The sequence below is a fragment of the Actinomycetota bacterium genome (assembly GCA_041658565.1).
Classification (GTDB): domain Bacteria; phylum Actinomycetota; class AC-67; order AC-67; family AC-67; genus JBAZZY01.
This window is the reverse complement of record JBAZZY010000024.1, coordinates 1-42001: the sequence shown is the minus strand read 5'-3', so window position 1 is coordinate 42001 and position 42001 is coordinate 1. Positions and strand designations below refer to the sequence as shown.

47 protein-coding genes are annotated in these 42001 nt (G+C 66.6%); 27 read left to right on the top strand and 20 right to left on the bottom strand.

The features are described 5' to 3' along the window. From WDA27_11420 to WDA27_11410, 3 genes are all read left to right on the top strand, one after another. On the top strand, window positions 1–950 hold a 950-nt coding region (locus WDA27_11420; GenBank protein ID MFA5891539.1), incomplete at its 5' end, for an FAD-binding protein. Window positions 951–987: 37 nt separating this feature from the next. Then, on the top strand, window positions 988–1911 hold the full coding sequence (locus tag WDA27_11415; protein MFA5891538.1) for an SDR family oxidoreductase: 924 nt from the start codon (window positions 988–990) through the stop codon (window positions 1909–1911). A 10-nt stretch (window positions 1912–1921) separates the two neighbouring features. Next, the gene (locus WDA27_11410) at window positions 1922–2890 is read left to right on the top strand and encodes a TIGR03560 family F420-dependent LLM class oxidoreductase (GenBank protein ID MFA5891537.1); all 969 of its coding nucleotides are present in this window, start codon (window positions 1922–1924) and stop codon (window positions 2888–2890) included. A gap of 1 nt (window position 2891) precedes the next feature. On the opposite strand, the gene WDA27_11405 is transcribed toward WDA27_11410, so the two are convergent. Beyond that, the gene (locus WDA27_11405; GenBank protein ID MFA5891536.1) at window positions 2892–3599 is read right to left on the bottom strand and encodes a G1 family glutamic endopeptidase; all 708 of its coding nucleotides are present in this window, start codon (window positions 3597–3599) and stop codon (window positions 2892–2894) included. A gap of 137 nt (window positions 3600–3736) precedes the next feature. On the opposite strand from WDA27_11405, the gene WDA27_11400 reads away from it, so the two are divergent. The 4 genes from WDA27_11400 to WDA27_11385 all read left to right on the top strand — a co-directional run bounded on the left by WDA27_11400 (window position 3737) and on the right by WDA27_11385 (window position 7969). Continuing rightward, complete coding sequence (locus WDA27_11400) at window positions 3737–4741, top strand: TIGR03617 family F420-dependent LLM class oxidoreductase (GenBank protein ID MFA5891535.1); 1005 nt, start codon at window positions 3737–3739, stop codon at window positions 4739–4741. A 33-nt stretch (window positions 4742–4774) separates the two neighbouring features. Then, the gene (locus WDA27_11395) at window positions 4775–5335 is read left to right on the top strand and encodes a DUF5319 family protein (protein ID MFA5891534.1); all 561 of its coding nucleotides are present in this window, start codon (window positions 4775–4777) and stop codon (window positions 5333–5335) included. A 140-nt stretch (window positions 5336–5475) separates the two neighbouring features. Then, entirely contained in the window at window positions 5476–7164 is a 1689-nt protein-coding gene (locus tag WDA27_11390) for a CocE/NonD family hydrolase (GenBank protein ID MFA5891533.1), read from the top strand. An 85-nt stretch (window positions 7165–7249) separates the two neighbouring features. Continuing rightward, a complete protein-coding gene (locus WDA27_11385) occupies window positions 7250–7969 on the top strand; it encodes a PIG-L deacetylase family protein (GenBank protein ID MFA5891532.1) in 720 nt (239 codons plus the stop codon). A gap of 64 nt (window positions 7970–8033) precedes the next feature. Here the strand turns inward: WDA27_11385 and WDA27_11380 are convergent, their stop codons facing one another. The 6 genes from WDA27_11380 to dacB form a co-directional block, all read right to left on the bottom strand. Next, entirely contained in the window at window positions 8034–8231 is a 198-nt protein-coding gene (locus WDA27_11380) for a cold shock domain-containing protein (protein MFA5891531.1), read from the bottom strand. Window positions 8232–8417: 186 nt separating this feature from the next. Further along, window positions 8418–8681, bottom strand: coding sequence for a hypothetical protein (locus WDA27_11375; GenBank protein ID MFA5891530.1), 264 nt, complete (start codon window positions 8679–8681; stop codon window positions 8418–8420). A 34-nt stretch (window positions 8682–8715) separates the two neighbouring features. After that, the gene (locus WDA27_11370; protein MFA5891529.1) at window positions 8716–9498 is read right to left on the bottom strand and encodes an alpha/beta fold hydrolase; all 783 of its coding nucleotides are present in this window, start codon (window positions 9496–9498) and stop codon (window positions 8716–8718) included. A 55-nt stretch (window positions 9499–9553) separates the two neighbouring features. Continuing rightward, the gene (locus WDA27_11365) at window positions 9554–10546 is read right to left on the bottom strand and encodes a DUF429 domain-containing protein (GenBank protein MFA5891528.1); all 993 of its coding nucleotides are present in this window, start codon (window positions 10544–10546) and stop codon (window positions 9554–9556) included. Between the two features lie 2 nt (window positions 10547–10548). After that, a complete protein-coding gene (locus tag WDA27_11360) occupies window positions 10549–11358 on the bottom strand; it encodes a class I SAM-dependent methyltransferase (protein MFA5891527.1) in 810 nt (269 codons plus the stop codon). A 12-nt stretch (window positions 11359–11370) separates the two neighbouring features. Then, window positions 11371–12702 carry a D-alanyl-D-alanine carboxypeptidase/D-alanyl-D-alanine-endopeptidase gene (dacB, locus tag WDA27_11355; protein ID MFA5891526.1) on the bottom strand — a complete coding sequence of 444 codons (1332 nt, stop codon included), beginning with the start codon at window positions 12700–12702 and terminating at the stop codon, window positions 11371–11373. 94 nt (window positions 12703–12796) lie between these two features. On the opposite strand from dacB, the gene WDA27_11350 reads away from it, so the two are divergent. Together WDA27_11350 and WDA27_11345 are read left to right on the top strand one after the other, a co-directional pair. Further along, window positions 12797–14467: a thiamine pyrophosphate-binding protein gene (locus tag WDA27_11350; GenBank protein ID MFA5891525.1), complete on the top strand. Its 1671-nt coding sequence runs from the start codon at window positions 12797–12799 to the stop codon at window positions 14465–14467. Next, window positions 14467–14952 carry a PaaI family thioesterase gene (locus WDA27_11345; protein ID MFA5891524.1) on the top strand — a complete coding sequence of 162 codons (486 nt, stop codon included), beginning with the start codon at window positions 14467–14469 and terminating at the stop codon, window positions 14950–14952. The genes WDA27_11350 and WDA27_11345 overlap by 1 nt, the downstream gene beginning before the upstream one ends. 18 nt (window positions 14953–14970) lie before the next feature. Here the strand turns inward: WDA27_11345 and WDA27_11340 are convergent, their stop codons facing one another. Both WDA27_11340 and WDA27_11335 read right to left on the bottom strand, forming a co-directional pair. Then, window positions 14971–15777, bottom strand: a complete 807-nt coding sequence (locus WDA27_11340; protein MFA5891523.1) for a molybdopterin-binding protein — start codon at window positions 15775–15777, stop codon at window positions 14971–14973. Then, window positions 15774–16553, bottom strand: coding sequence for a hypothetical protein (locus tag WDA27_11335; protein MFA5891522.1), 780 nt, complete (start codon window positions 16551–16553; stop codon window positions 15774–15776). Before WDA27_11335 ends, WDA27_11340 begins: the two co-directional genes overlap by 4 nt. A 90-nt stretch (window positions 16554–16643) precedes the next feature. Between WDA27_11335 and WDA27_11330 the strand changes: the two genes are divergently transcribed. Continuing rightward, window positions 16644–17588, top strand: coding sequence for a hypothetical protein (locus WDA27_11330; GenBank protein ID MFA5891521.1), 945 nt, complete (start codon window positions 16644–16646; stop codon window positions 17586–17588). 290 nt (window positions 17589–17878) lie between these two features. Here the strand turns inward: WDA27_11330 and WDA27_11325 are convergent, their stop codons facing one another. Both WDA27_11325 and WDA27_11320 read right to left on the bottom strand, forming a co-directional pair. Beyond that, window positions 17879–19567 (bottom strand): sensor domain-containing diguanylate cyclase, encoded by a 1689-nt coding sequence (locus WDA27_11325; protein MFA5891520.1) that lies wholly within the window; start codon window positions 19565–19567, stop codon window positions 17879–17881. A gap of 1 nt (window position 19568) precedes the next feature. Beyond that, window positions 19569–20201, bottom strand: coding sequence for a hypothetical protein (locus tag WDA27_11320; GenBank protein ID MFA5891519.1), 633 nt, complete (start codon window positions 20199–20201; stop codon window positions 19569–19571). Between the two features lie 138 nt (window positions 20202–20339). Between WDA27_11320 and WDA27_11315 the strand changes: the two genes are divergently transcribed. The 7 genes from WDA27_11315 to WDA27_11285 all read left to right on the top strand — a co-directional run bounded on the left by WDA27_11315 (window position 20340) and on the right by WDA27_11285 (window position 24462). Continuing rightward, a complete protein-coding gene (locus WDA27_11315) occupies window positions 20340–20786 on the top strand; it encodes a proteasome activator (GenBank protein ID MFA5891518.1) in 447 nt (148 codons plus the stop codon). 135 nt (window positions 20787–20921) lie between these two features. Next, window positions 20922–21611, top strand: a complete 690-nt coding sequence (locus WDA27_11310) for a CAP domain-containing protein (protein MFA5891517.1) — start codon at window positions 20922–20924, stop codon at window positions 21609–21611. A 67-nt stretch (window positions 21612–21678) separates the two neighbouring features. Next, on the top strand, window positions 21679–21999 hold the full coding sequence (locus tag WDA27_11305) for an RHS repeat domain-containing protein (GenBank protein ID MFA5891516.1): 321 nt from the start codon (window positions 21679–21681) through the stop codon (window positions 21997–21999). Between the two features lie 255 nt (window positions 22000–22254). Beyond that, a complete protein-coding gene (locus WDA27_11300; GenBank protein ID MFA5891515.1) occupies window positions 22255–22470 on the top strand; it encodes a hypothetical protein in 216 nt (71 codons plus the stop codon). A 160-nt stretch (window positions 22471–22630) separates the two neighbouring features. Then, a complete protein-coding gene (locus WDA27_11295) occupies window positions 22631–23413 on the top strand; it encodes a hypothetical protein (protein ID MFA5891514.1) in 783 nt (260 codons plus the stop codon). A 267-nt stretch (window positions 23414–23680) separates the two neighbouring features. Further along, a complete protein-coding gene (locus tag WDA27_11290) occupies window positions 23681–24109 on the top strand; it encodes a hypothetical protein (GenBank protein ID MFA5891513.1) in 429 nt (142 codons plus the stop codon). Further along, complete coding sequence (locus WDA27_11285) at window positions 24106–24462, top strand: DUF5615 family PIN-like protein (GenBank protein MFA5891512.1); 357 nt, start codon at window positions 24106–24108, stop codon at window positions 24460–24462. Before WDA27_11290 ends, WDA27_11285 begins: the two co-directional genes overlap by 4 nt. A gap of 384 nt (window positions 24463–24846) precedes the next feature. On the opposite strand, the gene WDA27_11280 is transcribed toward WDA27_11285, so the two are convergent. After that, the gene (locus tag WDA27_11280; protein MFA5891511.1) at window positions 24847–25113 is read right to left on the bottom strand and encodes a hypothetical protein; all 267 of its coding nucleotides are present in this window, start codon (window positions 25111–25113) and stop codon (window positions 24847–24849) included. Window positions 25114–25335: 222 nt separating this feature from the next. On the opposite strand from WDA27_11280, the gene WDA27_11275 reads away from it, so the two are divergent. Next, the gene (locus tag WDA27_11275) at window positions 25336–26103 is read left to right on the top strand and encodes an enoyl-CoA hydratase-related protein (protein MFA5891510.1); all 768 of its coding nucleotides are present in this window, start codon (window positions 25336–25338) and stop codon (window positions 26101–26103) included. A gap of 33 nt (window positions 26104–26136) precedes the next feature. On the opposite strand, the gene WDA27_11270 is transcribed toward WDA27_11275, so the two are convergent. Then, window positions 26137–27243 carry a hypothetical protein gene (locus tag WDA27_11270; GenBank protein MFA5891509.1) on the bottom strand — a complete coding sequence of 369 codons (1107 nt, stop codon included), beginning with the start codon at window positions 27241–27243 and terminating at the stop codon, window positions 26137–26139. 117 nt (window positions 27244–27360) lie between these two features. Here WDA27_11270 and sppA point away from each other — a divergent pair, with 117 nt between their 5' ends. The 5 genes from sppA to WDA27_11245 all read left to right on the top strand — a co-directional run bounded on the left by sppA (window position 27361) and on the right by WDA27_11245 (window position 30823). Then, window positions 27361–28374 (top strand): signal peptide peptidase SppA, encoded by a 1014-nt coding sequence (gene sppA / locus WDA27_11265; protein MFA5891508.1) that lies wholly within the window; start codon window positions 27361–27363, stop codon window positions 28372–28374. Continuing rightward, the gene (locus WDA27_11260; GenBank protein ID MFA5891507.1) at window positions 28371–28865 is read left to right on the top strand and encodes a hypothetical protein; all 495 of its coding nucleotides are present in this window, start codon (window positions 28371–28373) and stop codon (window positions 28863–28865) included. Before sppA ends, WDA27_11260 begins: the two co-directional genes overlap by 4 nt. A gap of 101 nt (window positions 28866–28966) precedes the next feature. Beyond that, complete coding sequence (locus tag WDA27_11255) at window positions 28967–29089, top strand: hypothetical protein (protein MFA5891506.1); 123 nt, start codon at window positions 28967–28969, stop codon at window positions 29087–29089. Between the two features lie 130 nt (window positions 29090–29219). After that, the gene (locus WDA27_11250; GenBank protein ID MFA5891505.1) at window positions 29220–29507 is read left to right on the top strand and encodes a WhiB family transcriptional regulator; all 288 of its coding nucleotides are present in this window, start codon (window positions 29220–29222) and stop codon (window positions 29505–29507) included. A gap of 77 nt (window positions 29508–29584) precedes the next feature. Continuing rightward, the gene (locus WDA27_11245) at window positions 29585–30823 is read left to right on the top strand and encodes an MFS transporter (protein ID MFA5891504.1); all 1239 of its coding nucleotides are present in this window, start codon (window positions 29585–29587) and stop codon (window positions 30821–30823) included. 64 nt (window positions 30824–30887) lie between these two features. Here WDA27_11245 and WDA27_11240 read toward each other — a convergent pair whose 3' ends face one another. The 3 genes from WDA27_11240 to WDA27_11230 form a co-directional block, all read right to left on the bottom strand. Next, the gene (locus tag WDA27_11240; protein ID MFA5891503.1) at window positions 30888–32525 is read right to left on the bottom strand and encodes a SpoIID/LytB domain-containing protein; all 1638 of its coding nucleotides are present in this window, start codon (window positions 32523–32525) and stop codon (window positions 30888–30890) included. A gap of 24 nt (window positions 32526–32549) precedes the next feature. Beyond that, window positions 32550–32801 (bottom strand): hypothetical protein, encoded by a 252-nt coding sequence (locus tag WDA27_11235; protein MFA5891502.1) that lies wholly within the window; start codon window positions 32799–32801, stop codon window positions 32550–32552. A gap of 93 nt (window positions 32802–32894) precedes the next feature. Then, window positions 32895–33200, bottom strand: coding sequence for a hypothetical protein (locus WDA27_11230; GenBank protein ID MFA5891501.1), 306 nt, complete (start codon window positions 33198–33200; stop codon window positions 32895–32897). A gap of 36 nt (window positions 33201–33236) precedes the next feature. On the opposite strand from WDA27_11230, the gene WDA27_11225 reads away from it, so the two are divergent. Continuing rightward, window positions 33237–34049, top strand: coding sequence for a molybdopterin-binding protein (locus WDA27_11225; protein ID MFA5891500.1), 813 nt, complete (start codon window positions 33237–33239; stop codon window positions 34047–34049). A gap of 7 nt (window positions 34050–34056) precedes the next feature. Here the strand turns inward: WDA27_11225 and WDA27_11220 are convergent, their stop codons facing one another. Next, window positions 34057–34692 carry a M15 family metallopeptidase gene (locus WDA27_11220; GenBank protein MFA5891499.1) on the bottom strand — a complete coding sequence of 212 codons (636 nt, stop codon included), beginning with the start codon at window positions 34690–34692 and terminating at the stop codon, window positions 34057–34059. A gap of 152 nt (window positions 34693–34844) precedes the next feature. Here WDA27_11220 and WDA27_11215 point away from each other — a divergent pair, with 152 nt between their 5' ends. After that, window positions 34845–35612 carry an SDR family NAD(P)-dependent oxidoreductase gene (locus tag WDA27_11215; protein ID MFA5891498.1) on the top strand — a complete coding sequence of 256 codons (768 nt, stop codon included), beginning with the start codon at window positions 34845–34847 and terminating at the stop codon, window positions 35610–35612. 32 nt (window positions 35613–35644) lie between these two features. Here WDA27_11215 and WDA27_11210 read toward each other — a convergent pair whose 3' ends face one another. Beyond that, window positions 35645–38440 carry a glycoside hydrolase family 38 C-terminal domain-containing protein gene (locus WDA27_11210; GenBank protein MFA5891497.1) on the bottom strand — a complete coding sequence of 932 codons (2796 nt, stop codon included), beginning with the start codon at window positions 38438–38440 and terminating at the stop codon, window positions 35645–35647. Between the two features lies 1 nt (window position 38441). Here WDA27_11210 and WDA27_11205 point away from each other — a divergent pair, with 1 nt between their 5' ends. Further along, window positions 38442–39896, top strand: a complete 1455-nt coding sequence (locus WDA27_11205; GenBank protein ID MFA5891496.1) for an alkaline phosphatase family protein — start codon at window positions 38442–38444, stop codon at window positions 39894–39896. A gap of 57 nt (window positions 39897–39953) precedes the next feature. On the opposite strand, the gene WDA27_11200 is transcribed toward WDA27_11205, so the two are convergent. Beyond that, window positions 39954–40289: a hypothetical protein gene (locus WDA27_11200; protein ID MFA5891495.1), complete on the bottom strand. Its 336-nt coding sequence runs from the start codon at window positions 40287–40289 to the stop codon at window positions 39954–39956. A 108-nt stretch (window positions 40290–40397) separates the two neighbouring features. Here WDA27_11200 and WDA27_11195 point away from each other — a divergent pair, with 108 nt between their 5' ends. Continuing rightward, window positions 40398–41186, top strand: coding sequence for an enoyl-CoA hydratase-related protein (locus tag WDA27_11195; protein MFA5891494.1), 789 nt, complete (start codon window positions 40398–40400; stop codon window positions 41184–41186). A 3-nt stretch (window positions 41187–41189) separates the two neighbouring features. Here WDA27_11195 and WDA27_11190 read toward each other — a convergent pair whose 3' ends face one another. Continuing rightward, a complete protein-coding gene (locus tag WDA27_11190; GenBank protein ID MFA5891493.1) occupies window positions 41190–41645 on the bottom strand; it encodes a PaaI family thioesterase in 456 nt (151 codons plus the stop codon). Window positions 41646–42001 lie beyond the last annotated feature (356 nt).

The window sequence follows — 42001 nt, the reverse complement described above, 5'->3', positions numbered from 1 at the left end:
TCGTCGGTGACCGGTGCGTGGGCGTGCAGACACCTGAGGCTGCGTTCTTGGGCCGCGTCACGCTGATGGCCACCGGTGGAGCCGGCGCGCTGTGGGGGAGCACGACCAACGCCCCGGGCGCCACGGGCGACGGAATCGCCCTGGCTCTGGAGGCGGGCGCTCAGGTAGCCGACCTCGAGTTCATGCAGTTTCATCCGACTGTGCTCACCGACGGCCGTCCGCAAAGCGTGCTGTTGACCGAGGCTCTGCGCGGCGCCGGCGCGCGCCTGATCAATGAGCGCGGCGAGCGCTTCGTCGAGGAGTTGGGGCCGCGCCACGTCGTAGCCAAGGCGATCTTGGGGCAAGGGGCGGTATTCCTGGACTGTCGAGACATCCCGGGGCTGGAAGAACGGTTCCCGACCGTCATTGAAGGCGCGCGCGGACGCGGGCTGGATCCGGTCACCGAGATTCTGCCGGTGTCGCCGGCGGCGCATTACTTCGTCGGCGGAGTCGCGGCCGACGCGTACGGCCGAACGAGTATGCCGGGACTGGCGGCCGCGGGGGAGTGCGCCTCGACTGGGATGCACGGCGCCAACCGGATGGCCGGCAATTCGTTGCTGGAGGCGGTCGTCGTCGGCCGTCGAGTCGGCGCGGTGATCATGGATGAGCCGGTTCCCGAGCACGGCGCGCGCGTTTCCTTTGCCGCGGTCGAGGACATCGACCCGCGGATTCCCGCAATCATGTGGGCGGGAGCGGGGCCGATTCGCGACGAGGACGGATTGCGCGCGGCCGGACAGGCGCTGTCCACGCTGCCGCAGTCACCGCATCGTTCGCTGTGCCTGGCAGTTGTTCGCGCGGCGCGCGCGCGCGCCGAATCCCGCGGCGTGCACATTCGTTCGGACTACCCCGAGCCCGAGCCCGCTTTTGCCGTGCGCTCATTCGACCGGGCGCCACGGGCGGTGGCAGACTAGGCCGCCAACCGAACACCACAAACGGAAGGACGGGTTCATGGGTCTTCTCGACGGGAAGGTAGCCATCGTTACGGGCGCCGGTCGCGGCATCGGTCGCGGTGAGGCGCTATTGCTGGCGAAGCAGGGAGCAAAGGTCATCGTCAACGATCTGGGCGGCGAGTGGGACGGGTCCGGCGCCGACCAGCGTCCGGCGCAGCAAGTGGTCGACGAGATCATCGCGGCCGGCGGCACCGCGGCGGCGAACTACGACGACGTCGCGGACTGGGCCGGTTCCAAGAACATGATCGATCAGGCGATCGAGACCTTCGGGTCGCTGGACATCTTGGTCAACAACGCCGGAATCCTGCGCGACAAGATGATCTTCAACATGGACGAGTCCGACTGGGACGCCGTCATGCGGGTGCACCTCAAGGGCCACTTCGCGCCCACGCGTCACGCGTGCGTCTACTGGCGCGCGAAGTCCAAGGAAGCCGGCGGCGCGCCTGCGAACGGCCGCATTATCTGCACCTCGTCGACCAGCGGCGTGCTCGGCAACATCGGCCAGTCCAACTACGGTGCCGCCAAGGCGGGTCTCGCGTCCTTCGCGCAGATCGTTTCCATGGAGATGGGCCGCTACGGCGTCACCGCCAACGCGATCGCTCCGGCCGCGCGCACCCGCATGACCGAGCGCACCTTCGGCGACATCAAGTCCGAGGGCCCCTTTGACGAGTGGGATCCCGAGAACGTCGCCCCGCTGGTCACCTACCTCGCGACCGACGAATCCGCCGAGATCACCGGCCAGTGCTTCTACGTCTACGGCGGCACGGTGCAGTTGTTCGAAGGCTGGACCTTCGACAACATCATCAAGAAGGATTCGCGTTGGACGGTCGAAGAACTCGTGGGCCAGGTGCCCGGGTTGTTCGCCGACCGCTCCAAGAAGTACGCGCCGCCGTCGTCGAGCCTGCAAGAGTCGCTGAGCTGATCACGCCGCGATGACCGGTCTTCATTTCGGCGCACTTGTCCCCCAGGGATGGAAGGGCGAGTTTGACGGATTGACCGGTCCGCAGGCGTACCGGACGATGTGCCGGGTCGCGCAGGACTACGAGCGACTCGGCTACGACTCGATCTGGCTTTACGATCATTTCCACTCCGTCCCGCCGCCCGCGCGTCCCACGCCGGTGTTTGAGTGTTGGACCGGGATGATGGCCCTGGCCGAGCGGACCACGACGGTTCGCATCGGTCAGATGGTCACCTGCACGCCGTATCGAAACGCGGCGCACCTGGCCAAGATCTCGGCATGCGTGGACGTCGCGAGCGGCGGGCGGTTGGAGATGGGTGTTGGCGCCGGCTGGTATCACCAGGAGTTCGCCGCCTATGGCTACGAGTTCCCCTCCGCCGGCGCGCGCATCGGGTACCTGGCCGACACGGTCGAGATTCTCAAGCGCATGTGGCGGGACGAAGCCGCCACCTACGCCGGGCGCTACGCAAGCGTGACCGAGGCGTACTGCGACCCGAAACCGGTGCAGACCCCGCGTCCGCCGCTTTGGATCGGAGGCGGCGGCGAGCGTAAGACATTGCGTGTTGTCGCTGAGCACGCCGACTACGCAAACCTTATGGGCCCCGTCGAGATGTTCGCGCGCAAGCGTGACGTATTGCGCACGCATTGCGAGGCCGTCGGGCGCGATCCGGCCGAGATCGGACTCACCCTGCACCTGGACTGCCTCGTCGCGCGCGACGAGGCGGGTCTGCGAGCAATCCTCGACGCCAATCCCAGCTTGTGGGGACAAGCGGAGGACAAGCGCATTGAGGCCAACCTCATCGGTACCGTGTCGCAAGTCATCGACAAGATCGGCCGCTACAGGGCCGAGGGCGCGATGGGCTTCATCGTGTGGTTCCCCGATTCCCCGGACGGCGGCTCGGCTGAACTCTTCGCGAGCGAAGTCATCCCCGCGCTTCGCTGACCTACGGGTGCTGCCAGGTCACCGAGAAGTCCGTCGCACCGGTCAGTGACGACGGTTGAGCCTTGATCGTCCCCTCGTCGTCGACCATGGCGATCTGCTCCGGGGAGAAGTTGCCGATCGGAATTCCGTTGGCCGTGCTCGAGACGAACGACACCGTGCCGAAGTCGGCCAGCGGGAGTACGCCGTGCGCGCCCGAAGGAGCTTCCGCGATGACCTCCGCGGAAATCCTCTGGGCCCGTCGCATCTTCTTGGTTGTGGTGAACGATGCTCCGGTGGTGGTGTTTCGCAGGGAGAGAATGAACGTCCCGCGGTTGCTCGCTTCGACCGATGCTTCGACGACGTCACCGGGGGAGACCGACATCGTCAGCGTTACCGGGAACTTCGGGTACATCTCGTACCAGGCGTAGTACGCAGGAGTGCCGCGCTTGCAGTCGGCTGCGGTTCCGATCTGCTCGACGGTGCTGCTTCCGTCGCCGTCGATGCCGACCCAGAAACCGGCGTACGAAGTTTCAAGCGCTGCGCACGTGACGGCCGGCTGTGTCCACGCAGCCGCTACCGACGCGAACTGCCCGCCGGTGGCGGAGTAACCCGACCAGTTGAGGCTGGCTCCGTGACGCACGTGCACGACCGGCGCCGCACCAAACGAACCTCCGGGAAAAGCGATGACCGCGAAGACTCCGGCCACGACAAGCGTTCGAAATGCTTTCATCGCGTTCCTCCAACGTCGTCTCGACGGTAAGTCGGGAGAGGTCCATCGTCCATGGCCCGCCGGGCCCATGTCGCTGGTGCGGCGCGCCGAGGTGTTCGCGCTATGCTCGGCCCGATCTCGGACCGAAAGGACAATCCATGACTCCCATCGGTATCGCCATTGGAGGTCCGCTGGACGCTCTGGGCGATTTGGCACGGCGTTGCGAAGACGCGGGGTACGACAGTTTGTGGGTTCCCGAGACGTCACGCACCGGGTACGTATCGGCGGCGGTTGTGCTGGCTGCGACACGACGAGTGCGCGTCGGCACCAGCATCACGCTTGCGTTCCCGCGTTCGCCGGTGATCACCGCGATGACCGCCCGTGACCTAGCCGAGTTATCCGGCGGCCGGTTCGTTCTCGGTCTCGGCACGCAAGTGAAGCGAGTCAACGAGCAGCGCTACTCGACGCCTTTCGAGCACCCCGCCCCGAAAATGCGGGAACTGATCGAGGTCTGCCGCGAAGTATGGGACGCATTCGGCGGTGCTCCGATCGATCACCGCGGCCGTTTCTACACCGTGACGATGCCGCCCTTTCCCGGCGCGGGCCCGGTCGGGCGAATCCCCATCTACCTGGCGGCGGTCAACCACGACATGGTCCGTTTGACCGGAGAGCGGGCCGACGGGTTCCTGGGGCATCCTTTCACGAGCCTTCGGTACCTCAACGAGGTCGCGAAGCCGGCCCTCGCCGAAGGCCTGCAGGCGTCGGGTCGCGCGGCGTCCGAAGTTGAGATCGCGCAGTCGGTGATCACCAGCGTCGCCGACACCTACGAGGAAGCCGCCGTCGGCGCGAAGGCGCAGATCGCGTTTTACGGCACCACACGCACCTATCGGGGGGTGTTCGACGTGCATGGCTGGGGCGATGTGGTCGATTCGTTGCGGGCGGCGCACGCGCGCGGTGATTTCCCCGGCATGGTCGCGTGCATCACCGACGAGATGGTTGAGACCTTTGCTGTGGCGGGAACCCCCGACGAGGCGCGCGACAAGCTTCGGCGGTACGAGGGCGCCGTGGACTCGATCATCCTCAACCCGCCGTGGGCCTCGCCGGATCCCGGTCGCACGATGGAAGCGTACGCGCGCCTGCTGGAGACGTTCGCGCGCGCCTGATCGCAAGGCCGTCTCCCTGTTACGATGACGTCGATGGCCGAGATCGATCCCGAAGAGCGCGAATCGGTCCTCGAGGAACTCGAGGATCTTGCTTCTCTGCGCGACATGTTCGACGACCGCGGATACAAGGGCGTCATGATCACGTGCGGGGATTGCGGCGAGGATCACTACTACGCCTGGGACATGCTCAAGGAGTCTCTTGAGTACATGCTGGAGACCGGCGAACCCCGCATGCACGAGCCGGCATTCGAGCCGCATCCGGACGAGTACATCTCGTGGGACTACGGCCGTGGGTACCTTGATGCGGTCGGCGATGTCGAAGTCCGCGAGATGGATCCGCCGGAATCGGCGCAGACTCCGGCGGCCACATGGACCGGAGAGCGGACCCGGTGTGCGTACTGCCGAGGCCGGTTGCCGCATCGCGCGCTCTCGGAGTGGATCTACTGTCCGTTCTGCGGCGCGAGCTTCGCGCCGCTCCGGCTGGCCGAAGCCTTGGCCGCTCGCGGCTGGTCTGAGGACGAGATCGCAACGGTGATGGACGAGTGTGGTTTCGAGCCGCCGCTGGCGCTGGGTGAGGACACTGAAACAGACTGACTTCTCCGGTTATGCCGCATCGTCCGGTGCGTGACGGCCGGTAACGCTTCCGCGTCGAGCAGGAATCCGCGAAGGATGGGCGAATCCCCTGATAGGCCGGGTGTCACCGGTTTCGTTCTGCGCACCTAGGAGAGATGTCGATGCACCGACGCAAGGCATTCCGGATCGCAGGCATGGTCGTGGCGGCCGCGCTCGTTGTCGGCAATCTTGCCGGCGTTGCCGCAGCCGACGTCACGATGACGAACGGGTTCGTCGTGTCCTTCGACAACGTCAAGATCCGCTACACGCTGTTCACGCCTGCGAGTGACGTTCCGGTGCCGGTTGCGTTCTACTCTCACGGCTGGGGCGGATCGCGCGCGACCAGCGCGGACGACGCAACCGTGAAGATGTTCCTGGATCGTGGATACGCGGTTCTGACTTGGGACGCCCGCGGATTCGGGGAGTCCGGCGGCGAGGCGAACGTTGATTCCCAGGAGTTTGAGGTGCGCGACGTGCGCGCGCTCATCGACTTGGTCGCCGGAGTTGAAGGGATTGCGCTGGACGCCGAGGGCGATCCGCGCATGGGCATGTACGGCGGTTCCTACGCCGGCGGAATCCAGCTCGAGACCGCGGCGGCCGATTCGCGGGTGGACGCGATCGCTCCGCAGATCGCTTGGAACGATCTCACCCAGGCGCTCAAGCCAAACGGCGTCATTAAGCTCGGCTGGGACTTGGTCCTGGTTGGAGGCGGCGCGGTGGGTTCGGCCACGGGCGGAATCGCGGGGCAAGAGACGGGCGTGTATGCCGGGCAGCTGTACCAGGTGACGGCGGAGTCGCTTGCGCTCAACGACTGGACGAGCGGAACGTACTCGTGGTTCGACGCGCGCAGTCCGAAGCACTACATCGAAGGTGCGACGCTGGTGGACGGCACGGTTCTTCCCGGGATCAACGTGCCGGCGTTGGTCATCCAGGGAACCAGCGACACGCTGTTTAACTTGAACCAGGGAATTGCCAACTTCCGCACGATTCGTGATCGTGTCGGCGCCGACAAGACCAAGATGATCTGGTATTGCGGCGGACACACTTTGGCGCCGCTGGGTTCGTCGTGCGTGCCGGGGTCGGCCTCGGATCTCATCGCCGGCCGCGTTGCCGACTGGTTCGACCGGTGGGTCAAGGAAGACGAGTCGGTCGACACCGGGCCGGCATTCGAGTACCAACTCCAGGACGGGACGTTCGCCTCCGCGCAGGACCTGCCGTCCGAGGAGGTTGGACGCGTCGAGGCTCAGACCCGCGTCACGCATGCGATTGCTCCGACGAGCGGCCAGGGCACTGCCGGAACCCCCGCCGGCTGCCGTCCGAAGACCGAGAAGGACTCGACGCAGTCCTACGCGCGCGATTGCCCGGCCGTCACTGCGGACTGGCTGCCGATCGGAACGATGACCGGGCCCGAGCCGAAGAAGTGTGGGGATCCTCCGAAACCGCTGTGCCTGCCGACGTTTGAGTACTTGAAGCCCGGAGTGCGCATCGTGGGAGCACCGCGGGTCTCGATTCGGCTGACCGGCACGAGTCCTGAGGCGTATGTGTTCTTCAAGTTGATCGACTACGACACCGTGGCTAAGACCTCGGTCGTGATCGACGACCAGGTCACGGCACTGAAGGCCCTGTGGCTGAATCTCTCGACGCCGCAGATCTTCGATCTTGACTTGGCCGCGGTGTCCTGGGAGGTCAAGGAAGGCCACCAGCAGTTCCTCGAAATCGCGCCGAATTCAAACGATCACGCGGTTTCTCGCGTCCCCGGATCCGTCACCGTCGACGTCGTGGCGAGCATCCCGGGAATCCCCGCCGCCTAGAAGGGGTTGTTCGTAGCGCGTTGCCGCGGCCGAGCCTCAGCTGCGGGCGGACGCTAAACTCCGGCACTCCGAGGAGGGCGTGAGGATGCTGTTCAAAGACGGACTCGAGATCGAGCGGGCGATGGTGGTGTTTGCGCATCCCGACGATGCCGAATGGGGATCTGCGGGAACCTCGGCCGCCTGGGCCGACCAGGGCGTCGAGGTCACCTACGTCCTAGTCACGAACGGCGCCTCGGGATCGAGTGACCCCGACATGACGCGAGAGCGTTTGACGGGGATTCGTATGGCCGAACAGCGCGCGGCGGCCGACATCGTCGGGGCGAAGAGCCTCGTCACTCTGGGTTTCGAGGACGGGTACCTGTATCCGACGCTTGAACTTCGCAAGGCCGTTGCGCGCGAGATTCGACGTTTTCGCCCAGATGTCGTCATCAGTCACGACCCGACGGCTCGCACCGCGATGGGCGCGTACATCAACCACCCCGATCACCTCGCGGTGGGAGAGACCGTCATGCGCTCGATCAACCCGGATGCTTCTTCGGGGCTGATGTTTCCGGAACTGTGGAAGGAAGAGGGCCTCGCGCCGCACCTTCCCAAGGCCTTGTTCCTGGCGAGCTTTGGGGATGGAGAGACCTGGGTAGATATCTCGTCGACGATCGATCGCAAGATCGAGGCACTGCTGTGCCATCAGTCGCAGATGCCCGAGGCGGGGGAGATCGAAACGTGGGTTCGCGAGCGGTTCGCGGCGGCCGGGAAGCGCTTCGGCGTTGACTTCGCCGAGACGTATCGCATGTTCCGCGTCGGCTGAATCACTCAACAAATGCGAGAAGGACCGGTCTCCCGGCCCTTCTCAAGCGTGCGACTCGCTGCGTTCAGACCGCGCGAACGTTCGTCGCTTGCGCGCCCTTCGGTCCCTGGGTGACGTCGAACTCGACCGCCTGGCCTTCGCCCAGCGAGCGGTAGCCGTCGCCCGTGATCCCGGAGTAATGGACGAAGACATCCTCGCCACCCTCTTGGGAAATGAAACCGAAGCCCTTCTCGTCGCTGAACCACTTAACGGTTCCGCGCAAGTGTGTCCCTCCTTCCGTGCCACCCCTCCGACGACGCTGCGTGGTCGGAGGTATCCATCGGGCTGTACGGTGGTTCCGGAAGTAGAACAACTGCCACAGCAGGTTTCATCCAGCAGGAACCGAGCAACCCTCAGTCCGAATGCTATCAGAGGGTTTTCGGTCCACCCGCCCCCCAGAGCGGTTCCGTTATCGCGCCAGCGGTTCGAGTGAGTGCGGAGTCGGCCAGTAACGCAAAAGGGACAGCGTCTCTCTGCGCGACAGCAACCAGCCGCCGCGTTCGAGCCAGAAGCGCCGGCATTCCTTGCAGATGCAGAAGTCGACGGGTCCTTGACCGGTTTCGATGATGCTGGTGAGCACCGTGTCGGTTCCCCGGTGCGTGCACGGCTTGCGCAGTTCTTCCATCCTGTCCCCTTGCTCTTCCCCGTCAATGGGCACGACGACTGCTGCCACCGGAGATATCGACCTTGAGGGGGGGTTACTTGAACTACGTCGCCGACGGCCCCTTTGGACCGGGCAGGCCATACCTATCGAGCCAATCTGCGAGCGCGGCAATTGCGCGAGGGTCTTTGCGCAACTGGTGCGCGCCGCCGGGGATTCTGATGAGTTCCTTTGGAGTCCCGGCACGCTCGAAGAGGCACTCGGCGTGTGCGTAGCCGATGACGTCGTCGGCATCCCCGTGGACGACCAGCAAGCGCTGTGGCGAAAGGGACGCGATGTGACGTTCCGCCGCTTCTTCGGCGAACTCGGCGCCCCAGGTGTCTGCGTCGGCAGGAAACCCGGGATCGCGAACGATGCCGAGGTTTCGGAAATGCTGAAGGAGCCCCGGCCATCCGTCCTGGAGCCCGGTGAATTCGAACGTCGCCGGTGCGGCCAGCGTCGCGACGGCGGAGACGTCGTCGCGACGGGCCGCCGCACAGACCGCCGCCGATCCACCGGCGCTTGATCCGACGATCGCGCGCGGTAGCCCCGCGATCTCTTGTTGCGCTCCAAGCGCGTCGAGGGCCGCTTCGATGTCGCGGCGCCAGCCACGGATCGAGAAGTCGCCCGGCGCCGAGCGACACCCACGGAAGTCGAACCACATCACGGCATGACCGTGCGAGGCCAGGGCGCGCGCCAGGCCGGCGTAACCCTGATCGTCGGGGCTCGACGGTCGGCCGCTGGGAATGCCGTGGCACAGAAGGATTACCCACTTCGGGTTCTCGGGCAGCAGCAACTCGCCCTCGAGGGCAAGTCCGTCCGAGATGATCGGCACCGCGCGCGCGCGCATGCCTCAAGGGTACGTCAGGTATGCGCGCGCGGTGCCGACTCCCGGAGCCCGCGGCTCACGACGGTCCTCGCCAGCGGCATGCGGTGAGATCGACCCGTCCGGCGTTGAACGCAACGCCTTCGGCTCCGAGTCGCTCGACCGCGTCGGTGGGAAACGGCGGCGGGTCGCCGTTGGCGTTGACGACGCGGTGGCAGGGCAGCTCGTAAGGGTGAGCCTTCAGGATCGTGCCCACGGCGCGCGCGCCGGCGGGTTTGCCGGCCCAGCGCGCGATGTCGCCGAACGTCGCGACGCTTCCGGTTGGGATCTGACGGGTGATCGCCACGACGCGATCGGCAAAGGTCGTGGCGCGCGACGGAGTAATCGCGCGCGGCGGAGCCGACGTTTCGATTGCGAGGTAGAGCTGGTCGGCCGATGTCGCCCCCGGACGTGCAAGATCGGTTGCCGACCGCGGAGCGACGATGAGTCCTTCTGCGGCATCGCCGTAGGCGACCCACGTTCCCTGCCCGAAGTGCCACGCTGTCAGCGCGGCACAAGCCGCGTCGAGTGCGTTTTGTCCCGCGTCCCGCGGGAGTCCGTGGACCCGGCTCCGCAGGATTCGCCGGCTCCAGTCAATCTTGGATCCGGCACCTCGGCGCATTCCCGAGACGGACACGTAGGACAGGCGCGGGTAGACCTCGATAGCCGAGCCGGGCGATGCATCTCCGCCTCGAAACAGGGGGAAGCCGATGTCGGCCAGCGCAGCGAAGAGGCGGAACCCCTCGCGCATCCAAGCCGACGCATCCTCCGGCGACGAGGGGGTGAAGTGGACCGAGAATCCGAGGCGTTGCACGTCGTGTTCGGCGACGCGGTGGTCGTTGCCCGGGAGCAAGCCTCGTGCCGGCCCGGACGGGGCGGCGACGGCAAATATCGTTGACGACGGGAGGGCCCGCAGTACGGGCTCGACGGCTGCAAGGTCCCGCGCCTTGGCGACGAGTGCAACCCGTCGTGCATCGTCGATGACGCAGCAGTCGAATCCGTGTGTGGTCGAAACGTCGATGCCGACGAACATGTTCACTCCTTCGACGCCCGGATCGAAAAGACCAGGGGCATCGGCGTCATGCCTTCCGGCGCGCGCCAGAGCCCGTCGTCGTCCTGCGCCAGGAACGGAAGCTGGTGGTAGACCGAGAACGGGAACTCGTGGAGGAACTCGATGCGCAGCCCCGCCGCGATCAGCGCGGAGACCACCTCGCCGATTGGGTGAGTCCACCCGTACGTCGTCTTGCTTGCGAACGCCGCCGAAGGGTCGGCGTAGTCGGGAGTATCGTCGGCAAGGGGTTCGGGCGAGTGGAAGTACGGGTATTTCAGCCGGAACTCACCGACGTCGGGATCGTCTCCGTCGAACACGGATCCAAACGGGTGCAACTCGGCTATGTAGAAGGTGCCGCCGGGCGCGAGGTACCGCGCGACGATTGAGGCCCAGTCGTGGATGTCGGGCAGCCAGTACAGGGCGCCGTAGGAGGTGAAGACGATGTCGAACTCCTCGTCGAGCACCTCGGGCAGAGTGGAGATCTCCGAGCAGATGAACCGAGCGCCGATTCCGGTCTCGGCGGCCAGTTCGCGCGCGCGCGCGACGGCGACCTGGGAGAAGTCGACGCCGGTGACGCGCGCGCCGCGCCGCGCCCACGAGAGGGTGTCCAGACCGAAGTGGCACTGCAGGTGCAACATCCGCCGGCCGGAAACGTCGCCGAGTTCTTCGATCTCCAGCCACTTGAGGGACGACCCACCAGCGCGAAACTCGTCGACCCGGTAGAGAGAGGAGGCCATGTGAACTTCGACCGCCTCGTTCCACCACGCGAGATTGGCTCTGCGAAATCCGTCCATCGCGCGAGGAGTCTAACGGCTTCCCGAGTCGGGGTAGCGCGCGAGCAGCAGCCCGAACAGATCCAGTGGTGCGGTCAATGTGAACGGGTGTGCGGCGTTGTTGAACACCGCGACGTACACGATCGGGATGCCGTCGGAGGCCGTCACCCATCCGGCCATTGCTCGCACACCCTTGACCTGTCCCGTCTTCCCGCGCAGGTTGCCGCCCGTCGGCGCCGCAGTCATCCGTCGCAGAAGCGTTCCGGGTTCTCCCGCCGCAGGGATCGAGGCTCGCAAGGCCGCCCACGCCGCTCCTTTTCCGGTGAGGATGCGGTTCAGCAGGGCGGCAATCGTTCGAGGGGTGGCGCGGTCCAGCAGCGATAGGCCGGAGCCGTCCAGCATGCGAAAGCCGTCGAGCGGGATCTTCTCGGCCGTGAGTGCTTCGCGCACGATTCGCGCGCCGGCGGCCGTGGTGCCGGCTCCACCGAAGGACGCTCCGAGGGACTTCAGCAGCAACTCGGCGTGGTAGTTCACGCTGTAGCGGTTGATGAAGTCCACCATCTGGGCGAGCGGCGGGGAGGTCACGCGCCCGACGGTGACGGCGGCGCGCGGCGCGCGCCCCGCGCGCACCTTCCCGGCCACGGTTACCCCGCGCGCGCCGAGCGCGGTCCGCAGGGCTTGCGCCGCGGCGGTCGTGGGGGAGTCAACGATCGTCTTTCCGCGCAGATCCCCTCTGCCTTCGTTGACGGTCAAGGCGCTGAGCAGTCCGGTGTCCGGTTCGGGTCCGAGGTAGCTGGGCAGCCAGCCCTGTTGTGTTCGAACCGCGTCGAACAACGTGTCGTCGGCGACGAGGTCCCCGCGCACGGCGCGAATGCCGCTCGCCGCGACCCTCGCAGCGAGTTGCTCAATGGTCGGCGATCCCGAGGCGAACGCCGGGCGCTTGATCGTGTCGGTCGGCTTCGGCAGAAAGCGCGCGCGCCGGTATGCCTCGGTCGCGAGCGTCGGATCACCGCCTCCGACCAAGTAAAGATCCGAAACCGCGCTTGCGCGCCCGGTGCGTATCGCCGTCACTCGGGTTTGGAATCGATGTGTCGGCCCGAAGCGCAGCATTGCCGCGGTCGTCGTGGCGAGCTTCATCAGTGAGGCAGGAGTCATGGCGCGCGTGGCGTTCAGGGACAGCAGCGTGACGCCGCCGCGCGCGATCACGATCCCCGGTACCGCGCCGCGCGCTGCAGGCCGGCTGGTGAGCGTGGCTGCCGCCGAATCGGCGTCACGGTGAGGAGTGCGCTCGGGGACCCATGCGCGCGCCGGTAGGACAGGCGCAAGGACGAGCACCGCGGCGAGCGTGACTCGCAGGAACCGCATGCGCCAATGGTACGCGCGCCGGTGTTCTTGACGCTTGGCGCGCGCGCCGCCTAGCCTTCCACGCTGTCACCAGCCTGCGGGAAAGAGGGATGCAATGGCCACCATGACCGGACGTGAGCAGTTCTTTGAGGTCGCGCGCTCGGAGGGGATTCGCCACCTGTTCGCCAACCCCGGCACAACCGAGTTGCCGATCTTCGACGAACTTGCCGGAGATACCGGGATCGAACTGGTTCTTGCCCTGCAGGAAGCGACGGCCGTCGCCGCCGCCGACGGGTTCGCGCAGGCGTCGCGGACGCCGGCGCTGGTCAACCTTCACATCGCGCCCGGTGTGGCCAACGGGCTTGGAAACATCTTCAACGCGTACTGGTCGCGCTCGCCGATCGTGGTCACCGCAGGACAGCAGAACATCAACCAGTTGATCCAGGATCCGATGCTGGCCGCCGACTTGGTTCGGATGGTCGATCAGTTCTGCAAATGGTCCTACGAGGTGCGCCGCCCGGAGGACATCGGGGTCGCGATGCGTCGTGCGTTCAAGATCGCAATGACTCCACCGACGGGGCCGGTGTTCCTTTCGATTCCTTGGAATCACTTGGACGAGAGCGTGGAGACGGTGGTTCCGCCGAGGTCGCGTATCGATCACGGGGCGGCGCCGGGTGTTGAAGTGCTTCGCGAAGCCGCCACTCGATTGCTCGCGGCAGAACAGCCGATCATCATCGCCGGGGACGAGGTCGCCAGAGCGGGCGCTGTTGCCGATCTGGTCGAGTTGGCCGAGGCGGTCGGCGCGCGCGTGGTGGGCGAGATGCTGCACGGCCGGATGGTGTTTCCGATGGATCATCCGCTGTGGAACGGCGGGCTCATGCCGATGAACGCGGCTGTCCGCGCGGCGCTGGAGCGGGGCGACTTGTTGCTGGCGTGCGGTGCGCAGATGTTCCCGGTCTTCTTCTTCAACCCGGTGTCGCCGATTCCCGAGGGAGTCGAGGTTATCCAGATCGACTCGGATCCCTACGAGATCGCCAAGACCTATCCCGTTGCGCTGGGGCTTCGCGGTGACGTCGGGGCGACGATTCGCGGAATCGTGCGCGAGGTTCGTTCGCTGCTCTCCGCGGAGGACACCGCGCGCAGGCAGGCGCGCGCTGCGGGGTATGCGGCCGAACGTCAAGGGGCGCTCGCCGGACTGGATGCCGCCGTCGAGCAGCAGATCACGCAGACTCCATTGCCGACGCTCGGCGCGCTGGCGGCGGTCGTGCGCGGGTTCGACGATAACCGGATGAGCGTCGTGGACGAGAGCGTGAGTGCGACCGCGGCGCTTCGCGGACTACTTCGCCTGCGCGATCCCGACTCGTACTTCTTCTTCCGCGGCGGCGGTTTGGGATGGGGGATTCCCGCTTCCGCCGGCGTTGCCCTTGCGCAGCCGGACCGCAAGGTCGTCGCCGTCGTCGGCGACGGTGCGACCTGCTACGTGCCGCAGGCGCTGTGGACCCTTGCTCACTACGACATCCCCTCGACGGTCGTCGTGCTGAACAACGGTGGGTACTACATCATCAAGGCGCAGATGCAGGGGATGGGAGGCAAATCGGCGGCGGCCGGAGTGTTCCCGGGCACCGAGTTCTCCAAGCCGTCGGTGGACTTCGTCGGTTTGGCGAACGCTTTCGGGGTGCCGGCTGAGCGCGCCGAAAAAGCGGGCGACGTTGAGGCTCTCGTGCGTCGCGGAATCGCCTCGGGCGGTCCGTCCCTGATCGAAGTTCCGGTCTTCGCGGGGTCCTGATGACGCGTGAGGACTTGGGAGTCGAGGGTCCGGTGCTCGATCACCTTACCGATGCGATCCGCAATCAAGAGGTGATCTTTCGCAACACGTTCCCGGGGATGCTCGGAGTCCGGCTGACGGAGGCGAAGCCCGGCTACGCCGCGGGAACGCTGGAGGTCGGACCCTCGGTGCTGCATCCCGGCGGCTACGCGCACGGTGGAGCGCTTGCCGGGTTCGGCGACACGGTTGCGGCGTGGGCGACGTTTCCTGCGCTGAAGGCGAACGAGACCTTCACCACGATCGAGTTCAAGACCAACTTCATTTCCGGGGTCCAGGGGGGCAGTCTGTTCGCGGAAGCGACGTCGATCCACCGGGGCGGCCGCACGATGGTCTTGGACGTGCGAATCGTGACCAACGACCAGGATCGCAGGCTCGTGGCGATCATGGTCGTGACGCAAGCGATCTTGCGGAGCAAGGACCCGGGACGCGAAGTCCCACCTACGTAGACGCAGCGCCCGGTCCGCTCAGGCGCGGATCGCGATCCCGACGGCCGCAAGGCCTGTGCGCAGTTCCGCGAGCGCAACCTCGACGCGCCGGTGTGCCCGTGCGTCGTCGGCTCCCGACGCCGCGAGCGTGACGCGGATTTCGTCGCCGGCTTCGAAACCGCGCGCGCGCGACTTCACGTACACCCGTGGGTGCGCATGTTGCACCGAAGCGAGCAACTCGGCGATGCGCGACTCGTCAAGAAGATCCAACTCCAGTGTGATCTCGGCGAACCCTCCGGGGCCGAGCAGCTCGTCGAGCACCGGAGCGAGTGAATGCTCCCAGATCCAGAACAACTCTGGGGGAACTCCGGGCAACGCGACGATCGTCACCGGACCCGCTTTCACCACGATTCCGGGGGCTGCGCCGACTGCGTTGTCGAGCGCGCGCGCACCTTGGGGGAGCATGGCCATGCGAAGTCGCGCCGGCGTGAGGTGCGCGTCGCCCACGGCTCCCTGTGCCGCAAGCTCGGCGTAGCGCCGCCGCACGATGGCCTCGGCCTCGGAGTGAAGCGCTTGAGGGGCGTCCAGTGCCATCGCAATCGCTTCGCGCGTCCGGTCGTCGTCGGTCGGGCCGAGGCCGCCGTGTGTGACGATCAGCGACGGTGCGCGCGCGATTGCGGCTCTGAGTTCTTGCGCGACTACCGGCGGCTCATCGGGCAGTACGGTCACGCGAACCAATGATGCGCCGCGGGCTGCGATGCGCTTGGCCAGCCAGTGGGAGTTCGATTCCTGCACGATTCCTTGCAGCAGTTCGTTGCCTGCGGCCAGGATCTCGACGGTCTTCATCGTTTCTTTCCTTCCAGGGCCTCAGGGATCGCCACGCGCGCAACGGCACGGCGCACCGCTGCCGGACGTAGCGGACCGCGCTCGGTCAGCACCGCGTCGAACAACTCCAGCGGCGTCAGCTCATACGCGGCCGGCAACTCCGGGCCGAGCGCGCGCGCCGGCAACATCTTCAGTCCGGCCCCGATCGCATAGCAGCCGATTTGCGCATCGCGCGCCGCGAGCGCTACGAGCTTTGTGCCGAGCTTGTTCACGACCCCTTGCTCGGTCACCGAGTCGGACCCGACCAGGGCGACGGTCGCGCGCTCGCAGGCTCGTGCGATCCCTGCGTCGGGAACGACCTCGACGCAGAATCCGGCGCGTTCCAGCCGGCGAGCAAGCGTGCGTCCTTCCCCGCCCGGCAGCGAGGCGGTGCAAAGGACTTTGTCGACGCGATGCCGTGTGCTCTCGAGTGCGGCCACGACCCCCGACGACGACGAGTGCGTCAGCACGACGTTGCCGCGCTTCGCGGCGATCCATCGAACGGCGTCGGCCGCCGCCGCCGCGTCTGCTTCCAGGCGTTCGGCGAACCCAGCGGTATCGGCGCCTTCCAGGGCCTCGGTTAGCAAGCGCCAAAGGGGAGCCATCGTCGGGTGCGCACGCAGCAGCGCGCGCGCCGCGCGCAGCACCTCTCGACGGGACCGCAACTCCGCGACGCCTTGCGCCGCGCGCGCTGCGATTTCGACGGCGCCCGAGCGCTTGTCGGCGGCGGCTCGTCGGATGTGGTCCCACGGATCCATGCGCCCGATTCTCGACGCGCACACCCCACCCTGGCAACCAAGCGGGGGGAGGCGCGCGGGAGCAGTCGCCGATAGCATGCACAAGCACACATGATCGTCGACCCGTTTGACCTCGCTTCCGTGTTCGCGCTCCGCGAACTGTTGGGGAGTCTTGATCCCGACGGCCGGCCGGAGATCCGGATGGTGGGGCCGGTCCCGAAGTGTGAGTCGGTGGCGATCTTGTCGGGGTCGTTCAACCCGCCGACGGCAGCCCACTTGTTGCTCGCGGAGCGCGCGCTGGCGGAAGGCTACGAGTGCGTGGTGTTTGCGGTCGCGATTCGCACGGCCGGAAAGCAACCTCAAGGGCTGACGCTGGAGGATCGACTTCTGGCGCTTCGCGGGATCCCCGGGCCGGCCTTTCGGGCAGGAGCGTTCTCTCACGGGCTCTATGCCGATCAGGCGGAGGCCGCCGCGCGCGCGTTCCCCGGCGCTGAGGTCGCGTTCCTTGTCGGGTCGGACAAGGTGCTGCAAGTTCTGGATCCGAAGTGGTACCCGGATCGCGAGGCGGCGCTAGAGCGCTTGTTCTCTCTGGCGTGCTTCATCGTGGCGCCTCGCGGGGATCAGGGCGAGGGGCTGCGCGCGGCGCTGGAGGCACCCGAGAACCGCGCATGGGCGGATCGCGTCGAAGTGCTCTGCCTGCACCCGGCGGTTGGGGATCTGTCTTCAACGCGCGTGCGCGGTCTTCTGCGGGCCGGCGGCGACCCGGCGGGGTTGGTTCCGTCGGCCGTCGCTCCGTTTCTGGCCGACGTCAAGGCGTTTGCGCCGCCGATGCGCAGCGGTTCCGAGGACGTGGATTTCTACGCGCTGCGAACCAGGCTGATCGATCTACTGTGGGAGTCTCGCGGCACGGGCCCGGTCGGCGTTGATCTTCGCCACCTGATGCGGATTGCGATCTCGCCCGGCGATGCGGGTCGGCGGTTGCGTGGGATCTTGGATCAGGACCCGGCAGAGGCGGTCCGGATGTTGCGCGCGGCCGCCGACGGCGCGGATGTCTGAATCCCTGCAACTTTCACGTTCTTGACACGGCAGCCGCCTCCGTCGTATCCAATAGCGGTTCCTTCCCTCCTTCCCGTCGTTGTCCGGCCGTCGAGCGCGTACGCGCTTCGATCTGGAGGGGGTTGCGGTGGCAGAAACAAGGCGCTCTCGGATGTTCCCGTATCTGGAAGATGCGGCGTGTCACGGGTCCGATCCGGATCAGTTCTATGCGGAATCGGGTGCCGTGATCATGCGAGCGAAGTCCCAGTGCGCCCGGTGCACCATCCAGCGTCAATGCCTCGAGTGGGCAATCAAGCGCGAGGAGTTCGGCGTTTGGGGCGGGATGACCGCGCGCGAGCGCGCCGAGTTGCGTCGCGAGTGGGGAGTTCGGCTGATTCCCGCCGGCGTCGCGTAGGGTTGATCGTCAGTACCGGGGCTATCGGTTCGGGATCGTCCATCGCGTGTGTTGTGCGATTCCGGCCGGATTCCTTTGAGTGGTAAAGGGCGGCGTCGGCGGACTTGATCAGCCCCGCCGGGACGGTGCCGTTTGCGGGCGCGCTTGCGACTCCGGCGCTGACGGTGACGCGAACCATCCGTGATGGATCGTCGGTCGACAATGGGTGCGCGGACACCGCGCGCCGGATGCGTTCGGCCACTTCCCGGGCCCGCTCGTGTCCGGTTTCGGGCAGGATCACCGCGAATTCCTCGCCGCCGTAGCGAGCCACCACGTCGAAGGAGCGGACGTTCGTTCGCAGGGTCTCGGAGACCTGTCGAAGGACCGCATCTCCTGCCTGGTGGCCGTACTTGTCGTTTAGCCGCTTGAAGTGATCGATGTCGAACAGGATCAGCGAAGGGTATCTGCCGGCGTTGCGCATGCCCGCGAAGCGCTCGACGCGTCCCAGCTCGTGCGAGAGCCGAGCTTGCATCTCGCCGTGGTTCGCAAGCCCTGTCAGCGGATCTGTTCTGGCCATCTCCGAGACCGTGGCGTGCATGCGCGCGTTGGCGATGGCCAGGCGCGCGTGGTGGGACAGGCGTCCCATCGACTCGATCTCGTGAGCGCGCAGCACGCCCGCGCGGCCGCGCCGCCCCGCACGGGTCACGATCAGCACGCCGTCATCGGCGATGGCGACCGCGAGGTATCCGCGCGGACCGAGCAGCGGCATCAGGGTGGCATCACGGTTGGCATCGGTGCCGGTCACGACTACGGGTTCACCGCTGCTCATGGCGCGCGCGAGAAAGCCGCGCGCCTCGATCGCCATGTCGGTTGCCCCTGTGACGCCGACGGCGCCCACGCACCGGAGTTCGTCGCCCTCGCGTTGCAGCACGGCCGCGGAGTCGAACCCAAATCCGGACACCACTCCACGGCAGAGGTCTGCGAAGATTTGCGACAGCGACAGGGTGTTCTCGATGTCCAGCGTCACCTGTCGAATCGTGGCCAGCTCGGCATTTCGACGACTCAGTTCGCGCTCGTTGAACGTGCTGAACAGCGTCCCCGCTCCGCCCAGGATCCACAGCGCCGCAATTGCTGCGATTCCGTCGGGGAAACCTGTGTTTGCCCGGCCGCTCGGCGCGACGCTCAGATCGACGACGAGAATCGCAAGGGTGGACAGGCTCAGGACGCGTATGCCGGCCCTGGATGTCAGCAGGATCCCGGCGGCGAGTGCTTGAACGGTGAACAGGAACATGAGCGGGCTGGATACGCCTCCGGTCATTGCGACAAGCATGCCGAGGATGGCGATGTCCGCAGACATGCCGACTGCGATCGCAACCTGCAGCGCTTTTCCGCCGCGGGTCGAGATTGTGTGCGTGGCGAGCGTAAACAGGATCTGCGCCGTCAGCAGCGCCGGCAGCCGGGAGACGTCGCGGCCGGCAGGCAGGGCGGTGAGGGCGAGCAGGGCAACGATCGGGGTCGCGTAGCGGACGGCAAAGTACAAGGCGATGCGCCCGGCGGAGGCGTCCGGGCGATCAAGCAGCGGCGAGAGTGTGCGAGAGATTCTCATGTCAGAGTCGGTAGACGCGCTTGTGCGCGAGGTTCTCGACGCGGACCAAACGGTCCGAGCCCGTTCCGACGGCTAGGAATGCCGCCAGGATCAATATCGTCAGTCCAATGGGCGCACCAAAGGGACCGGCGAGGTTGATGGCTCGGCGCGCTGTTGCGGCCGCCGCGCGCGCGGCCGTTGCGGCGTAAGCCGCGATCGATTCCCGCGCGCCTGCGGCCGGCGTTTCGCCACTTACCGGTCGGGTCCCACGAGTTCCCCCTCCGGCTTTCGGCTTCGCGCCGGGAGCCTCAGCGTTTGCGCCCGAGTCGCCCGAGCCACTTGTGCTGCCGCCACTCGTGTCGTCTTCGCCGTCGACGGGAACTTCGGAGGTGCCGCCGATGCCGTCGACAACGCCGGTCACTGCGTCGCCGAGGGTGTCCACGGCGTGCCCGAGCTGTGCGGTGGCCGTGGGGGTGTCGAGGATGGTGGGAACGTCCAGCGCATCCTCGACGGGTGTCGGCAACTGCGTGGGCAAGTTGTTGATCGCGTCGGACACCGGATCGATCGCCGCCCCTGCGGCATGTGCTCCGACCAGGGCGACGGCGATCGCAAAGGAGGCTATGAGCCCGGCCCGTGGATGTCCGACGCGTTTCATCGTCTTCCAGACGTCGGCGCGGGTACCCGTCGCGTGCATGGCCCGGACGGGTCATTGGCTCTAGTTCCGTCGGATGCCCGGCGGCGGTATTGGACGCGACGTGTTGCCGTGGCCGGCGATACAAGACAGAATGCGCACGTGACTGAGGATCAGAGACAATCGGAACGCGAAGACGTTCACATCGAACAGCCGGGCAAACTGTTGCGAATCGCCGTTATGGTTCGCGAGATGCTCGAGGAAGTCCGGCGCGCGCCGTTGGACGCCGATGCCCGCGAGCACCTTGCCGACATCCATCATCGAGTTCTGCAGGAATTGAAGACGGGGTTGTCCGAACCGCTGGCTGAGGAACTCGATCGGATCACGTTGCCTTTCGGCAACGGCGTGCCGTCGGAGGCCGAGTTGCGCATTGCGCACGCGCAGTTGCTCGGCTGGCTCGAAGGGCTCTTCCAGGGGATCCAAGCCGCCATCGCGACGCAGCAGATGTCGATGGCTTCGCAGCTCGAGGAAATGCGCCGGCGTGCTTTGCCTGCGGGCCCGGAACAACCCGGGAGTCCTGCGGAGTCCATCCCCGGCCAGTACCTCTAGTCCGGACAAAAGCCGCGCCCGGTCTCCAAACCGGTATCTGATCCATTTACCCCCCGAACGCCCGGGCTCCTCGGACGTTTTTGCTGTGCGAGGCATCCAAGGGACCGGACCCATCTGGATCCGGGGGAGGCAATCATGCGTAAGTTGGGTTTCTTCGTCATGCTCGTATTCGGCCTCATTCTGGCCGATGTTGCACCCGCCGCCGCTGCGGCCGGTGCGCGTATTTCCACCGATGAGCGGGACGTGCTTTCCTTCGTCAATGCCAACCGTGCCGCAGGAGGACTGAGCCCGCTGGTGCTCGACGCGGAACTCGTGTCGATCGCGCGGGCGCATAGCCAAGACATGGCCGACAGTGGTGTGCTCGGGCACAACGCGTCCTTGCCGTCACAGGTAAAGGGCTGGCGCTCCATCGGCGAGAACGTCGGGACCGGCCCGGACGTCGACACGATTGACGATCAGTTCCTTGCCAGCGATGTGCATCGGGGCAACATTCTCGGCAACTATCGTGACATCGGTATCGGCGTCGTTGCGGACGCCGATGGGACGGCGTGGGTGACGCAGGTCTTCGTCGATCCGGCTTCGCCGGCCGCAGCGCCCGCGCCGCGCAGTGTCGCGCGACCGAAGCCTCGTGTGACGCATCCCGGGGCCGCACGTCCCGCGCCGTCTCCTCGCGCGCCGGTCACGCGCGCGCCGGTCACGCGCGCGCCGGTCACGCGCGCGCCGGTCACGCGCGCGGTCGCGGCAGATCCGGTCGTTGCACGTTCGGCGCCCGAAGGACTGGCCGTGCGCGCGGTGGCACTGCTCGAGCGAATGACCGACGAGTAGGTTTAGCCGCCCCCCGGGGATCCTTCCCGCGGGTTCCACGCGCGCCGCCTACGGCCGCACGACATTGGTGTCGCCTCGGCAGATCGGATCTGAGACCGTCTTCTACGACGACCTCGGCCAGCTCATGCAGACAACCGATGTGCTCGGCGCGGTCACGCAGGTTTCCTACGACCGCAGCGGCCGGATGGCATGGTCCGAAGACGCCTCGCGGGGGGCAAGCGTGTCTCGCCTTTGGCTGGGGACGACGGCCTCGGCCTGTGGGGCCGCCGGGGTTCTCGCCGACCTTCCGACACCCCTCGGTTGGCACACGCTCACGTACGCATGCTTCGGCGCTTCGGCTTTCGCCGCCCTGACCATCGCAAGGACGCCGGATCCCGGCGAGTCATGATTGACGAACGGAGTCGCCCTCGGGTGCGTGGCTGGACCGTGGGGATGCGTGGGGGGCGCCATTGTGTTCGTTATGGCGGCTGATTCCCTCGTGCAGTCCAAGCGCGCTTACGACAACCGGCAACGAGAATCGCGAAACAAGGCTAAGGAGACAGCACGGACTCGGTGTCGGAGGTGCCATGCGCCGCGTTAGGTCTTGGTCTGAACGACTCACAGCGCTGGCCCAGCGCGATCTCGAGCGCCATCGATGGGTAGCGTGGACGATAGTGCTGACGACGAGCCAGGCAGTGCGGCCTTCTTCATCGCGATCGACGTGGGCTACCACCGCGGCGCGGTAATCCGCATCCTCTACGCGGCCTACATCGTCCTTTGCGCGTGGTACTTTCCGCGCGTCGTCAAGCGTTTCGGAACTCACCTTACGCTGCGGTCGCGGGTCTTATTCGTCGCCTTCGGTGGGGGGCTATCGGGATAAACATGGTAACGGGCGGATCCTGATGCGCCACCACGCCTGGGCATGTCCTGGCGGTGTGTAAGTGCGTGATCTGATGGAGCGCGCAGACTTCAGGAGGTCACGATGAACAAGAACACAAGACCCAGCTATGGGGACGTTCGTGAATGGTCGGTTCTGACCGATGAGTAGGTTGGGGCGACGCGTGGCGGGGATGTGGTTGCGCCTTTCGGAACCTCACCGTGCGCTGCCGGTCTTCGTCACGGCGGTAGTCCTGTTCGAGGCCGCCGAACTGACGAACCTGACGCTCAAAGGGGCCCCTGCACGCGTGTATTGGGTGACAATCGCCGTCAATGCTGCGCTGATGGTTTGGGGCATCAAGGGCAACAGGGTATGCGTGGGCCTTCTGATGGTCGCGGCGGCGGGCCTGCTGGCTTCCCGACTTGAGCATTGGGAGATCCGCGGCTTGCCCGTTGTTGCGCTGTGCGCGATCTCGCTGATCGGACAGGGCGCATACTTCAAGCATCTTGTCTCCTCGCGCTCGGCCCGCCGGAGGAAGGACCCGCGGTTGCCAACAGACGGGGCCTCGTCGATAGCGGATGGGGGGCTTTTCTGGTCTGCCCCGCGCAGGGCCGTATCGCTCGTGTTCTTGGCCGCAGTGATCGTGTTTCAAGTCGCCGACTTTACGAATCTGACACTCGCCGGCCGTCCCTGGCCCGTGTATGGGGCGTCGATTGTCATCAATGCGGGACTGCTTATCGGGGGCATCAGGGGAAGTCGTGCGTGTGTAGTGGTGCTCATGGCGTCTGCTGCATCGGTCTTGGTCTTCGACGTCGTGGATTGGGAGGTTCGCGTCGCGCCCGTTGTCGCTCTGTGCGCGATCTCGCTCGTAGGGCAGGCCACCTACCTCCTTCACCTCGTGCGCGCGAAGCGCCGCCGCTTGCACCCGACGCACGCCGACGCGTGAAACCCAGGTGGGTCACTCCTGGGAACCGCATGTGCACGCAGGGGCCCCGAGAGACCGGCGGCGCGGCGTGGGCGGGTTGATGAGCGTCGTCGGGCGGTTCGGGTCTATGACCGACAAGAACAAGCCAGAGGCTTGTCGAGGGGGGAACTGAGGGCTCGTCATGCTGGGGACCGTGTTCCTCGGGGCGGCGATGGTTCTTCAGTGCCAGGCGCTCGTACAGTTCCCAGACGACCCCATGAGAGGCTCGGTTGTGATACATTGGGTCACATGCGGGAGAAGCCACGATCGATCCAGCGCTCGTTCCGCCTGTCGAGACGCACGCTTGAGTTGCTCGAAGTGGTTGCCGCGGCAGGTGGCGAGTCCCGCAACGCGCTGGTCGACCGGCTACTCGGTGAAGCAATTCGCCTCGAGCGACATCCGCTTGTTCGGTTTCACCCAGGGCCTGCGGGACGCCGGCAGCCACTCGTCGTCGGCACCCGGCTCTATGTGCACCAGATCGTGTCGACGGTCCGAAGCAGTCACGGCAACATCGAAGAGGCCGCCGACTACCTCGGTATCACCCCGCGGCTCGTTCGAGCGGCCGTTGAGTACTACGCGGAGTTCACAGAAGAGATTGATGAGGATGCCGCGTTTGCGGCGAAGGTCGAGCAGGACGAGCGCTCCCGCTGGGAGCGCCAGCAGCGCGCACTCGCGTGAAGCTGGCGCTCGACCACCACTACTCCCCGGCGATCGCCGCGCAGCTCCGCGAGAGGAGTCACGACGTGATCGCTGCGCTAGAACGCGGCTGGGAGGCCGAGGAGGACGAACCACTGCTTGAGTTGTGCCACCGGGAACAGCGCGCCCTGCTGACCAACAACGTCGCCGACTTCACGGCCGTCGCGCGTCGCTGGGCCGAGGAAGGTCGCCAGCATTTCGGGCTCATCTTCACGTCGGATGCCAGCATGCCCAGGGGTCGCGACGCCATCAGCCGCTTCGTCCGGGCTCTCACCGAGTTGCTGTTATCGAACCCTGGCGACGACAGCTTCAAGGACCGCGTGCACTGGCTGTAGCGCCGCGCTTTCCGGATCTCCACAACAGCGTGAGAATCGGAAAGGATCGCCCGTCGGCTCGCGTTATGCGTCTTGTTGTTGCTGCTTCCCCAGCGCGCCTTCGCAAATTCGAGGAACGACGGCTGCTGGCTGCGGTCATGTGTCTCCCACCATCTCCTCGAAGCCGAGCATGAACCCCGTCTTGCGATGGTGTTCGGCGCGCACCTCGCTCAAGAGCTTAGCGAGGCGGGACGGGAGCCGTCAGGGGTTCCCCGCGGATTCAGTACGCGATCGCTGTGGAGTTCGGAGTGATGGGGCGCTGGGTGGCCCAAGTCACCGATTGGTCCAACTTTCCGCGTCGGGGAGCTTCCGAGAAACGCAAGGTCCCTTTGGGGGGAAGTCCGGCTAGGTGACTTGGTCGGGGGTTTGTCCCCGACTGATCCACCGCCCGGCGCGCGGCCACATCACGATGCTGGCAACGGCGGTGATGCCGATGATGCCGACTGCGCCGCGCGAGGTTGCGAGCGCGGTGAGCGACGTGAGCAGAAGCAGAACGGCGCACAGGGCTGCCCCAAAGCTCAACGCGACTAACACCTTCCCGGGCGACGGGAGCCGGCCGCGCCGACGTCGAGCCGCGCGCGCGCGCCGGCGCTCTTCGAGCGAAATGACCACTGCGTCACGTTGCGCTGGTCTTTGCGCTGCTTCCGATGGTGACATATGAGGGCCTCGAGATTGTGGTCTTTGCGCGACTGAGAAAGCAGTCGGCGGCTCGCGGTGATCTCTGTATAGGTCTAACGGGTGTTTCTAGGGGCCGATGCCACGCTGCGCGCGCCAAAGGTCCGCGTTGATAGCCTCCGGTCAAAGATGTGAAAAGAGCACCGGAAGGAGCGGGGAATGACGGTTTCCATCGAGCGCCGCGGCGGCGTCACCGTGATCACATTGAACCGCCCGGAGGTTCGCAATTGCATCGACGCTCCGACGGCCGTCGCTCTCGCCGAAGGTGTGACGGCGTTCGCAGCCGATGCGGCGGCCCGTGTGTTGGTCGTCACCGGGGCAGGTCCCACGGCATTCTGCACGGGAGCCGACTTGTCGTCGGCGTCGCAACTGCTGGACCACGCCTGGACCGATCGTGCGGGTCCGATCGGATTCGCCCGCCTCGATCCCGGAAAGCCGACGATCGCCGCGGTGAACGGCTGCTGCTTCGCCGGCGGGATGGAACTCGCGGCATGGTGCGACTTCCGCATCGCGTCGCAAAACGCTGAGTTCGGCGCGCTGAATCGGCGATGGGGGGTTCCGTTCATCGACGGCGGAACGCAGCGGTTTCCGCGGATTGTCGGCCAGGCAAACGCGTTGTATCTGATCGAGACCGGTGTGCGGTTCGACGCCGCGCAAGCGTTGCGCATGGGGTTCGTGCAAGAGGTCGTTGCCGACGGGGCTGCGCTGGAGCGCGCGGTTGAACTTGCGGCGCGGATTGCGGACTACCCGCAAGCGAGTTTGCGAGCTGATCGCGCGGCCACGATCGCGGCGTTTCATCCTGTGTTGGACGAAGGAATCGCGCAGGAGGCGGTCGCGGGACGGGCGACGTTGCTAGACCCCGAGATGCTGGCCGGACTTGAGCGTTTCGTTTCCGGCGACCGCCCGGAGCCGCCGCGCGCGCGATAAGCCGGCGGCTGCTTGCGGCGGCGGCGTGGGGTTTTAGCGACTGAAGCGGTACCGCGCGAACACCGCTCCGGCGACGAGTGTCAGCACGACGATGACGACAATCGTCCCGGTGCGCCCGGTGGGGGTTTTGCTTCCCTTCGCGGTCGATTCCGCCCGTCCGAGAGCGGCCGGACGCCCGGCTGCCGCGTCGGCCATGGCGCACGCCATTGCGGTTCCAAAGCCCTCGGTGAACTTGCCTTCATTGGATGCAAGGGCCAAGGTCGCTTCGAAGGACACCGATTGGTAGTCGCTCTCGACGGCGGGGTCATCTGATTTGGGTTCAACCGTGCCACCCTCGGCAGGTACGGTCTGCGGCGTCTCCGCCGAGGAGACGGCAGTGTCGAGGCTCGTCACGGGAACGCCACCCGTGTTGCCGCAGTCCTGCTGGAGCTCGGCGTCCGCAGCGATCTCGATGACGAACGGCGACGAAGAAACCGCGCTCGCACCGGGGGCGAGGTCCGGCCACCGCGAGGTGTTCTCGCGCACCGTCACCGGGCCCTGTACCGACAAGGACCCAGTGACGCCGGTGGCCGGGTCGATCCCGTAGTTCTTCAGTGTGACGTCGATGGTGAGGCGTTCTCCGGGTTCGGGGATCTCATCGCCGTCGCCGCCCCTGTAGCGAACGGATTCGACTGCGAGCTTTGGCCCCGGACACTGAACCTCGATGCCCAACTTCGTGACGTCTTCACCCAGCGACGAGACGATCGAGCCGACGAAGCCTGCCCATCCCGTGCAGGCCGCGCGCGCGACTTGGAACGCGTAAACGCCCGTCGCCGTCGCCCCAGCGGCGATGGTTCCGAACGATGCGTTTGATTGCGTCATGCGGACGCCTTCGGTGCCCGAGTCCAGGCGCATCGCTACGTCTTGCGCGGTGTTCTCGGAGTAGTTCATGAGCGTCACGTGCAATTCGATCTCGCGATCGACGGGGGCCGTGGATACATCCTTGCCGCCTGCCGTCATCCGGACGGAAGCGACGTCGATGCGCCCGCCTGCGTGCCCGGGCTCGGTGCCGCCGGATTCACCGGAAACCTGCGCCCCGGCAGCTCCCGGCACGGCGAAGACCACGGCCAAGGCGGCAAACCAAGCGATGCGCGTTCTCACGATCTCCTCCTCGTTTGGTGCTCTGGAGTTTGACGGATGCGCGTTTCAAACGGTTCCCAAGGGCGCGCGCCTTCCGAGTTCGTTGGCTGCGGGGAGCGCGTCGAGCATACTGCGGCCATGGAAACTTCTGTCGCGCGGCCGCGACGCAATCGCGGCATGGTGTTGCTCGTCGTCGGTTTGGTCCTGTGGGTAGCAACGCTCATGGCCGGGGTCGCTATTCTCGGTATTTCCAGCGTCGGACCCGCGTACATCGAGTCGAGTTGGGACGAGGCTCACGTTTCGGGGCGTGGCGAGAAGATCGCCATGATCGATATGACCGGCGAGATTGTGTCCGGATCGGGGGCGTTCTTCGCGCCGTCGGGTGGTCCGGAGTTCGGTTCCGACGACTATGTCGGGCAGTTGCGTCAAGCGGCCGAAGACGAGAGCGTTCGGGCGGTGATCATCCGGATGGATACGCCGGGGGGCTCCGTCGTCGCAAGCGAGGAGATTCACACCGCCGTTCGTGAGGTCGCAAAGGACATGCCGGTGATCGTCTTGATGGACGGCGTCGCGGCCTCAGGTGGCTACTACATCGCGACGGCGGCGACCAAGATCGTCGCGCACGCGGACACCATTACCGGCAGCATCGGCGTGATCGCGGAGTTTCCGAACGTCTCCGGGACAGCCGAAAAGCTCGGCGCGCGGATGGTGGTGATCAAGAGCGGCGAGTTCAAGGACATCGGTTCGCCGTTCCGCGACATGACGACGGCGGAGCAGCGACTCTTGCAGGGAATGGTAGACGAGGCCTACGGCCATTTCGTGGGGGTTGTGTCCGACGGCCGGGGGATTTCGCCCGAGAAGGTGCGCGCGTTCGCAGACGGGCGCGTATTCAGCGGATCGGAGGCCAAGCGCCTCGGATTGGTCGACGAAGTCGGCGGGTATGACGACGCCGTTGCGCGCGCGAAGGCTCTTGCCGACGTGCCGGAAGACGCCGACGTGGAGGTCGTGCGTTACACCTGGCCGCCGTTCGGCCTCGGGTACATGCTCGGCGCAAAGCTGTCCGGGCTGGGGCGCGGTTCCATGCTCGAGCAAGTGCGTCGCGAGTTCGGTATGCCGGCGCGCGCGGGATTGGGATACCTGTGGCTGGGATGAGTTCGTCGCTCGGGTGTGGTGTGTGCGGAGCGTTGCTGAAAGCGCCGGCGCGCTTTTGCACGGAGTGCGGCACCCCCGTCGCTGAGCCCGTTGCCGAGCAGGTTGACCAGCCTGTTGCCGAACTCGTCGCGGCGAGTCCGGCCTTGTCGGCGCTTCAGGGCGTGGCCGCAGCCCCGCGCGCGCCCGTTGTGCCGATCGTCGTCGCCGCGCAGGCGGCTCCGCAGGACACCTCGGCGACGGCGACGAGCGCCATGGTGCTCGGCATTGTCACCTGGGGGCTGGTTCTGATCTTCATTGGGTTGTTCACCGGCTTCGTGACTGCGCCGATCGCCGTCGCTTTGGGTGTGAGGGCGCGCGCCCGGATCGACGCCGGCGCGGCGCCGAAGTCTGGACGCGGGCGGGCGACGGCCGGCCTGTGGCTCGGTCTTTCCTGGCTAATCGTCGCCACAGCCATCGTTACGGCGCTGGTGTTCGGACAAATCGCCGGTTAGCGCGCCCGGCGCCGACCGACGGGGGTTATTCCGTTGACGGGGTGCGGTGGCGCTGGCATACTGCGTCAACTCGGGCGCAAGGCCCCCCAAGGAGCGACGAAATGATTCTCGGCTACCAGGCTACGAAGGCGAACGACGCGAAGTCGTCGGCTCTTCGTATGCCTGCGACGGCCGTTTCGAAGCACCCGAAGCCCGGGCCCGGTACCGAGGGGGGACTCGACTAGAGAACCGCAACACCCACGAGACCGGGCCATCGGAAAACCGATGGCCTTTCTGTTTTTTCAGACATGAACGCACCGGACCAAACGGCCGGGACAAACGAAGGAGGTGGAACTGGTGGAGGCGACCGAAACGTTGTGCTGGAGCCGCGCGGAGTGCTCTTCGGGTGACGCGCGTCTGCTCCATCTGTTCTTCAGCGAGGAGCCGCAGGAGATTGCGGAGGCGAAGGCGATCTGCGGGCCCTGCGTGCTGCGGCTGGTATGCCTCGAGGGAGCGCAGAACCGTGGTGAGCCTTGGGGAGTGTGGGGCGGTCACCTGTTTGATCGCGGGCGAGTCATCGACCGCAAGCGCGGCCGTGGTCGCCCGCGCAAGGACGAGGCGCTGCGAACTGCCGAGTTCGAGCAGGACTCAGAAGTCGCCTGACGTCGGCTTGGCGGGGGTTCGGTTCATCCGGACTCCCGCCCGAAGCTTCCCCGGCGGGCCGGTAGGCTGTGCGTCCCATGGGATCGGCTCGCGAATCAGGATCATCCAGTGCCGGCGGCTCGCCGCTGCGTCGTCGTGAGTTCCGGCTGTATTTCGCGGGAAACCTCGTCTCCAACGTCGGCACTTGGCTGAACAACGTCACGCTCGCCGTCGTGATGCGGGACCTTACCCACTCGTCCTTCTGGGTGGGGATTACCGGACTCGGTCTGGGAGTGCCCGTGCTGTTGTTCGCATTGCCCGCCGGCGTGATGGCCGATCGGTACGATCGTCTTCGACTGCTTCGCCGCGCGCAGACCGGACTTGCGCTGCTGGCCGCGTCCGTTACCGTCTTGCTCGGGCTCGGCCTTGCCGGGCGATGGGTGCTTGCCGCGGCTTCGTTTGGTTTCGGACTTGGAATCGCTGTGGCCATTCCTACGATGCAGGCGCTCATTCCGCTGATGGTCCCGCGCAACGAGTTGGCCGACGCCATCGGCTTGAACGCTTTGACGTTCAACCTCGCGCGCGCCTTTGGACCGGTCCTTGCGGCGATCACTCTGGTGACGCTTGGGGCCACGTGGGCGTTCGGGTTCAACACCGCGTCGTACTTCGCCCTCATCGCCGCGCTCGCACTCGTCGGCCGCGTTCCGTTTCCTCGCGCCGCCGACCGGCCTCCCGGCCCCATGCGAGAGGCTATTGCATACGCCTGGCGTCATTTGCGCACGCGGTGGATGCTGCTGGCGATTGCGGCGATCGGCACAAGCCTGGACCCGATCACCACGCTCTCGCCGGCGCTCGTCGAGGTCTTCGGGATGCGCACCGGAAGCGCCGGTTGGATCGTGGGGTCCTGGGGCGCCGGCTCGGCACTGATGATTCTTGTCGGCCGTCGGGGAATTCGAGCGGCGACTGAGCGGGGCTTGGGATGGGCGGGCCTGCTGGCGCTGGGCATCGGGCTGATCGGGATCGGAGCGGCGCCGGTGTTTTGGGTTGCGCTTGTGGCGTGCGCGGTCACGGGTGCCGGGTACATCACCGCAACGATGGCCTTTACAACCACGATTCAGCGCGACGTCCCCGAGTCCCTGCGGGGCCGGGTGAGCGCACTGTGGACGCTCGCGTTCCTGGGACCGCGGGCGGTGTCCGGGATCGTCGACGGCGCGCTCGCCGACGCCGTCGGTCCGCGCTGGACGACTGCTTCATTCGCTGTGGTTGCTTTGGTGGCTGCTGTGGTGTTGCGTCGGGTGGAGACCCTGCGCGGAGAACCGATTCCTCCACCGGCCTGACGGCCCTCCGGCGAAGCGGCCGGAACGATGTCGAGCGACGATGTGAATCGAGCCGACGAGGGACTCAGGCGATGCGCCGGGCGCGCGCCCGGCGTCGTACGAAGGCCGCGCCCGCGCCGACCGTGAAAGCGAGCAAGACGGCCGTGAGGATGGGCAGCGCGCGCGAGGGAGGCGGTGGCGGCGCAGGCGGCGCAGGCGCCGCTACGACGAGCGTGATCGACGGGCTGCGAACGCGGTCTAGACCGTCGTCGGCTTCAACGTATGCCTGGTAGGTACCGGGCTTGTCGGGCAGCGTGAGCAAGACCTCGGCGCTTCCGGCCTCAAAGGATGTCTGCGGCGCGTCCGTTGTCGCGCCGGCGAGCACGATGCGGATGCGCGCAGGCCGAGATATCTCGAACGGGATCGACGTCTGCGCGCCTGGTTCGCCGCTCAGTGATTCCGTCTGAGTCCGCAATTCAAGAACCGGCGCCAGTGACGGTCCGGTTCCGCGGCGAATTGTGAGGGCGTCTCCGCCGACGATCTCGAACTGCGTTGACGCGGCCAGCTCGCTTCCGGTTTCGGTGGTCACTCGGAACGGGCCGTCGACGCTCAGTCGGACGCGGCGAAGATCCTCGGCGGCGAGCACGCGGATCACCTTGGGCTCGGAGCCTTTCGCCACGCGAGCCGGTCCGTAGAAGTGCTTGAGAATCGCCGTCTCGGTCGCTCCGCGGTCCGCAAGCGAGCGCGCGCCCCACTGTGACATCCCGACGCCGTGTCCCCATCCGCGGCCGCGAAGGATGACCGAGCCGCCGGAGGTGCGAGCGGTGAAGACCGTCGAGGGAACCGTCTGCGGCAGCTTGGTTTTTCGCGCCGACCCGATGCCCGGGTAGCGGTCGGGGAACAAGCAGGGTGCCTCGGCGTTGATCGCCGCGCGAAATCCGGCGGCCGATAGCGAACGGGAGCCTTGCGGTCCAAGGATGCGGACTTTGTCGCCGCTGCGTGTGACGCGAGCGATGCTGCCGAACTGCCACAGATCACGCGCGCGCAGGATCCCGGCCAGGTCGTCCAGCAGGATCGACGCCGTCCACGTGGCCAGGGGTGCGTCGGCGTCCTCGCCCTCGACGCTGGGAAGCCACGGCTGCGGCGTTCCGCCGGGGAAGGACCGGCGTGTCCAGCCGTCCGAGGTAGAGAAGTAAAAGGCTTGAATGACCGATCCGCCGTAGGTGAGCACGCGCCCACGAGTGGATTCGACGGCGTCGACCCAGCGTTCTCCGAAGGCGCCGAGTTCGATCGCTGCCCCCCGATACACCTGACACTGGTCGGTAGCGCAGATGTCGTAGTCGCGAGCCGCGGCGCCTGCGGCGCCGCGGCGGACGGCGTGCAGAGCGTAGGAGCGTGCCGCGATGGCTTGCGCGCGCAGCGCGGCTTCCGGCCAGGAGGCCGGAACCTCCGCCAGGCCTCGCAAGTAGTGCGAGAACGACAGGCGGTTGATGATCCGGATTCGGTTCCCCTTGCGGACGAGTTCCAGGCGACCTCGGTACTTAGCTCGAAGCGGCTTAGGTTGCTTGGCGGAACACACGTCCGGAACTGTCGGGTAGTAGCCCTCGACTGTGATGATTGTCGACGGCCCGGGTTCGAGCACGAGCCGCTCAGGCGATGAGGCCGGCGCGGGACTCGGGGCGAGCACGGCGCACGCGGCGACGATCATCACGAGCTTGCGCATCGAAACAGACTAGCCGCGCGAAGCTCAGGCGTCTGCGTGCGCGGTGACGATCGCCCGGCAGGAGGGGCGGGGGCTTACGGCCGCGTCGCGGGCGACCGCATCGATGAACCGGGCCAGATTGGTTCGCTGAACGTCGAGGATCTTTACCGCCAGGTCGGCTCGTCCCGCGCGCGAGTGGTTGCGAACGGACTCCAGAGTTCGGTCCAGATCTTCGGCGAGATCGGCAATCCGAGTCGGGATCCCAGCCGGGGTTTCCTGGTGCTGTTCGCGGCCCATGTCGACTCCCGGTTTCGCCACCGCTGCTGCGGTGCGCTTCCGTAAGTTCCCTTTTCCCTGATTCGGGGCCGGGAGCCCGACTCCTGCCGGAAATTAGGAAATTGTCGCCGCGCCCTGGTCGTCGATCGAGAGGCCGGCCGAGCATGCCGGGCAGGTCACAGAGGCGACTTCGCCCACTGCGAAGCGATAGCTGCATTGTGGGCATGCCGTCCAGCGCACGCCGGGAGTCTGTTCCGGCGGCGAGGCCGGCGTCGTCCGGCCCAGGTCGGGGAGGTCGAGCGCGGGACCCTGAGGGGCTGTGCCGCCCACCATGTTGCGAGTGCCGCACGCGGGGCAGGCGAATTCGCCCGGGCCTGCGACTTCCAGTTCAATCCGACAGCGTCCACAGCGAACAATCATGCGTTCCTCCTGGAGTACATGCTATCTACTGGGCGCATGGATGCAGCGGTGGTCGTCGTCGGGGACGAGATACTGTCGGGTCACGTCCACGACGCCAACACGCACTTCATCGCGACGCGGCTGGTCCTGCACGGGCATCGCTTGTGCCGGGCGGTCGTCATCGGGGACGACCCCGGGCACATCGCGGCCGAGATCGGCAGGGAACTGGCGGGGTCGGCCGGCATTGTGTTCGTGTGCGGTGGGCTCGGACCGACGCACGACGATCGCACGATGGAGGGAGTCGCAGCGGCGCTCGGTGCTGATCTTGTTCCGTGTGAGCCGCTTGCGGCGCGCTTGGAGGAACTCATCGCGCGCGCCGGCACGGCGGGATTCGCTGAGGCGCTGGGAGCCGCGGGACTTCGGAAGATGGCGCTGGCGCCTCGCGGCGCGGAGGCTCTGGTGTGCTCGCTGGGCGTCACTCCCGCCGTCGTCATCGACGATGCGCGCGCGCGCATCGTCGTTCTGCCGGGTCCACCCCGTGAATTGCAGACCGTATTTCGCGAAGCGGTCGAGCCGCGTTTTCTCGAAGGCACCGGCGAACGCGTGCATCGAGAAGAGATAGTGCATTGGTTTCCGGAATCGGCCTTGGCGGAGACGCTGTCGCGGATCCAGGCCGACTACCCCAGCGTTGCGATCGGGTCGTATCCGCGTGCAGAGGACGTTTTGATTCGTCTTGCGGGACCCGAGGATGCGGTCGGTGCCGCGGCGGATGCGGTGCGGGCGCTGATCGACGCCGTCACGTCGACCGACGAGGGACGTCGTCTTGTCGCATTCATGGATCAGCGCCGCGCGCGCCGTCGCGAGGAGTAGATCCGCCTCAGGCGCGCGGGAAACGTGCGAACTCGAAGTGCATCCCGTCGGGGATGTCGAAGTTCCCGCCCCAAGCGAAACCCCATCGCTGCATGATGGAAACGACACGCGGGTCCATTGCAGGCTCTTCTCCCTGGGGGATCTGCGAAGCGTTGATGTCGATCGCGATGCCCCAGGTGTGGGCCGACAGCACGGTGTCGTCCAGGCGCTGGAATCGAGGCACGTAGCATCCGTCGTACGAACGGATGAGCGGGGCCAGTCCGCGTTGCTGAATCTCTCGCATCGCGTAGTAGAGCTGCGGGAGAATGTTGCGGTGGCAGCGGACCGTCCCGAGCACGGGGACACGCCAGTCGGCGATGGCCGCGCGCACCCACCGTGCATCGGGGGCGACGGTGCCGTCCGGGCCGCGCGCAACCGAGAACGAGCCGAAGTATTGGTGAAGCCGCGCTTCGTCCAGAACGGTTCCGGTCTTGTCCGCGCCGACGAGCGATGGGGCAACTGCTTGGGCCGGCCGTACGGTCGTGGCCTTCGACACAGCCGCCGGCGCCGCGATCCGCGCGGCGGGAATCCGCAGTGCCGGGCCGGGCTCGTCCACCCGGGCAGCCCCGCACCCGGCCAACGCGAGCAACGCGAGAAGCGCCACGGATCGTGCCGGCCGTCGAGGGCTTGGGCACGCCGCGAAGCGAGTTCGGAGCGTGGGGGACATGAAAGAGCCTATTCTGCCACCGGAGGTCCTATTCCTCCCGGGTGGGGACGATGAACCGGAAAGAGCCGAGATGTCTGCGGGGAGGTCGTATGAACGTTGTGGTGACGGGAGCATCTGCAGGGATCGGGCGCGCGTTCGCGCTGCAGTACGCGCGCGCGGGAGCCGAGGTTGCGCTGGTCGCGCGAGGCCGGGACCGGCTGGAGGTCGTCGCCGCTGAGGTCGAGGCAGCCGGGGGGCGCGCCCACGTGTTCCAGGCCGATATTGGTGACCGGACCGAGGTCGAGAAGGCCATGAGCGCGGCGCTGGAGCGAATGGGCTCTGTGGACGTGCTTGTGAACAACGCAGGTATGGCCGGCGGCGGGGCGGTGACCGATCTGGACATCGACCGGATCGAGCGAGTGATGACCGTGAACTACCTCGGTGCGGTTTGCGCAACGAAGGCGATCCTTCCGGGGATGCTGGAGCGGGGGAGCGGGACGATCATCAACGTGGCCTCGGTAGCGGGACGTGTTGGATTGCCGGAGGCCGCGGCGTATTCGGCGAGCAAGTTCGCGATGGTCGGCTTCTTCGAATCCCTCGCCGCCGAGGTTTCCCGGCGTGGAGTGCGCGTTGTGACGGTCAATCCGGGACCGGTGCGGACCGCGACGTTCCCGCACGCGCATCTGCCCGGCCTGCTTCTGGCGCGCGCCGATTCGGTCGTGCGGATCGCGCGCCGGGCCGCCGCGCGCGGATCGTGGGAGGTGTCGGCTCCGCGTTACATGGGGGTTGCAGCAGTCGGCCGCGCGACGGTTCCTCCGCTGTATCGGACTGTGATGCGCGCGCTCGCTAGGTTCGGGAGCAAGCTCATCATCATGTAGCGCGGCTGTTCGTTTGAGCGCCGGTCGGTCGCTCAGGTCAGACGCAGGGTTGCGATTTCCCACGCGCGCAGGTCAACTGCCGCCGTGTTGCCTTCCACCTCAACGGGCGCGCGCACGTCCCCGAGCAGTCCCACGAGCGATGCGTCTCGCACTTGGAGCACCGGGCCGAACGTGATGCGCGCGCGCGCCGGTTCGGCGGAGGCGTTGTAGATCCGGCACGCAAGTGAGCCGTTCTCGCGAACCAGCGCGGAAAGCTGAACGCTCGCCGGTTCGATTTGAAGGCCTGAACCTTGGGCGGGGAGCGCACCGGAGTGTGCGCGCACGATCGTTGCCCTCGCAGGGTACGCGTAGGTCTCGGACACGTCGTGCACGTTCGCGGCGCGCCGGTCGCCGGTATGTGGATACAGCGCCAACTCGAAGCGGTGATCTCCGATTAGTTGGGCGCCGGGGGTCTGCAGCATCGGACCGGCGGGCCCTGCGCGGTATGCCATTCCCTGTCGAGAAAGCCACCCAACTCCGCGCAGTAGCGTGACGGCCACAGTGCGTCCTTCCGGAACCTCGTATTCGGGTGTGCCGCGGTGAAAGATCGCCAGGCCGTTCGTCCCGTCGCCGACGTCCACCCATCGCCTGCAAGGGAACGTCGGCAGGCCGAACTCGTGATCGCCGCCCTCGGCAAGCAGTTTGCGCTCTACGACGTCGAAGGCGCCGTCGGCCCACGAGTGCTCGGTGGTGAACGGCAACGGGACGATGACGCGGACGCGGTGGTCGGTCGCGCCGTTTTCGAGGTCGATGCGGGCGCGCAGGAACGCCTCGCCGGCGCGCAATGCGATCTCGGTATGTACGCGCATGGGGATCATTCGGCGTGCGCGCGCGCGGCCGCCGCCGGTGAGTCCCGCCGGCACGCGGTAGGTGCGCGTGAAGCGCAGCGCTGCCTCGACCGGTCCGGCCGAGACTTCGTCGATGACGACCGGTCCGGACGGTTCGGTGACGACGAGGTCTTGCTCCGGCGGCGAGTAGTTGTATTCGTCGCCGGCGTCCCCGCTTTCTTCGATGCCCAGGAGTTCCTCGTAGCGGAACCCGTCGGCAAGGCGAGTGAGCGCGACCCGCCCGTCGGCGCCGACCTCGGCGCGCAAGATGCCGTTGTCCAGCACGTGCCCGTCCGCGCGCGCGGCGGGGCCGGGGATGTCGCGCGCCGAGACCGGCTCGAGCAAGGTCCAACCGAGGCCGCCTACTTCGGGAAGGCGCACGAGCGCGCGGCACAGCGGTGGCCCCACGCCCAAGACGCGGAACTTCGCCTTCGGCCGGCGGCGCGCGAGTCCCTCGACGGCTCGCTTTGCCGCTTCGACGTCGAATTCGCCCTCGGGAACCGGAGACAGACGCATGCGTACGATCGCCGGCGAGCCCGGCTCGACGGTCACGCTGTTCACCCACAGCTCGCTGATCTGTCGTGAGTGGATGGTTGGAACGATCCGCGCGAGTTGGGTGCCCCGCAACGTCATGTCGACGACGATGCGCTCCTGGGTTGCCAGGACTTGCGCCGGCGCAAGTGAACCGTCGGCGGCGCGAAACGCAAGTGCGCCCGGCTCTCCGGGGGCGGTAAGCGTGACCTCGACGGCGCCTCCCGATCGCGGCCGCGCAGATGGGTTGAACACGATCGCTGCCTCGCGTCCCTGCGGCAGCGAGGCAGTGTCGAGGCGCGCGCCGAGCTGCTTTAGCGAGTCGGCCGCAACGAGGTCGGAGACGCGCGTGGCTTCCTGATAGCGCGCAAGCACCTGGTCGGCGACGGCGTCGATGCCGCAGCCGCAGATCGAGTCGTGAGCGGAGTTCTCAACCATCCAGCGCCATGCGCGCTCGAGCAGTCGCCCCGTGTCCGAGCCTGCGAGCGCTTGCAGGGGTTCTGCGTAGCGCTCCAGCAGTGCCGACGCGGTGAACTCCGCTTGCTTGAGCGGCACCCGCACTCCGGCGACTCCCATGAGCAGATTGGCGCGCGCCCCCGAGCGCAACTCGCCGCGCCACACAGGCAGGTCGTCCGGCGCAGGCAGCGCGCGCAGGTATTCCTCCACGGATCCGACGCGCAGCTTGAACTCGTCCTGCGCCGCATTGGCTGCGGCCATGGCGGCGGGCAAGTGCGGCTGCGGCGGGCGGTGATCGCTGCCGTTCATAGCGAGTAGAACATCTCCGGGTCGGAATGGCTCGAGGTCGTCCGCGATACGGCGCGCGCGCACGAGCAGATCCTCGACTCGATCGGGCAGCGTCGCCGCGTTTGAGTACGACGTTGCCAGGTACGCCGTGCGAACTCGGGAGCCGTCGGGAGCCACCCACCAAAACGAGGTTCGGTCGACTGCTCGCGGCACACCGCGCCAGACCACCGCGTCGGTGAGTCCCGCGAGTTGCAGGATCTGGGGCATCTGCGCGATGTGTCCGAAGGAATCCGGGATGTAGCCGACGCGCATGTGCCGGCCGAACCGCGCGCAGGACGCGACGCCTTGTTGAAGGTTTCGCACGATGGTCTCGGCAGAGCACAAGAATTCGTCCATCAGGATTCGCCAGGGACCCATCGCGATGCGTCCGTTTTGAACCGCGGCTCGGATGCGCTCTTGCGCCTCGGGGCGCACTTCGAGGTAATCCTCGATCGCGGCAGTTTGGCCGTCGAAGTTGAAATGCGAGAAAGCGGGATCGGAGTCAAGTAGATCCAGCAGCCGGTCCAGCGTCTTGACGAGAAGGAACCGGTATCCCTCGAAGGGCTCGTACCACTCGCGATCCCAGTGCGTGTGAGGCACGATGTGAAGAACCCGGCGCGCGCGCACGGCGCGAGTATAGTCCCTCACCGTGCACTCGGACTCGCTTGCGGACGACGCGTCGGCCGTGCTGCTGGGCGACGCGCTCGCGCACGTAGTGGACATGGTCCTTGTGCGCGGCGATGGGAGGTTTGAGGCGCACACACGCGAAGGCTCGGTGTCGGCGCGCCGCGACGGGACCATCGAGTGGGCGCGCAACCGCAATCCTTTGGAGCGCCAGGACGCAGGGGCCTTCCGTCCGTTGGAGCGCGAGATCGCGCACGTTCGACCGCCGTCGCACACGAATCACTACCCCGACGCCTATGACCGGATCGGCCAGCTCTTCGAGGATCCGCGCGCGCCGGACCTCGTGGTGCTGCACGCGCCCGCGCACAACTGGGAGGAGCGCGGTGGTCACCGTGGAGAGCACGGATCGCTGGATCTGGTGCAGTCGCGCGCACCGCTGATCCTTGCCGGTGCCGGGCTGGGAAGGCTCGGGCGTCTCGAGCGCAGTGCACGCATGGTGGACATCGCTCCCACTCTGGCTCGCCTCGCCGGCGTTCACGCCGCGTCCGATGGCCGGCTGCTGCGCGCGCAAGAGGGGCGAGTGCTCGAGGAGGCGCTGGACCCCGATGCGTTCGCCAAGAACGTCGTGGCGTTTCTGTGTGACGGGACGAACGCGAACGTGCTTTACGCCATGGCCGACGCGGGTGAATTGCCGTGCATCGCACGTCTGATGTCCGAGGGAACGACGTACGGGCACGGATGCATCTCGTCGTTTCCCAGCGTCACGCTCGCCAACCACACGACGGCGCTCACCGGTGCGCACCCAGGGCGCCACGGCATCTTGCACAACTACTACTTCGACAGAGCGGCCCGCCGGCAGATCAAAGCGAACGAGCCGGCGACCTGGCACCAGGCGCGCGAGGAGATCCGCGCGGACGTCGAAACGTTGTTCGAGGCCGTTGCTCGCTCCGGCGGCGGATTCACCGCCGCGGTGAACGAACCTTGCGATCGCGGCGCGGGGTACGCAACGTTCGATTTGGTGCGTGCCGCCGGGGTCGGCGGGATCGCGGGAGCGCTGCCCGACGCGCGCGGGCTGCCCGACACCACCGAGATGTTTGCGGCGACTCCCGGCGGATACGCGTGGGCAAGCTCTGCCGATCACATCGCGGTTCGCCAGGCCATCGATGTGTGGTTGGGAGTCGCGGGCAACCCGCGTCCGCGCGTGATGTGGATCAACCTCATTCTTCCGGACGCGGCGGCGCACGCAGGTGGACCGTATTCGGAGATCGCGCGCGCCGGACTTCGTGATACCGACCGCCGGATCGCTCGGATTCTGGACGCGCTCGACTGGGGCAACGGCGAGACGGCATTCGTAGTGCTTGCCGATCACGGGATGGAGGAAACCGATCCCGAATGCAAAGGGGACTTCGACGAAGCGCTGGCGCGCGCCGGCATTCCCTTCCGCGACGAGGGTTACGGGTTCATCTACCTCGGCGAGTGAAAGACGAAAGGGCCGGCGGGGAACTCCGGCCCTTTCGGGTAACAGTCCGCTTGTAGCTCACGCGGCGCGCGGAATGCGCTGCTCGATCTCGCGAGCTTGGTCGCGGCTGCGGCGCCCGTACGCTTCCAACACCCCGAGCATGTGATGCCAGACGTAGGCGAGCGCTCCGATGGTGAGTCCCGTGAAGACCGGTCCCATCCAGTCGCTGCGGAAGGTCGCTCCCCATCCGGCGAACACTGAGTAGCCCAGGATCTCGGCGAAGAGCACGCCGGTGCCCAACGTGACAAAGGCCCTGACGGAGCCGTCCATTTCCTGCTTCATCAGTCCGAGGAGCATCCCGACGAACTTCCAACAAGCAAGACCCAGCATTGCGACGATTGCAAAGTGATACATCTTCTCACCTCCTCCTTGTTCTGACCGTGAGACTGCGGTGACGTGTCCGGCGTTACATCCTCGGTGCACCGGTATGCTTTCGCGGTCTTCGAGAGAGAGGGAGCACGTATGTCTTCGGAACCGGTTCTCGTCGAACGCGACGGGGGAGTCGTCACGCTCATCCTGAATCGTCCGAAGAGTCGCAACGCGATGGACCCGGCGCTGACCGACGCATTCGTCGCGGCCGTCGAGTCGGTCCGAGCCGACGCCGGCGCGCGCGCGCTGGTTCTTACAGGAGCAGGATCTGCCTTTTGCGCCGGGGGAGACCTGTCGTGGATCAATCCCGGTCCCGGGGCGAGCGTTCCCGACATCCGCGCGAAGATGCGCGTGTTCTACCCCAAGTTCCTCAGCGTACGCAGTCTCGACATTCCCACGATCGCCGCGGTGAACGGTCACGCAGTCGGTGCGGGGTTGTGCCTTGCCATGGCGTGTGACATACGGATCGCAGCCGAGGACGCCAAGTTGTCGGTGCCGTTTACCCGATTGGGGATGCATCCCGGCATGGCTGCGACGTACTTGCTGACACGCCTGGTTGGAACGGCGCGCGCGGCCGAGATGTTCTTCAGCGCGCGCCCCATCGACGGTCGTGAGGCCGCGCGAATCGGACTGGTCAATCGCGCGCTCCCGGCGGGTGAGGTTCTTGAGGCGGCCCTGGCGCTGGCGCGCGACATCGCATCCACGGCGCCGATTCCGACGGCGATGCTCAAGCGGGCTCTGTATCTGGCGGAACACCAGGACTTGGAGGCGATGCTCGAGTACGAGGCGCTCGCGCAGCCGGTCACGATGGCGACCGCCGACCTACTTGAAGGGTTGCAGGCGGCGCGGGAACGCAGAGAGCCGGTCTTTCGCGGCGAGTAGCGCCTACTCGCCGTCGAGGGCGAGTGTGCGCTTGAGGTCTTCGACGCCGCCCGGCAGGACGAGGAACGTGCCTGTGGCGCGCGCCAGCGGTTTGCCGCTCTCGTCCGTCAGGGTTGCCTCGCCGTAACCGGTTCGGCTTCCGGCGTGTACCGAGGTGCCGTGAGCCGTGATGGTTCCGGCTGTGACCGCACGCAAGTAGTTGATCTGGAGCTGGATCGTGACGTGTGCGGAAGAGTGGTCGAGCTGGGTGCGGTGGGCGAGCCCGATCGCCACGTCGAGCAGGGATGCGATGACGCCTCCGTGCGCGATTCCTCCAGGGTTTAGGTGGTGCGGCTCGAGGGTCAGTCGCACTTCGCTGGTTCCCTCACCCAGCGATACGAGTTCCAGACCCATCCACTGAGAGAAGGCGCTGTTCCCCATGCGCTTCCGAACCTGAGCTTCGAATTCGTCGTTCAGCATGGGCGCGATGGTAACGGTCTCGGCGATGCAGGCCAAATGCCCGCTGCGCGCACAGGCGCGAGGCTGGAAAAGGCGAACGCCCCGATCAACCGTTCGGAGCGCCGGTGCCTTCCCCTTTCACCGACGTTCTTACATGAGCTTTTCGGGGCGTCGCGGGCGCAAAGGTACGCATCGGCGACGGTGGTGTCAACAGTGGCAAAACCGCAGGTCGGTTTGCGAAGCCCCAGCGTATGCGTAGTGCGTTGCTCGCGAAGCGGTGCTGAATTTCTCGGGCGAATCCTGACATGAGTCGCGATGTGCCCGCAACGTTCGCGTCCTGAAGCCGAACGCCCCAGCCGCCGATATCGTTTGTATGA

Excerpts from the sequence above, each read along its gene's own strand:
- WDA27_11335 (MFA5891522.1), bottom strand. The coding sequence starts at position 16,553 with ATGGATCCGTGGGACCACATCCGACGAGCCGCCGCCGACAAGCGCTCG.
- WDA27_11325 (MFA5891520.1), bottom strand. The coding sequence starts at position 19,567 with ATGAGAATCTCTCGCACACTCTCGCCGCTGCTTGATCGCCCGGACGCC.
- WDA27_11400 (MFA5891535.1), top strand. The coding sequence starts at position 3,737 with ATGACTCCCATCGGTATCGCCATTGGAGGTCCGCTGGACGCTCTGGGC.
- WDA27_11370 (MFA5891529.1), bottom strand. The coding sequence starts at position 9,498 with ATGCGCGCGCGCGCGGTGCCGATCATCTCGGACGGACTTGCCCTCGAG.
- WDA27_11385 (MFA5891532.1), top strand. The coding sequence starts at position 7,250 with ATGCTGTTCAAAGACGGACTCGAGATCGAGCGGGCGATGGTGGTGTTT.
- WDA27_11255 (MFA5891506.1), top strand. The coding sequence starts at position 28,967 with ATGATTCTCGGCTACCAGGCTACGAAGGCGAACGACGCGAAGTCGTCG.
- WDA27_11200 (MFA5891495.1), bottom strand. The coding sequence starts at position 40,289 with ATGTATCACTTTGCAATCGTCGCAATGCTGGGTCTTGCTTGTTGGAAG.
- sppA (MFA5891508.1), top strand. The coding sequence starts at position 27,361 with ATGGAAACTTCTGTCGCGCGGCCGCGACGCAATCGCGGCATGGTGTTG.
- WDA27_11395 (MFA5891534.1), top strand. The coding sequence starts at position 4,775 with ATGGCCGAGATCGATCCCGAAGAGCGCGAATCGGTCCTCGAGGAACTC.
- WDA27_11320 (MFA5891519.1), bottom strand. The coding sequence starts at position 20,201 with ATGAAACGCGTCGGACATCCACGGGCCGGGCTCATAGCCTCCTTTGCG.
- WDA27_11390 (MFA5891533.1), top strand. The coding sequence starts at position 5,476 with ATGCACCGACGCAAGGCATTCCGGATCGCAGGCATGGTCGTGGCGGCC.
- WDA27_11195 (MFA5891494.1), top strand. The coding sequence starts at position 40,398 with ATGTCTTCGGAACCGGTTCTCGTCGAACGCGACGGGGGAGTCGTCACG.
- WDA27_11360 (MFA5891527.1), bottom strand. The coding sequence starts at position 11,358 with ATGGACGGATTTCGCAGAGCCAATCTCGCGTGGTGGAACGAGGCGGTC.
- WDA27_11330 (MFA5891521.1), top strand. The coding sequence starts at position 16,644 with ATGATCGTCGACCCGTTTGACCTCGCTTCCGTGTTCGCGCTCCGCGAA.
- WDA27_11310 (MFA5891517.1), top strand. The coding sequence starts at position 20,922 with ATGCGTAAGTTGGGTTTCTTCGTCATGCTCGTATTCGGCCTCATTCTG.
- WDA27_11235 (MFA5891502.1), bottom strand. The coding sequence starts at position 32,801 with ATGGGCCGCGAACAGCACCAGGAAACCCCGGCTGGGATCCCGACTCGG.
- WDA27_11260 (MFA5891507.1), top strand. The coding sequence starts at position 28,371 with ATGAGTTCGTCGCTCGGGTGTGGTGTGTGCGGAGCGTTGCTGAAAGCG.
- WDA27_11350 (MFA5891525.1), top strand. The coding sequence starts at position 12,797 with ATGGCCACCATGACCGGACGTGAGCAGTTCTTTGAGGTCGCGCGCTCG.
- WDA27_11240 (MFA5891503.1), bottom strand. The coding sequence starts at position 32,525 with ATGCGCAAGCTCGTGATGATCGTCGCCGCGTGCGCCGTGCTCGCCCCG.
- WDA27_11345 (MFA5891524.1), top strand. The coding sequence starts at position 14,467 with ATGACGCGTGAGGACTTGGGAGTCGAGGGTCCGGTGCTCGATCACCTT.
- WDA27_11225 (MFA5891500.1), top strand. The coding sequence starts at position 33,237 with ATGGATGCAGCGGTGGTCGTCGTCGGGGACGAGATACTGTCGGGTCAC.
- dacB (MFA5891526.1), bottom strand. The coding sequence starts at position 12,702 with ATGCGGTTCCTGCGAGTCACGCTCGCCGCGGTGCTCGTCCTTGCGCCT.
- WDA27_11340 (MFA5891523.1), bottom strand. The coding sequence starts at position 15,777 with ATGAAGACCGTCGAGATCCTGGCCGCAGGCAACGAACTGCTGCAAGGA.
- WDA27_11245 (MFA5891504.1), top strand. The coding sequence starts at position 29,585 with ATGGGATCGGCTCGCGAATCAGGATCATCCAGTGCCGGCGGCTCGCCG.
- WDA27_11230 (MFA5891501.1), bottom strand. The coding sequence starts at position 33,200 with ATGATTGTTCGCTGTGGACGCTGTCGGATTGAACTGGAAGTCGCAGGC.
- WDA27_11295 (MFA5891514.1), top strand. The coding sequence starts at position 22,631 with ATGAGTAGGTTGGGGCGACGCGTGGCGGGGATGTGGTTGCGCCTTTCG.
- WDA27_11405 (MFA5891536.1), bottom strand. The coding sequence starts at position 3,599 with ATGAAAGCATTTCGAACGCTTGTCGTGGCCGGAGTCTTCGCGGTCATC.
- WDA27_11415 (MFA5891538.1), top strand. The coding sequence starts at position 988 with ATGGGTCTTCTCGACGGGAAGGTAGCCATCGTTACGGGCGCCGGTCGC.
- WDA27_11410 (MFA5891537.1), top strand. The coding sequence starts at position 1,922 with ATGACCGGTCTTCATTTCGGCGCACTTGTCCCCCAGGGATGGAAGGGC.
- WDA27_11275 (MFA5891510.1), top strand. The coding sequence starts at position 25,336 with ATGACGGTTTCCATCGAGCGCCGCGGCGGCGTCACCGTGATCACATTG.
- WDA27_11290 (MFA5891513.1), top strand. The coding sequence starts at position 23,681 with ATGCGGGAGAAGCCACGATCGATCCAGCGCTCGTTCCGCCTGTCGAGA.
- WDA27_11215 (MFA5891498.1), top strand. The coding sequence starts at position 34,845 with ATGAACGTTGTGGTGACGGGAGCATCTGCAGGGATCGGGCGCGCGTTC.
- WDA27_11190 (MFA5891493.1), bottom strand. The coding sequence starts at position 41,645 with ATGCTGAACGACGAATTCGAAGCTCAGGTTCGGAAGCGCATGGGGAAC.
- WDA27_11365 (MFA5891528.1), bottom strand. The coding sequence starts at position 10,546 with ATGTTCGTCGGCATCGACGTTTCGACCACACACGGATTCGACTGCTGC.